Here is a 56,483-nt window from a genome sequence, read left to right as displayed (position 1 = left end):
TGCTCAACCTTGGCGAAATGGTTCGCCGCATCAGTCACCGCGTGCTTTCGGGTGAGACCGACCTCACCGAAATTATCGAAATCAACGAAGCCATCATGGCGGGCCTGTCCGGCGACCCGGGTTCTGGCCTCGCGGGAGTTGCTGCCTGATGTCTGGACTGATCCTGAAACTCGCTGCCGGCGAGCGCGTCGTCGTGAACGGAGCCGTGCTCGAGAATGGCGACAAGCCCGCCAGCCTTCGCGTGGCCGATGCTGATGCGCGCGTCCTTCGCTGCCGCGACGCGCTGCGCCCGGAAGACGTCGATACACCGGTCAAGCAGGTCTACTACGCCATCCAGCTTCTGATCACTGGCGACCTCAAGGCCGATAATGTCCTGCCCGCCATATTCAAGGAAATCGACCGCTTGGAAGACGCCTTTTCCAGCATCGACACGACCCTGATGGGCCAGCTGCGTGAGATGATGCGCCGCGGCAACCATTATTCGGCGCTCTGCCATCTCAAGCACATTCTCGAACTTGAGAAAGAGCTGCTGAACCACGCCGCCCTGCGTCAGCGCATGCCAGAGCAGGCAAAGGTGGCCTGAACCGATGTTCCAGCCGGCCATACCCTTGTCCGGTTATGGGGGGTGGAAGCTCCTCCAGTCGACCTATTCGCGCCAGCTGGAAGGCTTTGCCGATTCCGCCAGCGTAAAGAACGACCGCAACTATCTCACAGAAAAACTGTCCTCGCCGATCAGCCTGGATGACTTCATGTCTGATCGCCGCCTCCTGCGCGTCTCGATGACGGCATTCGACCTTGGCGGCGAGGAATGGAAAGGCGGCTTCATCCGCAAGGTACTGGAAGAAGCGGTGACCCCCGACAGTACCTTCCTCCAGCGCCTCAACAATGCCGACTACACGCGCTTTTCCGAGACCTTCAAATTCGAGGACGGCACGCTCAGCCTCTCGGCAGACCAGATCGAGTCGATCGGCGACAATTACGAAACGGCTGCGTTCCGCGCTGCTGTCGGAGACGTCGACGACAATATGCGCCTCAGCCTGAACTATCAGTCCAAGATCGTCGATATTGCAGGCTCCGGGGCGAGCGAGACCACGATCCTCTATCGCCTGCTTGGCAATCCGCCGGTGCGGCAGGTCATCGAGACGGCGCTCAACCTGCCAGCCGAGATGAGCAAACTCGACATCGACAGGCAGGCCGCGATCCTGATGGACAAGTTCCAGAGCGTTCTCGGCATCTCGAAGGCTTCAGACCTCGTGAATATCGACAATGTCGACAAGGTGCTGCAGCGGTTTCACATCATGAACACCGTCAATAGCGGTCCATCGACGACCACGCCTGGCTATGCGGCGCTGACCCTGCTTGGTGGCGGTTCGGGTCTTGGCGCCATCGGTAGCCAGAACCTCTTCCTCAGCCTGCTTTAGGAGGGGTCAGCCTACCGGATTGTCGCTTCCAGTCTTCAACAGGCTGGACAGGTGCGCGAAAGCGTCCTTGATATCGCCAGCATTCGTCTCTGATACGAACCGGTCGAGACGCGGGTAAAGCTCGATCGCGCGGTCGCCTTCTGCATCATGGCCCTTTTCATAGAGGTTCGCCCGGATCATCGGCGCAACTTCCTCATACAGTGCGACATTGCGCCGGTACTGCGAAAGCAACCGGTTCTCGTCGTCGCTGGCGGCCCGTGGCAGGGCGCGCGAAACACTCTTCAGCACGTCGATGGCGGGATAGCGGTAGCGCTCGGCAATATCCCGCGACAGGACGATGTGGCCATCCAGAATGCCGCGGATCATGTCCGCGACCGGCTCTTCCATGTCGGAGCCTGCGACAAGGACCGAGAAGATCGCCGTTATGTCGCCCTGGCTTGTTGCGCCGGGGCCAGAGCGTTCGGCGAGTTCGGCAATGGTGCGCACGGTCGATGGCGGAAAGGCGTGCAGGGCAGGGGTCTCCCCACCGATCAGCGCCACTTCGCGGTGGGCTTCGGCAAAGCGTGTGATCGAATCGAACAGCAGCAGCACATGATGGCCCTGATCGCGAAAATGTTCGGCAGCCGCCATGGCGCAATAGGCGGCACGCTTCTTTGCGCCGGGCGGCTCGCTTGCCGTAGCCGTCACGATGACGGACTTCTTGCGCGCGCTTTCCGGCAAGGTGTGGGTCGCAAACTCATTCAGCTCGCGTGAGCGTTCACCGATCAGCGCGATGACGATCCGGTCGGCTTCAACGCCATTGGCGAGCGCGCCAAGCAGCGTGGACTTGCCGACGCCGGACCCGGCAAACAGGCCGAGGCGCTGGCCATGACAGATCGGGATCAGCGTGTCGGTCACCATCAGCCCGGTCTTCAGGCGCGGGCCAAGGCCGTTGCGCAGATGGCTTGGCGGGGCCTTGGCGAGCAGCTTGCGGGGTTTCGCGCCGCGCGGCGCTGGCGGCTTGTCCGCGCCGACAATCTCACCGCGATAATTGATGATCTGCCCAATCCAGTGATCGCCGGGCGTAACTGTCGCTTCCTGGTCGATATAGGCGCGGTCGCCAATGCGGATCGGGTCTGAATTGCCAAACAGGAAGGCTGTTACCCGGTCTCCCGAGATGGTGAGGATCTCGCCGCGTACACCACCTTCGGCCGTGTCGACCAGGACTTCATTGCCCACGCCCGCATGCGAGCTGACCCCCGCAATTGAGACGACGCCCGGACTGACATCCGTCACGGTGCCCCAGAGGTGGCACAACCGGTCCGGCAGGGATTTAGCCAACTGCAACATGTAAACAGAACCCGCGAATCCATTAACCTTTTATTCAACGTACAGGTCCAGTTTTGCCAAAGAGTTAACCAAGGCGGACGCGTCATGTTCTCGAATCTGGATGTCTTCAAAATCTACAGCGCAATGGCTCGCCATGCTGCGGACAATCAGAGCGTGGCGGCCAGGAACCTCGCCCATTCCGATGATCCAGGGTTCAAGGCGAGCGAGCTTGAATCCTTCCAGGATTACATGGCGCGGATGGCCGCAAATCCTGCAGGCAGTGAGGAATTCAAGATCCGCCGCGCCGATACGCCGGCCTCTCCGAATGGCAACACGGTCAGCATCGAGCAGGAGCTTTACCGCTCTGCCGAAGCGATGAGCCAGCATGAGATGGCACTCACGGTCTACACCAAGTCTCTCGATCTGCTGCGCACGGCGATCGGGAAGAAATAGAAAGGGTGAAGCTCAATGAATTCGATTAAGGATACGATGGCGCAGGCGATGCAGGGCATGCGCGTCCAGTCGGAACGCATCGACATCACCTCGCAGAACATCTCAAACGTCGACACACCCGGCTACCGCCGCAAGATGCTTGTCGTGGATGGTAATGCCGAAGCCTTCAAGGCCATGCGCATCCAGATCGACCAGACCGAAGGCCAGCGCGAATTCAACCCGTCGCACCCAATGGCCGACGGCGAAGGCTATGTGACGATGTCCAATGTCTCGCTCGTCACCGAGATGGCTGACATGCGCGAAGCCAACCGCACCTATGAGGCAAACCTCAACTCATTCCAGCAGGCACGTACCATGTACAAATCCCTGCTCGACATTCTTCGGCGATAGGGGGTCTGAATGACCAATGTGAATTTCGCGGCCTATTCGGCCCTTAACACCGTCAAGCCGGCCGATCAGGCCAAGCCCGCCGCCAAGCCAGAAGAGACCGGCGGTGCCGTCTCCGAAGGCTTCTCGGCGTTCAAGCAGACGCTGCAGCAAGCCGAACAGACCGCCATCCAGACCGCCGTCAGCGGCGCGGACCCGCACGCCATGGTGCAGGCGCTCGCCAATGCAGAGCTTGCCCTCGATGCAGCCGTCACGATCCGCGACAAGGTGGTCGAGGCCTATCAGGAACTCCTGCGGATGCCTGTCTAGGGCTTTCGCGAGATGACCGAGCTTGCGATCTTCGAAATCCTGCGAGGGGCCTTCTGGACAGCCGTCCTGATGAGCCTGCCGATCCTCGGCGTCACGCTGGTCATCGGTTTTGTCATCGGCCTCCTGCAGGCCCTGACCTCGATCCAGGAACTGACTCTGACCTTCGTTCCGAAGATCATGGCGGTCGTCATCGTCTTCTTCCTGACGCTCGGCTACATGACCAATGTCGCGCTCAACTTCTTCAACAATTCAGTGATCCCGCTGATTTCCGGATAGACGCAGAATGCCGACTTCCAGCCTCCTGAACCTTGCCAAGCCGACAACGCTGCTCGCGATCGGTCTGATGCTGGTCATCCTGGTCATGGTCCTGCCGGTTCCGGCCTGGGTGATGGATATCGGCCTGACGCTCAGCTTCGCTTTCGCGATCCTGATTTTCACGACGTCGATCTTCATCGAGAAGCCGCTCGATTTCTCGTCCTTTCCCAGCGTGCTGCTCGCTTCGCTGATCCTGCGGCTCGCGCTCAACGTCTCCTCGACCAAGCTGATCATTTCCGAAGGCCATACAGGCACGGATGCCGCCGGAGGGGTGATTGAAGGCTTCGCCATGTTCATCATGGGCGGCAACCTGTTTGTTGGCCTCGTCGTCTTCGCGGTCCTTGTGATCGTGAACTTCATGGTCATTACCAAGGGGGCGGGTCGCATGGCGGAAGTCGGCGCACGCTTCGCCCTCGACGCCATGCCCGGCAAGCAGCTCGCCATCGATAGCGATCTCGCGGTCGGCGCAATCAGCCATGAAGAAGCCAAGAAACGCCGCCAGCAGGAACAGGAAGAAGCCTCCTTTCTCGGCTCCCTCGATGGTGCGTCCAAATTCGTGAAGGGCGACGCCATTGCCGGCCTTCTCATCACGGCCCTGAACCTGATTGCCGGTATCGGTTTCGGCATCGCCGTGCACGGTCTCAGTATTACCGATGCGCTCGCCAACTATTCCATCCTGACGGTCGGCGACGGCCTTGTCTCGCAGATCCCGGCTGTCATTGTTTCGGTGTCTGCCGCGCTCCTCCTCGCCAAGGGCAAGGAAGATGGCGCCATCGACGTCACCCTGCTGAAGCAGCTTGGTGCCAACCCGTCCGCCCTTGCCATTGTTGCCGGTATCCTCGCCACTTTCGCGCTTTTCCCGGGCCTGCCCTTCATACCGTTCATGATGGGCGCAGCCGGCTTCGGCGCTGCCGCCTATTTCATCCGCCAGGCAGAGAAGGAAAAGGAGGCCGCAGAAGCCGAAGCCAATGCCTTCGAGGCTCCCGAGCCTGCCGTTATCGGCGATTCCATCCATTCCGACGAAATCCACCTCGAAGTCTCGCCAGATCTCGTCGCCCTCGTCCTTCAGGGCTCGGACGGGTTTGAGAGCCGCATCGACAAGATCCGACGTTACATCGCCGAGGAATATGGCTTCGTCCTGCCGTCGATCCGCATGACGGACAATCCGACGCTGGCCAGGAACGCCTATCGCATCCGCATCCAGGGCGTGAAAGTGGATGGCGGAACGCTCCGTCCGGGCTCGGTCCTCGCGCTGATGGAAGACAAGCAGCTGCCGCACCTCAATGGTGAGCGCGTGAAAGAGCCGGTCTACAAGGCATCGGCTCGCTGGCTGCCCACCACGAACAAGCAGGAACTTGCCGCAGCCGGTGTTCCAGCAATCGAGGCCACCGAAGTGCTTGCGACGCACATGCTGGAAGTCATCCAGTCTAACTTCTCGCTCGTCTTCACCCGCCTTGTCATGATGGACACGCTGGACGCTCTCACCCGCATCAGCGACGGCGAACGCGCTGCCGCCAACAAGCGCTTCCTGGACGAATACATTCCCGGCAAGGTCACGCCGGAACAGCTTCTCGCCGTCCTTCGCCTGCTGCTGGAAGAGCGGGTCTCTATCCGCAACCTCTTCCTCATCATCGAGACGATTGGAGAAGCAAAGGCCCAGTCCTCGAATCCGTCGCGAATTGTCGAACTGGTGCGCCAGCGGCTCGGCTTCCAGATCGTCGACAGGCTTCAGGATCATGAGGGGCGTCTGCCGCTCCTGCAGATTTCACCCGGCTGGGAAGAGAAATTCAGCGCGCATGAAATCAACCGCGAAGATGGCGGGTCCGATGTCGCCCTGCCACCGGAGCTTTTCGGAGATCTCACAAACTCCGTCCAGGCCAAGCTCAACGAGTTCGCCCAGAAGGGCGTGACCGCCGCCATCGCCACATCGTCGCGCCGGCGCCGCTTTCTGCAGACCGTTCTCTCCAGCAAGGGCATCCGCAACTCCGTCCTCGCCTATGAGGAAATCGGCTCCCGAAGCAAGCCGTACATCGTCGGCGTCGTCTGATGACCCAGTCCATGCTCCTGACTGCGGAGCTGTCAGGCTGGATCGCGCTCATCATGATCATCATGGCGCGGCTGTCCTTTGTCGTGTTCCTGATGCCGGGCATTGGCGAACAGACCGTACCGGTTCGCGCGCGGATCGGCCTTCTCATCGCTTTCGCCACGGCGCTGGCAGCGGCCAATGTCATCACGCCGCCTGTCATGGACAGCCTGCCGGGCTTCTTCCTAATTCTTGGGGTGGAAGCGACGGTCGGCCTCTTTCTTGGCGTGCTTCTGCGCCTGTCGATCTGGATCCTGTCCATTACCGGCACTCTGATCGCGCAGGTCGTCGGCTTCTCGCAGATGCTGGGGATCGCACTCGAAACCGAGGCCCAGGCGATCACGGCGAACATCATGGCGATGGCCGGTGCCGCGCTGCTTCTCACCATGGACTACCATGTCAGCGTCTTTGTGCGCTTCACCCAGCTCTACAGCGAGATACCAGTCGGCATGATTTCGGGCATCGACCCGATGTTCCTCGCCCGCAGTGCTTTTGGCGGTTTTGCCTTTGGTGTGCTTCTTGCCTGGCCCTTCGTGGCAGTGAACCTTCTCTACAATATCTGCCTCGGCTTCATTAACCGCGCGCTGCCATCCCTGATGGTGGCTTTTGTTGGCGCGCCTTTCATTGTCGGCGCGGGCATGTTGCTTCTTGCCGTCTCTGTCTCCACAATCCTCATGGTCTGGATGGACCGGATCCCATCCCTGATCGGCTGGCTCTAGCGGGAAGGACGGGACGGCGTGGCTGAAGACCAGAATGGTGGCGGTGAAAAGGAATTCGAGGCCACCGAGCAGCGAAAGCGAGAGGCGCGCCGCGAAGGCAATGTCGCCCAGTCAAAGGAGGCCAACTCCTTCGCCCTGATGGCGGGCATGGTGATTTCGGCCGGCCTGTTCGGGATGATTCTTGGCGGTGGTATCTTCAACGAGTTCCAGGCCCTGTTCTACCACGCCGACAGCTACGCCAACGACATTTTTGAAGGCGGCGGCAGCGCATCCTGGGGCTGGCTCGCCAATGTCCTCGTCTGGACGCTGCCCATCTTCCTTGTCCTCTTTGTCATCGTGATCGGTGCGCTGATCCTGCAGGGTTCGATTGCCTTCTCCACCAAGAAGATCAAGCCGGACGTGAAGAAGCTGAACCCGGCTGAAAACCTGAAAAAGAAATACGGTCCCAAAGGGCTTCTCGACTTTGCCAAGGATACAGCGAAGATGATGTTTGTCGGCTTCCTCGCCGCTGTCTTCCTGTTCTTCTTTGTTGAGCACTATTACGCCAGCAGCGCGGTCCAGCTGTCGCAATTCTTCCAGTATACCTTCTCCCAGGTCATGCTGCTCATCCTGATCGTAAGCGCCTTCCAGTTCGTGCTGGCGGCCATCGACCTTCCCATCCAGCGTCAGATGCACGCCAACCAGCTGAAAATGACGCGGGAAGAGGTGAAGAAGGAGATGAAACAGTCCGAAGGCGACCCGCACATGAAGCAGTCGCGCCGCGAAAAGGCCTCCAAGATCACCAAGGGCCAGATGATGCAGAACGTGAAGGAAGCGACGGTTATCATGGTCAACCCCGAACACTATGCCGTGGCGCTCAAATGGGACCCTGACTCCAGCAAGGCCCCCGTCTGTGTTGCGAAAGGCGTCGACCATCTCGCGGCCCGCATCCGCGAAGTCGCCATGGCGAATGATGTGCCGATCTACCGCGACCCACCTTCGGCGCGCTCCATCTACCGTCTGGTCGACATTGATGAAGAGATCCACCCCGAACACTTCGCCGCTGTCGCTGCGGCCATCAGCTTCGTCGACCGGCTGAAGGATCACATGTGATGGCAGCCATGAAGCCGAGGACCGCCCATACCCTGACGCGGCTTGTTGCCCTGCGGCGTCAGAATGCCGAGCAGGCCCTGGGGCAGGCAAGGATCAGCCTGGATGAGGAAAAGGCGAAGCTCGCGGCGCTGCAAGCAGAATTGCGCTCGGCTGCACCCGACTGCGAGCAGGACTATGCCGCGCTCAGCCTGTCAGACCGGTTTGGGAACTCGACCCGTCTGCTCGGCCAGATCGAGGCGCAGAAATCCGTCGTGGCGCTATGCGAGGAAACGCTTGCAATCCGCAGGAAACACCTCAAGCGCGCTTTCGGATCAGAGCAGAGCCTGAAAGACATTGTGTCTAGCCGGAAATAGTCTCGCAGGAGCGCTCCGACAGGCACACCTTGTTCCGGCCCGTGCGCTTGGCCCGATAAAGCTGGACGTCGGCCTTCTCGATGAACTCGGCAGAGCTGATGCCATTCTCATAGGCGGCGACACCGAAGGATGCAGTGATCTGTCCCAGTTTCTCACGGGACTGCCGCAGCAGAAGGCGCTTCTGGCTGATCTGTTCACGAATGCTGTCGATAAGCTTTACGGCGGAGTGAGCCTCGGTCTTTGGCAGGATGATCGCAAATTCCTCTCCGCCATATCGGGCCACCAGGTCGCGGCCTTTGACGTTCTTGCGGATCAGGTGCGCGAAGACTTTCAGGACATCATCGCCGACCTGATGGCCGAAATTATCGTTGATGTTCTTGAAATGGTCGATATCCGCCATGACCAGACAGAGGCTCTCGCCCGTCTTCAGGGCCGCTGCGATGGATTGCTCAAGATGAGCGTCAAAGGAGCGGCGATTGGCAACGCCGGTGAGCGGGTCACGCGTGCTCTGCTTGCGCACATCATCAAGTTCGATGCTTAGCTGTGCGATCTGCTCCTGGGATTTTTCCAGTCCGGCATGCAGTGCGCGGCTACGTTCCACCATGTGCTGGTTTTCCTCGATCAGTCGCGCGAGGACCTTTTTGAGGCCCTCCTGTGTGATCTGGTCCGGAAGGTCGGCGCCGATGCTGTCCAGGGCTTTCTGGAATTCATTGCTGTCGCTCGCGCCGCTGCGCACAAGGTCCACCACGTCAGATATGCGCGCGCTGAATTCCTTGCCGATCCGCTCATTGGTGCGTGTCAGCTCATCTTCCTTCGGCAGGTGAGCCTTGGCGATCTCGCCCATTTCATAGCGGCTGATTTCTGAGCGCCCCTCGATCATCCTGTCGACCGCGCTGACCAGGCTATCGCTGGTGCGGGAGGCATAGGAATACCAGAAAGCATAGGTTTCCGGGAAGGGCGGGGTATTGTGCTCTTCGATGAGGGCGAGGGCCATTTCGGAGAATCGGTAGGATTCCTCGACCTCTTCGGGACCTCTGCCGGGAATGCCGAGTGGGATCGGTTGTTTCGCCGCTGCTGCTGTCATCACTGCCAGACCTTTAGAGATTAGTGAAGTATAACTTGCCGCATGAAGCTGGCTATTTGGTTAAAACTGCGAAGAATTCGCGATTCAAAGCGAATTTATTTGGGGCACGCCCACCAATTTGTGGGTGAACTGGCTTGAGCAGGGGGCCGGGGTGCGGTTCACGCCATTCGCCGCATGGACAATTGGCTGCAAGCGTGATGAAACCCGCAACCAGAATCAGTGACCTGCAATATGAGGGATCACCAAGCGCATGGCCAAAGGTCTCGTAACTCTTTTCGGCGGTTCCGGCTTCATCGGTCGCTACGCCGCCCGCACGCTCGTTGAGGCTGGATGGCGCGTCCGCGTCGCGGTTCGCCGTCCGCACCTCGCTGGAGATGTCAGGCTTGCCGGACCGCCCGGATGGGTCGATCTGGTCCAGGCCAATATCCGTAACCGTGCTTCGGTCGAGCGGGCCGTCGAAGGCGCCGACGCGGTCGTGAACCTTGTCGGCATCCTTTATGAAAAGGGCCAGCAGAACTTTGAGGCCGCCCAGCGCGACGGCGCCATCAATGTTGCAGAGGCCGCCACCAATGCCGGCGTGAGACGTCTTGTCCAGATTTCCGCGATCGGTGCCGATGTCGATTCGCCGTCCGACTATGCCCGCACCAAGGCCGAAGCCGAACTCGGGGTTCGCAAGGCGTTTCCGGGTGCCGTCGTGCTTCGCCCATCCATTGTGTTCGGTCCCGAAGATGACTTCTTCAACCGCTTTGCCGGCATGGCGTCGCATCCGGTCTCGACAGTTGCGCCCTTCCTGCCTGCCATTGGCGGCGGCAAGACAAAGCTGCAGCCGGTCTATGCCGGCGACGTGGCAGATGCCATCGCCGCTGCCGTCTCCCGAGACGATGTCGAGGGCAAGACCTTTGAGCTTGGCGGCCCGCGCGTCTACACCATCAACGAGATTTACAGCCTCATCGGCGAGATCACGGACCGCAAGCGCTACGCCCTGCCGCTGCCCTTCTTCCTCGCCAAGCCGATGGGGCTCGCCTTTGGTGCAATCTGGCGCATCCCGTTCCTGCCCCTGCACACAGTCTTCGGCCCGCCGCCAATCACGGGTGATCAGGTCGATATGCTCAAGAGCGACAATGTCGTGGCTGATGACGCTCTCACCCTCAGAAATCTCGGCGTCACAGACATTGAAAGCGTGGAAGCAATCACCCCGACCTATCTCTGGCGTTACCGCCCCTATGGCGAGTTCCACCAGAAGGGCGAAGCCTGAGCGGTCTATCTGTCAGGGCCGAAAATATCTTCGGTGATGGCAGCGTTGCTCTCGCCCTCGAGACGGATTTCATACCAGAGTGTATAGGTCGCGCTCGGAACGCGGACCGCAACGCCGTTTTCTTTTTGTGGCTCGAAACGCAGGGTCCGGATGGCATCCCGGGTACTGTCTTCAAAGCCTGGCTCGGTGCAGACAACCTTGATGCCGGGCTCAACTGTTCCCTTCGCTGAAATGGCAAACGTGGAGTCGCATCTTGAGCTGATGCGTTTTTCGGCCATCAGTCTTGGGTAGACGGGCTTGGGCAATTCAATCGGGTCCACGTAAACCGGCTCAGCCGTACTCGGCAGCGCGAAGATGGCGAAAGCGGCGGCGATGGCAGATGCACCAGCGGCAAGGCCTCCAGTCGTCTTCAGAGGGTTCTTGATGAGGGTTATGACGAGCTCCTGGGTGATGGTCTTGAGTTTCACCCGCCGCGAGCGTCTGATGTAGGCATCGACAAATGTCCGCACGGCGTGGCTGGCGGTTACGCCTTGTTCCTCGCATGCGGTCTTGAACGCTTCCTTCCTGGAATGCGGAAGACGCACTTCGAGCGTGTCGGATTTCTTTTCACGCTTCTTGTAGCTCATGCCGGTGTCACCTCCGCTTCGGGCAGATGATGGTCAGTGTGTGGAGCCCACCCAGAATTGAAACCGAAACCTCGCCCCGACACCAGACATTTCCTGTCCGGACACGCCGTCCTGTTGCCGCCATTGGGCCTCGCTTGCCCGCAAATCATCACATTCTGATCAGCTTCCCGCTGGAATCTCTGTCTTTAAGTTCATGAAACAGGACTTTCCGCAGGCGAAGGGACGCATATAGCGGAAGGAGCGGCGTGCGGAGGAGGCCTTGCCAACTGCGCGCGTCGTCTTGAGCGCAATAAAAAAGCCCGCCGGGTGAAGGCGGGCTTTATCATCAGATGTGGCAGGGGTCAGACCGCCTGATCGATCTGCTCAAGACGCGAAATTTCCCTTTCAGTGTCTGTGCGCAGATTGGCGAGCAGCTGCTTGGTTTCCGGCGTGACCGTGTTCGGCATGGCCTTGTTCAGCTCTTCAAGGATGTAACGCTCGCCGCGAAGCACCTCCTCAACCGCGACTTCCGTATCATTGTCGACGATGGTGCGCAGGCTGGTAAAGCCGCGATGGGCGGTGCCGAGCGCTTCGCCATGTTCTGCAGGCTTGCCGCCGATCTCAAGCACGCGGTCCTGGAGCAGGTCGCGCTGCATGTTCTTTTCCTTGGCAAGCTCAAGCAGGGCCGGCTTCAGTGATTTGGTATCGTCGGGGATATCGGCGGCCTGCTTATAGAGGGCTGCAGCATCGATATAGATGCGGGTCAGCTTGTTGAGCTCGGCCACTTCCTTCTGCATGGTTTCCGACATCGGGGCCGGGGTCTCGGCAACAGCCGTTTCAGATGGCGTGAGACCTGCTGAAGAGCAGGCGGCAAAGCTCAGCGGGAGTGCAAGCGCAACGCCTGCGAGGAGTGATTTCTTCATCATGTATTCCTTCCATTCTGGAGTGAGTGCAGAACGAAAAGATCGCCGCGCTTGTTCCGGGCGGCAGATTAACTTGTGGCCATATAGGGCATCATGGCGAACAGCAGCACCCCCAGCAGGACCCGGTAGATCACGAAAGGCAGGAAGCTCATCCGCTTCAGCAGCGCCATCAGCCCCCAGATCGAGGCCAGCCCCGTAATGAAAGCCACTGCCGCCACGATCATGCCGTCTTCAAAGGTAAGCATCGCCCCAGCTTCCGGGTCTGCGGTGAAGAGGCCATACGCCCCATAAAGCCCGGCTGCTGCCAGGATCGGCGCGCCGATCAGCATCGAGAAACGCGCCGCTTCCGTGCGGTCATAACCCAGCGCCCTCGCTGCCGTCATCGTGATACCGGATCGGCTCGTGCCCGGAATGATCGCTGCCACGGCCTGCGTTGCCCCGATTATCAGCGCATGCAGGAAGGTCATGTCCTCTTCCTTGCGGTTGTGCGCGCCTCTTGCGTCCGCCCACCACAGCAGCAGGCCGAACACGATGGTCGCACCGGCGACAGTTGGCACACTGCGCAGGGCATTCTGAGCGTCTTCGGGCAGGAAGCCTTCATAGAGAAGCGCCGCCACGAGCGCGACCGGCGTCGCGATCAGCACGCAGGCGGCGAGGCGCGCGCCGGGGGAAAGGGCGCGCTTTGTGACCGGCGCTGCGGCAAGTTCGAAACCGCCGACAACTGCGCTTGCCACATCCTTCCGGAAATAGACCAGCATCGCCGCAAGCGTGCCGAGATTGGAGACGGCATTCAGCAAAAGCTCGTCGCGCCCGTCTGCGCCGAACGTGTCAGACAGGAGCAGGACATGCGCCGAGGAAGAGATCGGCAGCCATTCGGTAATGCCCTGGATAGCGGCGATGATCAGGAGCTGGAACAGGGACATGGGGCCGGACTCCGCCTTTGCCGGGATTGCTTTAGTCTGTTTGGCATGGATTCTTTAACAATACATCCCAGTGCTATATATATATCAAACTGATATATGATGATCTTGATTTCGGTGGCGGGCTGCGGTATAAGGCAAATATTCGCAGAAATTAAATATCAATATGATATCTATGGGTGCAATTTTGCTTGCGCCGAGATGTTCCGCGGATAATAAGACACAAAATTGCTCCCCGAGGACCCCCTATGGCCAGTCGCATGTTGAAGTTCACCGAGCTTGACCGCTCCATGCCCGAGAAGCGGGATGCAAAGAAGCGCGCCAGGGATTTTGGCGAGATCTATGCCGATTATGCCACCGAGGCGGCCGAAGCGCAGGCTTCGCGCTGTTCGCAATGCGGCGTTCCATTCTGCCAGCAGGGCTGCCCGCTGACCAACAATATTCCCGACTGGCTGAAACTCGTGTCCGAGAACCGTCTGGAAGAGGCCTATCAGGTCAGCTCTGCGACCAATAACATGCCGGAGATCTGCGGCCGGATCTGCCCGCAAGACCGTCTCTGCGAAGGCATCTGCACGATTGAACAGTCCGGCCATGGCACGGTGACGATCGGTTCCATCGAGCGGTTCATCACCGATAATGCCTGGGAAGAAGGCTGGGTCACGCCCATCAAGCCGCCGCGCGAGCGCAAGGAATCTGCCGGCATCATCGGTGCGGGCCCCGGCGGGCTCGCTGCAGCTGAACAGCTTCGCCGCAAGGGCTACAAGGTCACCGTATATGACCGCTATGATCGCGGCGGCGGCCTCCTGATCTACGGCATTCCGGGGTTCAAGCTTGAGAAACACATTGTCGAGCGCCGCATCAAGCGTCTCGAGGATAGCGGAGTGAAATTCAAGTTCAACACCTCGATCGGCGGCAAGCTGAAACTGTCGGACCTGCGCGACAAGCACGATACCATCCTGATCGCGACCGGCGTCTACAAGGCGCGCGACCTGATGGTGCCGGGCTCCGGCCATGAAAGCGTTCATGCCGCCCTCGACTATCTGACAACATCCAATCGCAAGGGCCTTGGCGATGAAGTGCCGAGGTTCGATGACGGCACGCATGACGCCAGGGACAAGAACGTTGTCGTGATCGGCGGCGGCGATACGGCCATGGACTGCGTGCGCACCGCTGTGCGCCAGGGCGCGAAATCCGTGACCTGCCTCTATCGCCGCGACCGCGCAAATATGCCAGGCTCGCAGCGCGAAGTGGCCAATGCCGAGGAAGAAGGCGTCGTCTTCGAATGGCTCGCCGCACCCGAAGCCATCCTCGACACAAAGGCCGGCAAGCTGAAAGCCGTCCGCGCTGCCCGCATGAAACTCGGTGCCCCGGACCCGTCCGGCCGCCAGTCACCCGAAAAGACCGGCGAGACCTTCGATGTGAAGGCAGACATGGTCATCAAGGCGCTTGGCTTCGACCCGGAAGAGCTGCCGGAGCTGTTCGGTGAGCCCGCTCTCACCGTGAACCGCTGGGGCGCCATCAAGGTCGACTTTGCGACGCTCGAGACGAGCATTCCGAATGTCTTCGCCGCCGGCGATATCGTCCGTGGGGCCTCGCTCGTCGTGTGGGCCATCAAGGATGGCCGGGACGCTGCCGAAGAGATGCACAAGCGTATGAAGCAGATGAGCCGCGCAGACGCCGCCACTGCCCCAGTTGCGGCTGAATAAGCCGTTTCGATAAAATCTTTCCCTGAAGGGATACCGTCATGACCGACACAATCGACAAATACCTCACCGAGCGCCAGAAGCTCATCGAAGCGCACGCTTATGATCCTGAACATGAGAAGGACGCCTGCGGCGTTGGTCTCGTGGCTGCGCTGGATGGCAAGCCGCGCCGTGAAATCGTCGAGATGGGCATCAAGGCGCTCAAGAATGTCTGGCACCGCGGCGCTGTCGATGCTGACGGCAAGACGGGTGATGGCGCGGGTATCCGCATCGAGGTCCCGCAGGACTTTTTCCGCGAGCAGGCCCAGCGCACAGGCCACAACCCGACTGATGATCCGATCTGCGTCGGCCAGATCTTCCTGCCGCGCACGGACCTCGGCGCACAGGAAGCCGCCCGCGCGATCGTGGAAACCGAAATCCTTCACTTCGGTTTCTACATCTATGGCTGGCGCCAGCCGCCGGTCGACATTTCCGTGATCGGCCAGAAAGCTGCTGACACGCGCCCCGAAATCGAACAGGTCATGTTTCGCGATAGCCGGGAGCGCTCGCCAGACGAGTTGGAGCGCGCGCTCTACCTCTGTCGCCGCCGCATCGAGCGCAAGGCCCGCGAGGCCGGAATCCCGAGCTTCTATATCTGCTCGCTCAGCCACAAGTCGCTGATCTACAAGGGCATGTTCCTCGCCCAGGACATCGACAATTTCTATCTCGACCTCAAGGATGAGCGCTTCGTCTCTCCAATCGCGATCTATCACCAGCGCTATTCGACCAATACTTTCCCGCGCTGGGAGCTGGCACAGCCCTTCCGCATGCTTGCCCATAATGGCGAGATCAACACGCTGCGTGGCAACCTCAACTGGATGAAGAGCCATGAGATCAAGATGGTCTCGGGCGCCTTCGGTGACGATGTCGAGGACGTAAAACCGGTCGTGCCGAAAGGCCTGTCGGATTCCGGCGCGCTCGACGCGGTATTCGAAATCCTCTGCAAGGCCGGTCGCACCGCGCCGATGACCAAGGCGCTTCTCATTCCGGAAGCCTGGTCGAAGCGCGCTTCCATCATCCCGGATGAGCACGCCGCGCTCTACGCCTATTGCAACTCCGTGATGGAACCGTGGGACGGTCCGGCCGCAATCTGCGCCTATGATGGCCGCTGGGCGGTTGCCGGCCTTGACCGCAATGGCCTGCGTCCGCTCCGCTATGCGCTGACCAGTGACGGTGTTCTTGCTGTTGGCTCGGAAACCGGCATGTGCCCGCTCTCGGGACATGACGTTGTGCGCCGTGGCCATGTGCGTGCTGGCGGCATGATCGCCGCCAATCTCGAAGAGGGCCGTTTCTACGAGCACGATGCCATCATCGATGAGCTTGCGAGCGAGCACCCCTATGACAAGTGGCTGAAGAACGTCAAAGAGCTCGAAAGCGACATCATCAAGGGTGATGAGCCGCGCCTCTTCGACAAGGAAAAGCTGCTGCGCCGCCAGACGGTTGCCGGCTTCACGCTGGAAACGACCGAGCTGATCCTCGCGCCCATGGCTGAGGACGGCAAGGAAGCGATCGGCTCCATGGGAGACGACACACCTGTCGCTGTCCTCTCGCGCGAATGCCGCCCGCTCTCACACTTCTTCCGTCAGAATTTCAGCCAGGTGACCAACCCGCCGGTTGATCCGCTCCGCGAAGACCGTGTGATGTCGCTGAAAACGCGCTTCAAGAATCTCGGCAACATCCTGACGACGGACGAGACCCAGCAGAACGTCTTCGTGCTGGAGAGCCCGTTCCTGTCGACTGGCATGTATCAGCGTCTGATGAAAACGCTGGGTGACGGCGTCGAGCATATCGACTGTACCTTCAAGCTGGCAGCCGTTGAGCGCGATGGCTCAGCCCTCAGGGATGCGCTGGCCCGTATCCAGTCCGAAGCCGAGGAAGCCGTGCGCGCCGGCCGTGAACACATTGTCCTGACCGACGAGAACCAGGACCCGGAAACGGTCGCAATCCCGATGATTCTCGCCACCGGCGCGGTTCATTCGCATCTGGTCGCGCAGGGGCTTCGCACCTTCTGCTCGCTCACGGTTCGTTCCGCTGAGTGCCTCGACACGCATTATTTTGCGGTGCTGGTCGGCGTCGGCGCGACCTGCGTCAACGCCTATCTCGCTCAGGAGGCCATCGCAGACCGCCATGATCGCGGCCTGCTCGGTGACCAGCCGCTCAGCCACTATGTCCAGAACTACAAGAAGGCGATCGAGGCGGGTCTCCTGAAGATCATGTCCAAGATGGGCATCTCGGTGATTTCGTCTTATCGTGGCGGCTATAATTTCGAGGCGCTTGGCCTCTCCCGCGCACTTGTGGCCGACTATTTCCCCGGCATGACAAGTCGCATTTCAGGCATCGGCCTTGCCGGCCTTGAGGACAATGCTGTCGAGCGCCATGAAGCGGCCTTCGACGAGGATGTCATCTCGCTGCCGGTCGGCGGGTTCTATCGCCTGCGCGCATCGGGTGAGCCGCACGCCCTTGATGGCAATCTCATCCACATGCTGCAGTCGGCCTGCGATCGCGGCGACTATTCGCTCTATGCCAAATATGTCGAGGCCGTGAATTCGCGCCCGCCCATCCAGCTGCGTGACCTCATCGACTTCAAGAGCCAGAAACTGCCGACCATCCCGCTGGAGCAGGTCCAGTCGGTCAACGAGATACGCAAGCGTTTCGTGACGCCCGGAATGTCGCTCGGTGCACTCAGCCCCGAAGCGCATGGCACGCTGAACGTCGCCATGAACCGGATCGGCGCGAAGTCGGTCTCCGGTGAGGGCGGCGAGATCCGTGAGCGCTATCGCCCGCTGCCAAATGGCGACAATATGAACTCTGCGGTCAAGCAGGTCGCCTCCGGCCGCTTTGGCGTGACGGCGGAATACCTCAATGAGTGCCGTGAAATCGAGATCAAGATCGCGCAGGGCGCAAAGCCCGGCGAGGGTGGCCAGCTGCCAGGCTTCAAGGTGACAGAGCTCATCGCCAAGAACCGTCATGCCACGCCCGGCGTGACGCTGATCTCACCGCCGCCGCATCATGACATCTATTCCATCGAAGACCTCGCCCAGCTCATCTACGACCTGAAGCAGATCAACCCGGACTGCCGCGTCTGCGTGAAGCTCGTCGCCCAGTCCGGCGTCGGCACGGTGGCGGCCGGCGTCGCCAAGGCGAAGGCGGACGTGATCCTGATCGCCGGAGGCGTCGGCGGCACGGGTGCCAGCCCGCAGACCTCGATCAAATATGCCGGCCTGCCTTGGGAAATGGGCCTGGCTGAAGCCCATCAGGTCCTGTCGCTGAACAATCTCCGCGACAAGGTCACCCTCCGCACGGATGGCGGGCTGCGCACCGGCCGCGACATCGTGATCGCAGCCATGCTGGGGGCGGAAGAATACGGCATCGGCACAGCCTCGCTCGTGGCCATCGGCTGTATCATGGTACGCCAGTGCCACTCCAATACCTGCCCGGTCGGTGTGTGCGTGCAGGACGAGGCGCTTCGCAAGAAGTTCACCGGTTCGCCGGACAAGGTCGTGAACCTCATGTCCTTCCTGGCCGAAGATGTTCGCCGCATCCTTGCCAATCTCGGCCTGTCCTCGCTCGATGAAGCGATCGGCCGCACGGATCTGCTGAGCCAGGTCAGCCGCGGTGCCTCGCACCTCGATGACCTTGATCTCAACCCGCTGCTTGTTCGCGTCGAGACCACCAAGCCGGTCGTCTACCGTCCGAACCATCGCACCGAAGTGCCGGACACGCTCGACGCGCAGATCCTGCGCGACGGCGAGCCCTTCTTTACCCGCGGCGAGAAGATGCAGCTGGAATATGACGTCCAGAACGTGCAGCGCAGCATTGGCGCGCGCTGTTCGTCCGCAATTGTTCGCAAGTTCGGCGAAAAGGCGCTGCCAGAAGGCCGGCTGAATATCCGCCTCACCGGCAGTGCGGGCCAGTCCCTCGGCGCTTTCTCCGTCCAGGGGCTGCTGCTCGACGTGCATGGCGATGCCAATGACTATGTCGGCAAGGGCCTGTCCGGTGCGACGATCCAGCTGCGTCCGAAACGCAATGCACAGCTCGAAGCCTCCGAGAACACCATTATCGGCAATACCTGTCTTTATGGTGCAACCAGTGGCCGCCTCTACGCGGCCGGTCAGGCCGGTGTACGCTTCGCCGTCCGGAATTCCGGCGCGGAAGCCGTTGTCGAAGGGTGCGGCGCGAATGGCTGTGAGTATATGACGGGTGGCCGCGTCGCCATTCTCGGCGCTGTCGGCGACAATTTCGGCGCTGGCATGACGGGCGGCATTGCCTGGATCTGGGATCCGGACAAGCGTTTCGACCGCGTCGCCAACCCCGACTCTATCGATTGGTATCCGCTCGCTGACATGCCCGACGAACATGTCGACTCCTACCGCGTCATCCTCGAAATGCATGCCGAGCGTACCGGTTCGAAACGAGCCCGCAAATTGCTCGACAATTGGGAGCAGACCCTGTCTGAAACCCTGTTCATCGTGCCCAAGGAAGTGGCAGGCCGGATTCTCGGCAAGGCACCCGTCGCAAAGGCAGGATAATCCGCAGCCGGATGTAGCCCCGCTCTTGCATACAAGGATGGGGCCCCCCAATTTCACGGCTCACTGCCAAACAGCGGAAATTTCAGACCACTGCCATGAGCAAACCGGATTATTACGAACTACTGGGCGTCGCGAAGGATGCCGACGCCAAGACGCTGAAAAGCGCGTACCGTAAACTCGCCCTCAAATATCACCCCGACCAGAACCCCGGCGATGAAGCTGCGGAAGCCAGGTTCAAGGAAGTTGGCGAAGCTTACGCCATCCTGTCAGATCCGGAAAAGCGTGCGGCCTATGACCGTTTCGGCCATGCCGCCTTTGAAGGCGGGGCAGGCGGCCCAGGCGGTGGCAATCCGTTTGGCAACATGGATCCGGGCGACATTTTCGACAATATCTTCAGCCAGGTCTTCGGCGCAGGCGGTGGATTTGGCGGCGGTCGCCGCCGCAACGGACCGGCCCGCGGCAATGACCTTCGCTATGATCTCGAGATCACGCTCGAAGAGGCCTATTCCGGCAAGGACACGACGATCAGCCTGCCGGCCGCTGTAGAGTGCGGCGTCTGCGACGGCTCTGGCGCAGAGCCGGGCACAAGCCCAGAAACCTGCCCGACCTGTTCCGGCTCCGGCCGTGTGCGCGCCACGCAGGGCTTCTTCACGATGGAGCGCACCTGCGCGCGCTGTTCGGGCCGCGGCAAGGTCATCTCCAAGCCGTGCAGGACTTGCCATGGCGCAGGCCAGGTCCGCGAGGACCGCAGGCTCCAGGTGAAAATCCCCGCAGGCGTCGAGAGCGGCATGCGTATTCGGCTTTCTGGCGAAGGCGAACCCGGCCTGCATGGCGGGCCCAAGGGCGACCTCTACATATTCGTCGACGTGGCCGAGCATGACATTTTCGAGCGCGACGGACCCAACCTTTACTGCCCTGCGCCTGTCCCAATGGTGACAGCAGCACTTGGCGGCGAGATCGAAATCCCGACGATTGATGGCGGGCGCGCCCGTGTCACCGTGCCAGAAGGTGCTCAGACAGGTCGCAAGCTGCGTCTTCGCGGCAAGGGCATGCCAAGCCTTCGCGGCTCAGGCCAGGGTGGTGACCTTTTCGTCGAGATGATCGTCGAAACCCCTCGAAATCTCTCGGCCCGCCAGAAAGAGCTGCTTCAGGAATTCTGCGAGTTATCTTGCGCCGACTGCAATCCGGAAAGCGAAGGCTTTCTGGGCCGCGTGAAGAAATTCTGGGACGGCGTGACAGGCGAGGACCAGCATCGCCCGAATTAGGCGATTGCGACCGCAATCTCAGCGCACGTCACCTTTAGCCGTTCAATGTCCTGCGGCCGTGACAGCCTGTGATCACCATCCTTGATCAGCGTGAACACCAGGTCTTTCGTGGTCATCGTGCCGACCAGCCTTTCGGCGTGCTGCCACGGCACGTCCGGGTCTTCCATGCCCTGCAGGATGCGCACAGGACCTTCAAAGGCGATAGGGCCATCAAGCAGGGACCATTGCTTGCCATCCTCGATCAAGGCCTTCGTGATCGGATAGGGCTCACCATAGTCCGATGGCCTGAGATGCAGGCCCTTCTCCATGATTTCCGCCTGCGTCTCAGGCGAAAACTCCGGCCACATCAGCTTCTCGGTAAAATCCGGCGCCGGCGCGATCAGGACCAGCCCCTTTACCCGCTCCGGCATGGCCAGCGCCGAGAGCAGCGCCATCCAGCCGCCCATGCTGGACCCGACCAGGACAAGGTCCCCGCTCGAATGTTCCGATATCGCCGCCAGCGCATCCTCGCGCCAGGAACTGATCGTGCCGTCCTCGAACGCGCCGCCTGACTCGCCGTGCCCGGAATAGTCAAAGGCGAGGAATCCGTGGCCGGCCGCCTTGGCCCAGCTTTCAAGCTCGATAACTTTTGTGCCCTGCATGTCGGACTTGAAGCCCGACAGCCAGACAAAGGTCAGCCCGGATCTGCCGTCAGCCTTGCGATATGCGAGGCGTCTGCCCTCCGGGCCGGTAAAATGGAGTGTGCTCATGATGCAATGGCCTCCAACGCTCTGCAGGCGAAGTCAAGCAGCAGGCTTTGCCTTTGCCGCAGATAGGACTACAGCCAGAACAGCGGCGGGGAGGCCGAATAAGCTGGGAGTCAACCAGTGGCTGTTGCGTTGAAGTATAAAGAGATAGCGCGCATGAGTGCGATCAAGCTGCCCGATCTGAGCGGCAAAACCATCCTCCAGGTCATTCCAGACCTTCAAGCCGGCGGTGCCGAACGCACCACGCTGGAAGTCGCAGAAGCGATCATTGAGGCGGGCGGCCGCGCCCTGGTCGTCAGTGAAGGTGGACGCCTCGTTCCCGCGCTGGAGCGTATGGGCGGGCTGAACATCGAACTCAAGGTGCGCTCCAAGAACCCCGTTACGATGAAGCTGAATGGCGGCAAGCTTGCGCGCCTCATCTCGGCCCAGTCCGTCGATCTCATCCATGCCCGCTCGCGTGCACCGGCCTGGAGCGCCTATTGGGCCGCCCAGCAGGCAGGCATTCCCTTCGTGACCACCTATCACGGTGCCTATTCGGGCGTCTCCGGCATGAAGCGGAAATACAATTCCATCATGGCGCGCGGCGATGTCGTGATTGCCAATTCCGAATGGACGGCCGCCCATGTCCGCAGCGTGCACGACACGCCGCGTGAGAAAATGGTGACGATCCCGCGCGGTGTTGATTTCGATGAGTTTGACGCCTCTGTCGTCAGCGAAGAACGCAAGCAGGCCATCCGCACAGCATGGGAAATCAGCCCGAATGAGAAGCGGCTTGTCCTCCTCTTGCCGGGGCGGCTCACCGAATGGAAGGGCCAGAAGATCGCGATCGACGCGATGGCCAGCCTGTCCGGGGCGGAGCGCGTGAAGCTGCTTCTCGTGCTGGCGGGTGATGCGCAGGGGCGCTCTGCCTATGTCGCGGCGCTCGAGGATCGCATCATTGAGGCAGAGCTCGGCGGATCGGTGAGGATTGTCGGTCACTGCGAGGACATGCCGGCCGCCTATGCGGTCAGTGACATCGTGCTCGCCCCCTCGACCCGGCCGGAAGCGTTCGGGCGAGTCGCAGCGGAGGCCTCGGCCATGGGCAAGCCCGTCATTGTTGCCGATCATGGCGGCCAGAAGGAAATCGTGGTTGAGGGAACGACCGGTTCACGGGCGGAACCCGGAAATGCCGCCGATCTTGCCGCCTCGATCCGGGCCATCCTGCAGCTTGGCGAACAGGGACGCGCAGGCATGGGCGAGGCCGGCCGCCAGCACGTCCGCGAGCGCTTTTCCAAACGAGGGCTTCAAGCTGCCACACTTGAGGTCTATAAGCGCCTGTTGGAGACGCATGAGGTCAAATAGGTTTGGGTGGAACCAATAATCCCGGCGCAGGCGCAAAGCGCGTCCTCGTCATCAAGCTGAGCGCGCTGGGCGATTTCGTCCTGGCACTCGGTGCCATGCGCGCTATACGCGGGCATCACCCCAAGGCGATCCTCACCCTCCTGACAACACCGCCCTATGAAGAGCTTGCCAGGGCGACCGGCTTCTTCCAGCATATCGAGACCGATGGCCGCCCCAAGGGCGTCAAGGCGACAAGAGAATTGCTGAAGCGCCTCAAGAGCGCCAAGTATGATATCGTCTACGATCTCCAGACATCAGGCCGCACCGGGAATTATTTCAAGGCGCTGAACCTGCCATTCTCCAGCCCGCCACTCTGGTCGGGCAATGTCGAAGGCGCCGCCTTTTACCACAACACGCCGCATCGCGGAGACCTGCACTCCATCGACCGTCTCGGTGAACAGCTTGAAATCGCAGGGCTTGGTGAGTCTGACACCAAGGACACCTGGCCGCCCATGCCGGACATGTCCTTTGTCCGCCGGTCGCAGGGCAACAAGCCGTCGCTGACGCCGCAATATTTCGGGATCAGCGGCCCCTTCGCGCTGCTCATTCCCGGCGCCTCGGCGCATCGTTCGGCCAAGCGCTGGCCGGTCGAGAATTATGGCGGCCTCGCCCGCCACATAGCGGATGCAGGTGTCACGCCGGTTATCATCGGGGGCAAATCGGAGTCCGAACTTGCCGTCGAGATCAACAGGATTGAGCCGCGTTGCCGTAATATCGTGACCCGAACAAACCTCTTTCAGATCGTCGCACTGGCAGAAAATGCACAATTCGCGGTTGGCAATGACACCGGCCCAATGCATATGGCGGCACTTTCAGGGTGTCCGGGCGTTGCTCTCTTTGCCACAAGCGAGAGCGATCCGGCCAAGGCCTCGCCTCGCGGCAGTCAGATCATCATCTGCGAAGCTGATACGCTTGATCAGCTGAGCGTTCGGGATGTCTGGCAGGCTGTCCGGATGCTGGACCGTATCCCGGCATCGGCTGCAGGCGGCCAATCTTGAAAATCGTGCCGAAAATCGGCATATAGAAGCGTTATTTAGGCTATTAAAGGAGAAGAGCCATAGCACGTAGACCTCATGCGGCCCCGCCGTCCAAAAGAGACACAGGACCGCGCGTTAACAGGGATATCCGGGCAGACAAGGTGCTGCTCATTGACGAACATGGTGAAAAACAGGGCGTGATGCCGCTGACGGCCGCGCTTGATGCTGCCCAGGAGGCAGGACTCGACCTCGTCGAAGTTTCTCCGAACCAGGACACCCCGGTCTGCAAGATCGTCGACTATGGCAAGCTTCGCTACGAAGAGCAGAAGAAGAAGAACGCCGCCAAGAAGAAGCAGAAGTCTGCTGAACTCAAGGAAATCAAGATGCGTCCGAACATCGACACCCATGATTATGAGGTGAAGACCCGTTCGATGACCCGCTTCTTCGAAGACGGCGACAAGGTGAAAGTCACGCTCCGCTTCCGCGGCCGCGAAATGGCGCACCAGCATCTCGGCATGGAGCTTCTCCAGAAGGTGAAAGCCGAGTTTGAGGAAGTCGCCAAGGTCGAACTCGAGCCCAAGCTCGAAGGCCGCCAGATGACCATGGTGATGGCACCTCGCTAGGCTGCCGGCAGCCACTGAAATATCCAGCATGAATCGGCAGGGCGCGCCTTGATTCTGGCGCGCCTTTCCGTCATAAGCGCGATCTTTCGAGCATTGCGGGCCGAAAACGGCATGCCTGCAGGCTCATGAACGACTAGACAGCGGGTCCTTCGAGGCCCCTACAGGAGATCGAAATGCCGAAGATGAAGACCAAGAAGGCCGCTGCGAAGCGGTTCAAGTTCACGGCTACTGGCAAGGTCAAGCACGGCGTCGCCGGCAAGCGCCACCGCCTCATCAGCCACAATGCGAAATACATCCGCCAGAACCGCGGCACGACTGATGTCGCCAAGGCTGATGTTGCCCGCGTCAAGAAATACCTGCCCTACGGGCTGTAAGCGAACTCGAACCGAACAAGACTTAGCAGGAGGCCCAGATGCCCCGTTCACGCAATAAAGTGCCGGCACACGCCCGCCACAAGAAGATCATCAAGGCAGCCAAAGGCTATTATGGCCGCCGCAAGAACACCTTCCGCACAGCCAATGCCGCTGTCTGGAAAGCCGGCCAGTACGCCTATATCGGCCGCAAGCAGAAGAAGCGCACTTTCCGTTCGCTCTGGATCCAGCGCATCAACGCCGCTGTCCGCGAGATCGACGAGAGCCTGACTTATTCGCGCTTCATCGACGGCCTCAACAAGGCCGGCATCGAGGTAGACCGCAAGGTCATGGCCGACCTCGCCGTCAACGAACCAGCCGCTTTTGGCAGCCTGGTGGAGAAGGCCAAAGGCGCGCTGGCGTAAGCCGGCAAGTTTCGCTTTTAGCATTTCTCCGCTAATTCCGACCGCAATGCGGGGCGGAAGAGCCCCGTATGGATTAAACCAACGGGGCTTTTTCATATGTCCGAGCTAGACACCATCGAGAAAGAGGCGCTTGGCGCTGTCGCGGCAGCGGCAGATCTCGCTTCGCTGGACGCCGTGCGCGTTGCAGAACTCGGCAAGAAGGGCCGCATCTCCGGCCTGATGAAGACCCTCGGCGGGATGAGCCCCGAAGAGCGCCAGACCATGGGCCCGGCGCTCAACGGCCTGCGCAACCGGGTGCAGGACGCCGTCGAAGCCCGCAAGGCCGCGCTTGAAGAAGCCGAGCTGGAGAAGAAACTCCAGACCGAGCGCATCGACATGACGCTGCCGCCGCGTGTGACGCCATCGGGCCGTCTCCACCCGGTCATGCAGGTCTTCGAAGAAGTCGCCTCCATCTTCGGCGATATGGGCTTCACCGTCGCTGAAGGCCCTGACATTGAGGATGACTGGCATAATTTCACCGCGCTGAACTTCCCGGAAGGCCACCCGGCGCGCGAAACCCACGATACCTTCTTCTTCAACCCGCAGCAGGGCGCGGCACCGAAAGTGCTGCGTACCCATACCAGCCCCGTGCAGGTGCGCGTCATGGAGAGCACCAAGCCGCCGATCCGTATCCTCGTGCCGGGCCGCGTCTACCGCAATGACTGGGACGCGACCCACACGCCGATGTTCCATCAGGTCGAAGGCCTCGTCATCGAGAAGAACATCCATATGGGTCACCTCAAGGGCTGCCTGATCGACTTCGTGAAGGAGTTCTTCGAGGTCGCAGACGTCGAGGCGCGCTTTCGTCCGCACTTCTTCCCCTTTACCGAGCCTTCGGCAGAGATGGATGTGAAGTACCGCAAGGTCGGCGATGCCATCGAGATCGGCGAGGGTGATAGCTGGATGGAAATCCTCGGCTCCGGCATGGTTCACCCGAACGTGCTCGCCAATTGCGGCATCGACCCGACCGAGTATCAGGGGTTCGCCTTCGGCATGGGTATCGACCGTCTCGCCATGCTGAAATACGGCATGCCGGACCTTCGCCCCTATTTCGAGGCCGATGCCGGCTGGACGCGCCATTACGGCTTCCGACCCTGGCTGTCGCCCAGTGTCTCCGGCGGCCTGAGCTAGGGACGCTGGCAGATGGGAAGCGGCAACAAGGCAGAGATGTTGATTGCGGTCTGCGCGGTGATCACCAGCGCAATTGCGGTCTTTATTGCGTGGGACCAGGGCCGCGTGATGCGCGCCCAGCAGCATGGTGCCGTCTATCCTGTCGTTCAGGTCGAAGGCTTTGTGTCGAGCGATCAGGACTTTGCTTCCATGGGCATCCGGCTCTCCAATAGCGGCGTTGGACCCGCATTGATCGAGCGTGTGAGCGTCCTGAAGGGCGGTGAGCCCCTCGACAGCCTCGATGCCTATGTCGACATGTTCCCGCCAGGCTATGTGCATTCCTGGTCAAGCCTGATTGGCCGCGCGGTTGCGCCCGGAGATGAAGTACAGCCGCTTCGGGCCGACTGGCCTCGCGGTGCGGTGTCGAACGACCAGCTCAATGCGGCCGCCGCTGCATGGAGCGAACTGGACATTGAGATCTGTTATTGCTCCGTCTTCGAGCGCTGCTGGACAACGCGGAGCCTCGGCATGGGGAGCGGCATGACCCGCGCCGAGCGCGTGAAGCGCTGCGAACGCAGTGAAACCGATATTTTTGAAGCGGTCGCAGAGCAGGCCCGCGCGCCCGCTAATGAAACCGATACGACCGCAGAAGTGGAATAGACGATGAAATTCACTCTCTCATGGCTGCAGGATTACCTCGCCACCAAGGCCCCACTAGAGGACATCCTCGCCGTGATGCTGAAGGCCGGCCTTGAGGTGGAGCATGTCGAGGACCCGGCAGAAAAGCTGGCGGCGTTCACCATCGCCAAGGTGAAGAAAGCCGAACCTCATCCCGATGCTGATCGGCTGCGCGTCTGCACGGTGGACACCAGGGATGGCGAGAAGCAGATTGTCTGCGGCGCGCCGAATGCGCGCGCCGGCATGACGGCAATCTATGCGCCGCTCGGCACCTGGATTCCCGGTCTCGCCTTCGCGCTCGACAAGAAACCCCGCAAGATCCGCGGTATTGAAAGCCACGGCATGCTATGCTCGACCAAGGAGCTTGAAGCCGGCGAGGACCATGATGGGATCGCGGACCTTGATGGCGACTGGAAAGTCGGCACACCGGCCGCAGAAGCGCTCGGCCTGACAGACCCGATCATCGACTTCGAAGTCACGCCGAACCGTCCGGACTGGCTCGGTGTGCAGGGCATTGCCCGCGACCTCGCCGCTGCAGGGGCAGGGCGCTTCCTCGAAAACCCGATCAAGAAGGTGGAGGGGGCTTATCCATGCCCCGTCGATATCCGGCTTGAAGCGCCGGAAGCCTGCCCGGTCTTTGCCGGGGCGCTCGTGCGCGGTGTGAAGAATGGTCCTTCGCCAGAATGGCTGCAGCAGCGCCTGAAAGCGGTCGGCATCACGCCGAAATCGCTGCTCGTCGACATTACGAATTACATCTCCTATGACCGCGCGCGCCCGCTTCATGTCTATGATGCGAAGAAGCTTCAGGGCGCCGTCGTTGCACGTCTCGGCCGGGCAGGTGAAAAGCTCGAAGCCCTCGACGGCAAGACCTATGACCTCACCGAGGATATGTGCGTCATCGCTGATGATAGTGGCGCGATAGGCCTCGGCGGCGTGATGGGCGGGGAGTCTACAGCCGTCTCTGCCGGCACCACGGACGTCTTCATCGAAAGCGCCTGGTTTGATCCGCTGCGCACGGCACGCACAGGCCGCACGACCGGCATCATCTCGGACGCCCGCTACCGTTTCGAGCGCGGCGTGGACCCGGCCAGCTGCGTTGACGGGCTGAACTTCGCGCTCGCGCTTATTCGCGAATATGGCGGCGGCGAAATCTCGTCCGCCACCATTGCGGGCACGGCTCCAGCCGACAATAAGCGCGTCTCCTTCGACCGCCGCGACGTCGCTCGCCTGACAGGCCTCGACGTCAAGCCGGCAGAGCTGAAGCGCATGATCAAGGAGCTTGGCTTCACCCTCGAGGATGCGGGCGAGGCCTGGTATCTCAACGTTCCGAGCTGGCGTTTCGACATTGAGCAGTCCGCTGATATCGTCGAAGAAGTCGCCCGCCTCGTCGGCTATGATGCCTTGCCGACCACCTCGCTTCCAGCCCCCATTGGTGGTCGCAAGGTCGTCGTCACCCCTTCGCAGGCCCGCCTGCGCACAGCTCGCCGTGTCATGGCGTCCCGCGGCTTCCTCGAGGCTGTGACCTGGTCCTTCATGCTGAAGGAGCATGCAGCGCTCTTCGGTGGCGGCAGCGATGCGCTGACCATTTCCAATCCGGTCGCCAGCGAACTCAACCAGATGCGGCCAAGCATCCTGGCAAACCTTGCGGTCGCAGCCCAGAAGGGCTTTGACCGCGGCGAGCGAGAAATGCGCCTGTTCGAGGCCGGACCGGTCTATCCAGGCGACGGCCCGAAAGACCAGCGCAATGTCGTGGCGGCCGTCGTGCGACCGGTCGCAGAGCGCCACTGGAGCGGGGCGATTGCGCCTTATGATGCCATTGCCGCCAAGGCTGACCTCTTCGCCCTGCTGGCTGAACTCGACCAGCCACCAGAGCGTTTCCAGGTCGACGCCCCGCGCCAGAGCCACTGGCACCCCGGTCAGGCCGCCTGCCTGAAGCTCGGCCCGAAAGTCACCGTCGCACATTTCGGCGCGCTGCATCCGCGCGTGCTGAAAGCGCTCGACGTGGACGGGCCGGTCTATGGCTTCGAAGTCAATCTCAACGCCCTGCCGCTGATGAAGGCGCGCGCCACCAAGACCAAATCGGTCCTCGAACGCTCGGACCTCACCCCTATTCGCCGCGACTTTGCCTTTGTGGTGGATGAAGGTGTTCCGGCAGGTGACATCGTCCGCCATGCGGGCTCGGCCGACAAGAAGCTCATCTCCGGCGTCAGCGTCTTCGACGTCTATCAGGGCACAGGCATTGAGCCAGGCAAAAAATCCGTCGCCATCGAGGTGACGATCCAGCCTGCGGGCGAAACGCTCACCGACAAGGATATCGAGGCAATTGCCGACAGGATTGTCGCGTCGGTCTCCAAAGGCACGGGCGGCGTGTTGCGGGGCTAGTGTCTGCGCGATAAGGCTGTTTGCGTCACAGGAGGAGGGGCGCGATGGTCGTACAGCAGGTCATGACGCAGATGGGGCTACGCCATAAGCTTTATCTGCAGATGGAGCCGAATGCGCGAGAGAAGACGGGCCTCTCGCCGTTCAACACCTTCATCGTCGTGCTGGTCCTGCTGAGTTTCCTCGCCCTCGCGCTGGAGACGGAGTCGACCATGAGCGACGGCTGGATGCAGGCCATCGCCATTTTCAATGTCGTGATCATTGTTGTCTTCGCGATTGAATATCTGATGCGCCTCTGGGCGGCCGGCGAAGGTCCGGAATATCGCGGCATTGGCGGCCGCATACGCTACATTTTCACGCCCTATGCCATCGCCGACCTCGTCGCCTTCCTGCCAGAACTCCTCTGGATTCTGATGGCGCCCGACGATTCCAGTCAGCAGATCGTCATGGCGCTGCGCGTCCTGCGTCTCGCTCGCCTTGTGAAGATTGCCCGTTTCATTCCGGCCTTTGACGTGCTCGGAGCCACGGTTCGCCGCTCCGGGACACAACTCCTGACAACCCTCGCCATGGCCCTTGCGCTTGTCTACGTCTCCGCTGTCGCGCTCTACTTCATCGAAGGCGTGGGCGGTGAGCAACAGGAGAGTTTCGCCTCCATTCCGCGCGCCGTCTGGTGGGCCATCGCGACGCTGACCACGGTGGGGTATGGCGATGTCTATCCGGTCACGCCGCTCGGTCGCGTTTTCGCATCTGTCATTGCCATTGCCGGTATCGGTGTCGTTGCCTTGCCAGCGGGTGTGTTTGCAAGCGCCTTTTCCGATGAGTTGCGCGAGCGCGAGAATGCCAAGCTCAAACGCCGTTCCGAAGAGCTGGAAGAGGAAGTCAGGGAGTATGAGGCTCGCGAGAAAGCCGCGCCCGAAAGCCAGGCCTGATGCGATGTCAGAAATAGCCCGACATGGTGAGCGAAGTCGAACCATAGCGGGCGAAAGGCGAAACGTTTGCGATCATCGCCCCCTCCCCCGCTCGAGGGGGGCGGGCTCGGGTTCCAGACGCTTATTCCGGCGCGTCCATCGCCATGATGATCTGCGCATAGCTACGCGCCAGCCGCCCCATATTCTCGACGCTGAGCCGTTCATTCGTGCCATGGAAACCGGCAAGATCTGCTGGGCCCACGACCGACGGCGCGAAGCGGTAGACATCTTTCGTAATCGCGCTCGCATAGCGCGCATCGGTTGCACCAATGACCAGCGCCGGCGTTGAGGGTGCTCCGCCACTGATCTCGGCAGCCACGGCCGCCAGCACGCCATAGGCGCGGTTCTGCGTCGAGCTGACGGGCGACGGCTCGCTCGCAATGCCGTCACCGCCAAGTTCGATTTCGATGCCTTCAATGTCGGCCGTCACATCCCGCACATGCTGAAGCACCTCCTCGACCGTATTGTTCGGGTGGACCCGGAAATTGACCATTGCCGTGGCACGCTGGGCGAGGACATTCTCCTTGGCGGACCCGACAAGCATGGTCGGCGCCGTCGTCGTGCGGATCATCGCATTGCCCTGCGGGCTGGCGGCGAGCCCGCTCTCGACAAGACCGCCAAGCAGCCACTGGTTTGCAATCGCCATGCGGTTCACAAAGCCCATCTCCTGCGAGACGACCCGGATCATGTCCGACGTTGGCGCTTTCGACAGATCAGCCGCCATCTGGTTCTCGTCGAGCGCGACCAGCGCCCGCGACAGGCGCACGGTCGCACTGTCCCGGGGCGGCGCAGACGAATGCCCGCCTTCGGCCAGGGCTGTCAGCCGGATGGTGAGATAGCCCTTCTCGGCCACACCGATGAGCCCAAGCGTGCCACCAGTCACCGGATTGTCCTCGACCACCATGAAGCCTTCATCGAGCGCCATGACGGGGCTGATGCGCCGCGATTTCAGCAGCGCGATCCCGGCCTCTGCGCCAGAGCCTGACACTTCCTCATCATGACCGAGCTGCAGCAGGATTGTCCTGCGCGGCGCAAACCCATCGCGGGCCAGAGCGTCCAGTGCCTCCATCAGTCCGACGAGGGAGCCCTTGTCGTCCATCGCGCCGCGGCCATAGACATAGCCATCAATGATCTCGCCCGCGAAAGGCGCCCCCGTCCAGTCGCCCTCGGTCCCGATATTGACCGGCACCACATCCTGGTGCGCCATCAGCAGGATCGGGTCGAGCGACGCGTCAGAGCCCTCCCAGGTGTAGAGCACCGTATAGCCGCCCGGTACTGTCTCCTTGTCTGCGGCCGCATGGAAGGCCGGATAGGTTTCCTCCAGCCAGGCCTGCAGCTCCAGCCACGGGCCTTCCTGGCCGGGGCGGGGATCGCCGCTGCTGAGCGTGATCGTGCGGAACTGGATGGCGCGGGAGAGGTTTTGGGCCGCCGCCTCGGCGGATATTGCAGGCGGTTCAGGCAGCTCGACCTGCTGCACATTGGCGGGTGCGCCCCCGAACGTGAATGTGCGCACCAGCAACACAGCGACAAGAATGAGGAACAGGGCACCAAGCCCCATCAATAGCTGTTTCAAACCGGCCCTCCCGAAACAGTTCAGGCGGCCACATTGGGCCGCCTGACAGAAGAGGGCAAGTCATAGTTGACGTGGGAGTCATTCTTGCGCGCAATGACTCCATCCCGGCCGTCCCCGTTCGCGGGGAGGGGCGGGCGGCAAGAACCCTAGGCCTGTCCGGATACCGCCAGCACATCCTCAACCGTGCGCAGACCCGGCTTCGGAGAGGTGACGAGCACAGCCATATTGCCCGGAAGGTGCTTGTTATCGAGCATCTTCTCATGCGCGGCCGGAATCTCGGCCCAGGGGAAGACTTCCGACATGCACGGGTCGATCCGGCGGTCGATGACGAGCTGGTTGGCTGCCGAGGCCTGGGCAAGGTTCGCAAAGTGTGAACCCTGTACCCGCTTCTGGCGCATCCACAGGAAGCGCGCATCCATGGTCAGGTTGAAGCCGGTCGTGCCGGCGCAGATCACCACCATGCCGCCGCGCTTTACCACGAAGACGGAGACCGGGAAGGTGCTTTCGCCCGGATGTTCGAACACGATGTCGACATCCTGCTTGCCGGTGATCTCCCAGATCGCCTTACCGAACTTGCGGCTCTCGCGCATATAGTTCGAGAAGTCCGGACCGTTCACGGTCGGCAACTGTCCCCAGCAGTCGAAATCCTTGCGGTTCAGCACGCCCTTGGCGCCCATCGAATAAACGAAGTCGAACTTGTCATTGTCCGATACGACGCCGATCGCATGCGCACCGGTCACGGCGCAAAGCTGCACCCCGAACGAGCCAAGCCCGCCCGAAGCGCCCCAGACGAGCACGTTCTGACCCGGCTTCACAATGTGCGGGCGATGGCCGAACAGCATCCGGTATGCGGTCGCGAGCGTCAGCGTGTAGCAGGCGCTTTCTTCCCAGGTCAGATGCTTCGGACGCGGCATGCACTGGCGGGCCTGCACCCGGCAGAATTGCGCGAAGGAGCCGTCCGGCGTCTCATAGCCCCAGATACGCTGGGATGGGGAGAACATCGGGTCGCCGCCATTGCACTCCTCATCGTCACCATCATCCTGGTTACAGTGGATGACGACTTCGTCTCCCGGCTTCACACGGGTTACCTTGCGCCCCACAGCCCAGACGATGCCTGACGCGTCAGACCCGGCAATGTGGTATTCGGCCTTGTGGACGTCGAAGGGAGAGATCGGCTCGCCAAGTCCGGCCCAGATGCCATTATAGTTGACACCAGCGGCCATCACGAGAACCAGAACCTCATCGGAATCGATTTCCGGGACAGGCACCTGTTCGATCTGCATTGCCGTGGATGGGCGTCCGTGACGTTCGCGCCGGATCGCCCAGGCGTACATCAGTTTCGGGACGTGAAATTCCGGTGGAATCTCACCAAGCTCGTAAATATCTTTCTTCTCACGCGAGATTGTCGCGGTAGTCATGCTTTCGGGCCTCCGATTTTACTATCTGTGAGCAAGATTATTCCTCCTGCTTCACATTCCTCCTGAATGGCTAGACACTGATCAAATCCTTGCCGCAAAGGCAAGTCAAAATTGTGCGCCGCAACATAAATGAAGAGGGATATCGACATGGGGCCGGCCGAATGGGTCTATCTGAATGGGACGGTCTGCCGGGCGTCCGAGGCAATGGTTTCGCCCTTTGACAGGGGATTCCTGTTTGCGCATGCGGCGTATGAAGTGACGGCGGTCTTTGATGGAAAACTCATCGATTTTTCCGGTCATGTGGCACGCTTGCAACGAACCCTTGATGGGATTGACGTCCCGAATGCGTGGTCGGCGAGCGAATTGGAGGCCATCCACCAGGCCCTGATCGAGAAGAACCGGCTGGAGGAAGGCTTCGTCTACCTGCAGGTCACAGCGGGTGACTATGGCTCGCGCGACTTTGCCGGTCCGGACATGCTCCAGCCCTCTCTTTTCCTCTTCTGCGAACATCGCCAGCTTATTGGCGAGAAGGCCCGCGACGGGGTTCGTTCCACACTGGTCGAGGATCAGCGCTGGAAGCGGCGCGACTACAAGACCACCCAGCTTCTTTCGCAGGCGCTTGCCTATCGGCAGGCGGCCAGGCTCGACCGCTTCTCCGCCATATTGCACGAGGATGGCCATGTCACAGAGGCCGCCTCGGCCAACCTCTGGGTTGTGCTTCCCGGTGAGCGCCTCGTGACGCGCAATCTCGGCCACCAGATTCTGCCGGGCATTACCCGCCAGGCGGTGCTGGATCAGCTTCGGGTGGATGGCCTGTCGGTTGAACAGCGCGCAGTAACCGTTGCAGAGCTCTCCAGCGCGGCGGAAATCTTCACGACCTCTGCTACAGGCCTTGTCCTTCCCATCATCGACATTGACGGTTCCCCTGTCGGGAGTGGCAGGCCGGGGCCGGTCACTCGCCGGGTCCAGTCGCTTTATTACAAAGCCATTGGCGCCGACCTCGCCGCTCGTGCGCCCTGGCTCAGATCAGAGGTTCGCGCTGACCGCGCCTGACAGCGACCGTGTTGCGGATCTTGATGGTGAGAATGATCGAGGCGAGGACGATTGTTATCGCATTGGCAATGGTGATCGGCAGGCTTCCAATCATCAGGCCATAGGCCAGCCAGCATGTGATTCCGGCGGTGAACATGGCGTACATGATCAGCGACAGGCCTTCGGTGTTGCGCGTGCGTAACACAAGGATGGCCTGTGGCAGGAAGGAGGCTGTGGTCAGGAAGGCGGCAAGGCCGCCGATGAAGTCTGCCATGATGATCACTTTCAATCGCCGCCGCTTTTAGGTCAGGTGGAACAGGTCGTCATCCGGCAATTTGCGCAAGCATCTTCCAAATTCACTGCGTCAGGGCGCGTCAGCCGGTTAATCTTGCCCTGCGGTCAAGTTCGGTCCATGTTGCGGTGCAATATCGGAGGAAATAATGAAAAACAAAGCGTTTCAGCATGATCGCGACCGACCGTGGATATTTCGGACCTATGCGGGACATTCCACGGCTGAAAAATCAAACGCGCTCTATCGCTCCAACCTCGCGCGCGGACAGACCGGCCTCTCCATCGCATTTGACCTGCCGACTCAGACGGCCTTTGACAGCGACCACATTCTCTCGAAAGGCGAAGTTGGCAAGGTCGGCGTGCCGGTCAGCCATCTCGGCGACATGCGCAAGCTCTTCGACGGGTTGCCGCTGGAAGAAATGAACACCTCGATGACGATCAATGCGCCGGCGGCCTGGCTGCTCGCGCTGTACGTTGCCCTCGCCGATGAGCGCGGCGATGACCGGGCCAAGCTGCGCGGCACGACGCAGAACGACATCATCAAGGAATATCTCTCGCGCGGCACCTATGTCTTCCCACCGGAGCCGTCGATGCGTCTGATCGCCGACATGGTGAGTTGGTGCTATACTGAAGTACCAAAATGGAACCCGCTAAACGTCTGTTCATACCATCTGCAGGAAGCCGGCGCTACGCCTGAGCAGGAGCTTGCCTACGCACTCGCGACCGCCTGCGCCGTCCTCGACGCTGTGAAAGCCGGCGGTCAAGTTCCGGAAAAGGACTTTGAGATCGTGTTCGGGCGCATTTCCTTCTTCGTGAATGCGGGCGTCCGTTTCGTAACGGAACTTTGCAAGATGCGCGCCTTTGTCGACCTCTGGGAAGAGATCGGCCGCGACCGTTATGGCGTCACCGACGAAAAGGCGCTGCGCTTCCGATACGGCGTGCAGGTCAACTCGCTTGGCCTGACCGAACCGCAGCCGGAAAACAATGTCTACCGCATCCTGATCGAGGCGCTTGCCGTCACCCTGTCAAAGCGTGCCCGCTGCCGCGCCCTGCAGCTTCCAGCCTGGAATGAGGCGCTCGGCCTGCCACGGCCCTGGGACCAGCAATGGTCGCTGCGCCTGCAGCAGATTCTCGCCTTTGAAACTGATCTGCTCGAATTCGAGGACCTGTTTGACGGCTCCCACGTTGTCGATGGCAAGACCGAAGAGCTGAAAGCCGGTGCCCGCGCCGAACTCGCCAGGATTGACGAGATGGGCGGTGCCGTCGATTCAGTTGCCTATATGAAGGAAAGCCTCGTCGGGGCTCATGTCGACCGGATCCGCGCCATTGAAAGCGGAGACCTCACCGTGGTGGGCGTCAACAAGTATACCGAATCTGCCGACAGCCCGCTCAGCGCGGGCGAGAAGACCATTGAGACCGTCGACCCCATGGTCGAGGCCGAACAGGTCCGCAACCTCAATGAGTGGCGCAAGTCTCGCGACAATGCCGCTGCGGACGCAGCCCTGGCTGCCCTCAAGGCGGCGGCCCAGTCCGGCGAGAACATCATGGAGCCATCCATCGCCGCCGCCAAGGCGGGCGTCACCACAGGCGAATGGGGCGGGGCGCTCCGCGAGGTGTTCGGCGAATATCGCGGCCCGACCGGCGTCGCCGTGGTTGTCGAAACCGGCGGCGATGAGGACATCGAAGCCACCCGCAGGCGCGTCGACAAGGTCTCCGAAGACCTCGGTCGCCGCCTGACCTATGTCCTCGGCAAGCCGGGGCTCGATGGACATTCCAACGGCGCCGAGCAGATTGCGAGCCGCGCCCGCGCCTGCGGCATGGACGTGATCTATGAAGGCATTCGTTTCACGCCATCAGAAATCGTCGCCCAGGCAAAGGAAGCCGACGCGCATGTCATCGGCCTCTCCATCCTGTCGGGCAGCCACCTCGACCTTGTCCGCGACACGATCGCCGAAATGCGCAAGACAGGCCTTGAAAACACCCCGCTCGTCGTCGGAGGTATCATTCCGCCAGAAGATGAGCGCGCGCTGAAGCAGATGGGCATCCGCCGCGTCTACACGCCGAAGGACTTCAAGATCACCGACATCATGAGCGATGTCGTCGACGTGGTCGAAGAAGCCTGGCTGGAGAAGGTCTAGGCTGCGGTTGCGCGTGGGGCATCATCCTTCGACAGGCTCAGGATGAGGTCCCATTTTGGTGCGATAACAGAAAGCCCTCATGGTGAGCGAAACCGAACCACGGAGCCGGGTGCAGCGCGATACGGCTCCGTGGTTCGACTTTGCTCACTATGGAGATACACCTGACCAGACAGACCGGACCTCATCCTGAGCCTGTCGAAGGATGAAAGCCAAATGCGCTCACCCCTCCCCCAAAAAGTCCTTCAGTCGCCCGATGGCCTCGTCCCAGTGGCGTGAGACGCGGTCGAGATAGTCGCGCGCCGCGTCGATGGCGCCGGTCTCGAGCCTGAACTGCGTTTCCCGGCCGACCCTGTCATTCGCGACCAGCCCGGCCGCCTCCAGCACTTTCAGGTGTTTGGTGATGGCCTGCCGGCTCATCCCGAAGCCTGATGCCAGGTCCGAGATCGAACGGCTTTCCCCGTCGCTCATCGTGTCGACCAGCTTCAGCCGCGTGGCATCGCCAAGCGCGCCGAAAATGCTGACCGGATCAATTGCCCGCTCCGCATTAACCATCAACATAGGCCTCGATATTGCGGATCTGCTCGGCCCAGCCGCCATCATTGCGCGTGCGGATCGTCTCGCTTTCAGGCTGGGGAACAGCGTCGAAGCCGGACTCGATAATGGTGAGATGCGTTCCGCCATTCATCGGCTTCAGAATGAACTCGACCAGCATCTCGCATCGCTTCGGGGCGGCTCCGGCCTGGGTGGCGTCATGATACCAGACAAATGAGAAATAGGTTTTCGGTCGGATGTCACGGGTTACGCTTTCCCACACCATGCCTTCGGCTTCAGGATGGGTTATGTGTCCCCGGGTCATCTCGCCTTCGACGAAAGGATTGTAGAGTTTCACCTTGAACCACTCACCGAACTTTTCATGGTCGGTGATCGCGTCCCACACCTTGTCGATGGATGATTTCAGCGTGGTGGTCTTCTCGATACGGTCTGTCATGCGCAACTCCCTGGTTGCGCTTTGCTTAGATCACGGCGATGATAAACGCAACCGATAAGTTGCGCGAATGCCTCAGACCGGCTCGTTCGAGCGCAGCATCCTGTAATAGTCGCGGATCTTTCGGACATATCGCACCGGCTCATGGCCGCGTGCATAGCCATGCTTCACCGTGGAATAATATTCCGGCCGGCTGAGCAGGGGCAGCACAGTGCGAAGATCGTCCCAGCGATTCTTGTCGAGGCCTTTGCGTTCGGCGATGCGGCGCGCATCATAGATGTGCCCCATGCCAACATTATAGGCCGCCAGGGCAAACCAGAGCCGGTCCTCGCCCTGCACGCCGTCCGGAATGCGATCATAGAGCCGGCGAAGATATTTCGCCCCGCCTTCGACGCTCTGCGCCGGATCGGTCCGATCCTCCACACCGAGTTCCTCGGCGGTCGGCAGGGTCAGCATCATCAGGCCGCGAACACCAGTGCCACTCACGGCATCCGGGTCCCAATGGCTTTCCTGATAGGCCTGAGCGGCGAGAAGGTGCCATTCGAATTCCGTGTCGGCGGCTGCTGCCTGGAAATAGGTCTTGAACTCCGGCAGGCGGTCTTCGACGCGTTCGACAAAGCGCAGAACCTCGACATAGTCGAACTCATCGAGATAGCCGAACCAGTGCTCGTCCAGTTCTTCGAGATAGCCATTATTGTGCTGCTCGGCGAACCAGTCCTCAAGCGCGGTATCCATGCCGCCAATCTTGCCATTATAAATCCAGCCGAGTGGGCGGTCCTCACTGACCGTCATCGGGGTGATGAGGTCCGGATAGAGCCGGCGGGCATATTCGGCGAGGTGCGAGTCCGAAATCGTGCACTCGACGCGCCGCATCGCCACCGCGCCCAGCATGGGCATGGCAGACCCGGCGCGACGGGTCGACCAGTTGAGGCCGGCATGATCAGCCTTCAGCCGCTGCAGGGTCTCGACATAGGAAGACCCGGCAAGCACGGTCAGCTTCACGTCCGCCAGCTCATCAAGGTCTGTCGGGGCAGGGCCCTTCTGATGGCAGACGACGGCTTCCTCGACATTCTTGTAGGCCGGCCCGAACTTCACACGCGCTGACCGGGCCTCGGTCATTGTCAGGCCCGCCGCGCCGATATGGCCCCGACCGTTCTCGATGCCCTTGATCAACGCCTCGACATTATCCATCACGACATAGCGGGGTTTTACACCAAGACTGTCTGCAAATTCCTCGACAATGTCGATTTCGTAGCCTTCTTCAGTCTCTGCGAACTTTCGGTAGGTGGTCGGGCTTTCAAGTGTCAGCACGACAAGTTCCCCACCCTCGCGGATGGAGTCTATCGTCGTTGAATCTGTAACGATCGCTGCATCTTCGGCGGACTGACATCGGGTCAGCACCAGCCCCGAAAGGATGGCCGCGCCGGCTAAAAGGCCAATGCGAGCTTGGTTTTTCATACCCGAACAATGGGTAGCAATGGCAAATGTTCAATTAACACCAGCAGTCGGGCCGGTCGCTGAAATATCACTTGAAACCTGGCCGCCACTCTTCGAAGACACCCGCAGACGGCATCGGAGACGAAGCATGAGTGACGCACTCGAACTTGGCTGGGAAGAGTGGCTGGCACTGCCTGCGCTTGGCCTGCCCGCGATCAAGGCGAAAGTTGACACCGGCGCCAAGACTTCTGCGCTTCATGCCGAGGTTATCGAAAGCTTTGGAGATACAGGCTCTCCAAAGGTGCGTTTCCTCATCCGGCCTGACCCCGACCATCCGAAGCTCGAACTTGTGTGCACGGCACCGGTCGTCGACCGGCGCGATGTGACCAGTTCTAATGGCCAGACAGAGCTTCGCTATGTCATCGCGACCGAGATGCAGATCGGCACCGTGCGCCGGACAATCGAGATCACGCTCACCAATCGCGAGACCATGTCCTACAGGATGCTGCTCGGCCGGTCCGCATTTGGGGACCATACAACGGTTATTCCCGACCGGTCCTTCATACAGCCCAAACTCAGCTTCGATCTCTATCAGAGCATCAAGCCACTGAAGCCAAAGACGCGGCCCCTTCGCATGGCGCTTTTGACGCGGGAGCCAGACAATTACTCTTCCATGCGCCTCGCCGAGACCGGGCGGGAGCGGGGCCATATCGTCGACGTCATCAACACGTCGCGCTGCTATATGAAGATCGAGGCCCGCGCGCCGGAAATTCACTATGATGGCAAGACGCTGCCCTTCTATGATGCCGTCATCCCGCGCATTGGGGCTTCCATGACGAATTACGGCATGGCCGTGCTGCGCCAGTTCGAGGCGATGGGGGCCTGGTGCCTCAATCCACCCTCCTCCATCGGGGCGTCGCGCGACAAGCTGCTCGCCCATCAGCTGCTCTCGCAGGCCGGTATCGCCATGCCGGTCACGGCCTTCGCGCATTCGCCGAAGGACACGAAAGACCTTGTCGGCCTTGCCGGGACCGGACCCGTCGTCCTGAAGCTGCTGGAATCGACGCAGGGCCGCGGCGTTGTTCTCGCTGAATCGAAGAAGGCAGCCGAGAGCCTGGTTGATGCGTTTCGCGGCCTTGATGCCAATTTCCTCGTCCAGGAATTTGTCAAGGAAGCCGCAGGCGCCGATGTGCGCTGTCTTGTCATAGGTGGGCGGGTGGTCGCCGCCATGAAACGTCAGGCGCAGGAGGGCGAGTTCCGCTCGAACCTGCACCGCGGCGGCGAAGCCATGGCCATCTCCCTGACCCCGGACGAGCGCAAGATCGCGGTCGCAGCCGCCAAACGCCTCGGCCTGAATTTCGCAGGCGTCGACATCCTCCAGTCGAAGAACGGCCCGGTCGTGCTCGAAGTGAACTCCTCGCCCGGCCTTGAAGGCATCGAGAAGGCGACCGGCAAGAATGTCACCGGCAAGGTGATCCGCTTCATCGAGCAGAAGGTCCGCACGCTCGGCAAGCGCCGGGAAATCAACGCCTAGGGGTCGTCGCGAGAGCCGAACAGCCTGCCGCGCTCGGTGAAGAACACGATGATGAGGCAGGCGAGGCCGAGGCCGATATAGCCTTCCAGGATCGGAACGATGCTGCCATTGAACCGGCTGGCAACCATCCAGCCGAAAAAGCTCGCCACTGTTGTCGTCATGAAGCCATAGGCGGCGCTGCCTGTGCCCGCAATCTTGCCGAGCGGCTCCATCGCGAGCGCCGAGAAGTTCGCGCCGATCAGGCCGAAACAGGCGAAAGTCAGGGCGAAGAGCGGATAGAAGATGATCAGCTTTTCGCCCATTGTCGCCATCAGGAGCGTATTGACCGAGGCCAGGACGAGGAAGCCGAGCAGCACCGAATGGCTGACCCGGCGCATGCCCAGCCGCTCGACCACCCGCGAATTCATGAAGTTGCCAATCGACAGTGCGCCCGCGATCCCCGCAAACCACCAGACGAAGGTATCTTCCTTGTCGAAAACGTCTCGGAACACCTGTTCGGACGAGGCAACATAGGAGAACAGGGCGCCGAAGATGACGCCGCTCGCGCACATATAGCCAAAAGTCACGCGCGTCGTGACAACCTGCCAGTAGGCGCGGAAGGAGCTCCTGAAATTGAGCGCAGGCCGGTCGTCCGTCGCCAGTGTTTCCGGCAGTCGCACCAGAACCCAGAAAAACATCAGGATCCCGGCCACGCCAAGGACGCCAAACGTCCACGGCCAGGGCGCGAACACCATCACGCCTTCTCCAAGGGCCGGCGCCAGGATCGGCACCACCATGAACACGGTCATGACAAGCGACATGATGCGCGCCATGGCCCGCCCGCCCATCAGGTCGCGGACGACCGAGACAGCAATCACCCGGATACCGGATGCGGCAATGCCCTGCAGGAAGCGCAAGGCAAGCAACATTGAGAAGCTTGTTGCCGCCATGCAGGCGAATCCTGCCAGGGTGTAAGCAACGATACAGCCCAGAACGACTTTCTTGCGGCCATAGCTGTCGGAGACCGGTCCGAAGACAAGCTGCGGAGCGCCAAATCCGGCCACATAGGCAAAGATGACGAGCTGCTGGTCATTCTCGCTCTGCAGGGAATAGGATGTCGCGATATCATGGAGGGCCGGCAGCATCGTATCGATGGCGAGCGCGTTGAGCGCCATCATCGCCGCCATCATGGCAACGAATTCCCACTGCGGTAAAGGCAGGGTAGGGCGGGCAAGGCCTGCCGCCTCAAGCGTTTCGGTCGTCGTTGCCATGAAAGTCAGTCTTCCAGATCAGGACCGCCTATCTGGAGGCTCCCCGTCAAAACGGCAACAGGCGAAGCCGGAAAATAACCAGCTTCGCCTGTCTATGCGTGCGTCCCCACACCGCTGCAATTTCGAGAACCGGTCATTGCCGAATAGACAGAATTCGCGCATCATCAATTTTGATGAATGAGCGGAATTTTTTTGGTTATCTCATATTTTTTTGCAGAACCGTGCCCGTTCTTTGAATGTGAGGGGGCAAAATTTGACCACTAATGCGTTCGCGTCCACCGGGACGAGCGAGAACCGTCTCGTCGAGGAGGCCTATGCCACCACGCTTGAACCGGAGCGCTACCAGGAGCTGCTCGACGCCTGGTCGCGTTATATCGACGAGCTGCCATCTGACGGCGAAAGCGAGTTTTCCGAGAACGTGAATGCGCACTTCCAGCGCGCGCTCGCCATCCTTGACCGAATGGGCCGTCTTCGCGCCCATGCCGAGTCTGCCCGCCTCCTCGCAGACCAGATGCCGGGGCCTGCCGCCATTTTCAAGCCGGATGGCGAGATCCTTGGCGCGAATGCAGCCTGTCTCAACCTGCTGGGCGGCCAGGCGCCAGCCTGCCTTCACGACCTGCAGCTCGATACCGCGGCCCTCTCATCGGTCCGCTCATGGGTCAGGCGCAATTCGTTGGCGGACATGACCGAAGATTTCCTGTTCATCGCAAGCCGTCTCGGCAAGGAAGGAGCTGAGTCGCGCCTGCTGCTGACGCGGGTTTCCCTGCAGGATGGCGAGACGGCCTCGGAGGACGCGCTGCTCCTCGCCGCGGTCGAGATCCATCTCGACCGGTCCATGGGTGACCGCCTCAGCGAAGTCTATGGCCTGTCTGACGCTGAGGTTGATGTGTCCCTGCGCCTGTCGCGCGGGGATGCACCGGAAAGGATTGCAAGGGACCGTGTCGCAAAACTCGCCACCGTGCGTACCCAGATCCGCGCTATCCTCAACAAGCTCGGCGTCTCCAGCGTGACAGAAGCGGTGCGCCTGCTTACCAGCTTTGGCGCAACGATAAATACAGCGCGCGCCATCTCCCGCCAGGCACCCGCCATGCGCGAGATCGACCGCTGGCGCCAGCAGAAGGTGATGACCCTGTCGGATGGCCGCACGCTCAGCTGGATGGAGCAGGGCGACCCTCTCGGTCGGCCCGTCCTGTTCTTCCATCATCTCTATCTCGGCCCACTCTGGACCGAACCGGCGGTCGAAGCCCTTGCCCGCCAGGGCTGGCGCGTCATCGCCCCCTCCCGCCCTGGTTTTGGGGCGTCGGACGGCATAAGCGCCGATTCCCTTGATGACCGCATCCAGGCCGGTGTGCGCACCATGGCCGAACTCATTCAGCGACTGGAAATCGGCCCCGTCCTCGTTGTCGGTCACGCCAATGGTCTCATCCATGCACAGGCCTTTGCCGCCGCCCGGCCGGATATCACCCGCGGTCTCCTGTCGGTCAGCGGTGAGACGAGCTGGGAAGAGGGCATGGAAGACGAGCTTCCATGGCACCACAGGATCGTGGCCACGACGCTGCTCAGGGCGCCATCCGCCATTGGCTTCATCGCGCGCGCGGCTGTTGGCCTGATCGATAGCGGGCGTGACGAATTCATGCTGAACACGCTGCACCGCGATTCCCCCATAGAAAAGCGCGCCATGCGCCGCCCCGAAGTGCGCGCCGTTGTGATTGACGGGCTGCGCCATGCCGTCAAGCAGGGGGCTCACGCCCTGGTCTCTGAAGTCCGTATGGCCCTGACGGACCGGCGCGACGTCGCCCGCAATGTGATGGCGCCCTTCCACATCATCCACGGCATGCAGGACAATGTCTTCCGGCCTTCAATGGTGGAGCTCTTCGCCAGCACTGTGCCGAGCGTGACACAGGTGATCGCGATCGAGGATGCCGGCCAATACCTGCTCTATACGCACTGGCCACAGGTCATTCTCGCCATGGAAGGCCTCTGGAAGGAGACGCTTCGCGGACGCAACTGATCAGAAGCCTGCGCCCGGCTGACTGAGATAGGCCCGTTCTTCCGGTGTCGAGGTACGCCGCATCACCCGGTTTCGATGCGGAAAGCGGCCATACTCCTCGATCACGTCGAGGTGGGCCTTGGCATAGTCCAGGGTCGAGACGCAGAATTCCTTGAATTCGGGCCGTGCGTCGGCAACCAGCTGCTTGAACAGGCGAACCGACAGTTTCTGGTCCAGAATGTCCTCGGAATGCTCAGCCGGAAGGTAGAAGAACACCCGCTCGGTCTCGCTGAGCTGCTTGTCCTCGCCAAGCGCAAGTCCCGTCTTCATCAGGTTCCGCGCAATGGGGTCATGCGCAAATGAAAGCTTGTGGCCGCGAAAAAGATTGCGGCTGAACTGATCGAGAACGATGATCGCTGCCAGCCTCGGCCGGGCCCCCTGCCTTGCCCAGTCATTGGCCATGCCGCTGGCAAGGTCTGCCAGCACGTCGATAAAGTGATCGGCGATCTGCTTGTCGGTTTCGAAGCTCTTCTTGAACCAGCGCGGCTGCATGTCCTCCAGGGCACTCGCCGAATTGGCGGTTCCCCCGATCCAGTAATCCAGAACATTTTCAGGTGTGACGGGGCTGGTCATGAAACTCTATTCCGGTCGACGCGCGACGATCATGTAGTTGACCTTTGTGTCGGAAGAAAGTTTCCATTGATCCGACAATGGATTGAAGGAAACCCCCTGTGGCGCATCCGCCACAAGCCCGGCCGCTTCCAGTGGTCCGGAAACTTCTTCGGGGCGCAGGAATTTGGCGAATTCATGCGTGCCGGGCGGCAGCCAGCGCATCACATATTCAGCTCCGACAATGGCAAGTGCGAAGGCCTTGGGCGTCCGGTTCAGTGTCGCCGTGATGGTCATCCCGCCAGGGCGAACCAGTGAGGCGGTGTCGCGCAGGAACTGGCCGGGGTCGGCAACATGTTCGACCACTTCAAGGTTGAGCACCGCATCGAACGGCTCTTCGCCGCCCTCAATCAGGCCTTCCGCCGTGCCGCACCTGTAGTCGATGTCGAGACCAGCCTCGCGCGCATGGGTCAGAGCCGTCTTGATATTGGCTTCGCTCGCATCGACGCCTGTCACGCTTGCGCCAAGACGTGCCATGGGCTCGCTGACCAGGCCACCGCCGCAACCAATGTCCAGGATGCGCAGCCCCTTCAGCGGCTTGCGCTGCGTCCCGTCCAGTCCGAAATGCTCCACCAGCGTGTCACGAATAAAGCCAAGGCGTACCGGGTTGAACTTGTGCAGCGGCCTGAATTTTCCCTTCGGATCCCACCATTCGGCAGCCATGGCCGAAAATTTTGCCACCTCATCCGGGTCTATACTGGGGGTTTGAGGCATTTCTTGCCGGTTTTCTGCTATTTTTTCCATATCTTTAGCAAACCTGTTTGCGCTTCGGCGGCGACGCGCTTAAAGACACGCGCGGAATCTATGAACCATTAAATGGGAAAGCTCGGCAGCAAGGCAATGCGGCGCACAGTCCTCAAATTCGGCGGAACTTCGGTAGCAGACCTCGAGCGTATCGCGCATGTCGCCGATATTGTCGCCTGGCGCGCCGAACGCGGCGAAAACCTCGCCGTCATCGTTTCCGCCATGGCGGGTGAGACCAACAAGCTTGTCGGCTATGCGCGCGGCGCTGCCGGGGATGCGGTCACCGGTTCGAATTTCGACGATGAATATGACGTGGTCGTTTCGTCCGGGGAACAGGTGACCAGCGGCCTGCTCGCCCTCGCCCTGCGCAAGCGTGGCCTGAAAGCGCGCAGCTGGCTCGGCTGGCAGCTCGCCATGAAGACCAGCTCGGCCCACGGGTCTGCCCGCATTATGGGGTTTGAGGATTCCGGCCTGCAGGATTCGGTCGATAGCGGTGAGATTGCCGTCATTGCCGGTTTTCAGGGCGTCACCGACGAGGGCCGCGTATCGACGCTTGGCCGCGGCGGGTCTGACACCAGCGCCGTTGCTGTCGCCGCTGCGCTGGAAGCCGACTCCTGCGACATCTACACGGATGTGGACGGCGTCTACACGACAGACCCGCGCATCGTTCCGCAGGCCCGTCGGCTCGACAAGATCTCCTATGAGGAAATGCTCGAAATGGCATCGCTCGGCGCCAAGGTGCTGCAGACGCGATCCGTCGAGCTTGCGATGAACCACCAGGTCAGGGTTCGCGTACTCTCCAGCTTTGCCGAGCCCGGCGAGACCAATCAGGGCACCTATGTCTGTAGTGAGGATGAAATCGTGGAAAAGCAGGTCGTCAACGGAGTTACCTATTCGCGCGACGAAGCCAAGGTCACGCTCTACGGTGTCGAGGACAAGCCTGGCGTGTCGGCCCGCATCTTCTCCATGCTGGCGGAGGCCGGTGTCAACGTCGACATGATCGTCCAGGCCAATGCCCGTGGACCCGAGCGGGCCAACATGGTTTTCACCTGTACCAGCGCCGACAGCACAAAGGCTGAGCAGCTCCTGCTCAACCACAAGGCGGATATCGGCTTCGAGAATCTCTCTGTTTCGCGCGATGTCGCTAAAGTTTCTGTCATCGGCGTCGGCATGAAAAGCCATACAGGCGTCGCAGGCACAATGTTCAATGCGCTTTACAAGAAAGGCATCAATATCGACGTGATTTCGACCTCCGAAATCAAGATTTCAGTCCTTATCGATGCCGCCTATACCGAACTTGCCGTCCGTGCCCTGCACACGGCATTCGGGCTTGACGATGGCTGATACAACCGTCCACTAACGGGCACGCCATGCCCCAGAGCTTCTCCGTCCCGAGGCTCCTGATCAACCGCCTTCGCAATGTGATGGCGGGAGACATGGAAGCCGATACCCGCCTGCAGAAGGTGGTGACCCTCATTGCAGGGACGATGGTGGCTGACGTCTGCTCCATTTACCGGCGCACCGATGATGACGAGCTTGAGCTTGTCGCCACCGAAGGCCTCAGCCGCGAAGCCGTGCACCAGACCAAGCTCGCCCTCGATGAAGGGCTGGTCGGACAGATTGCGCTGTCGGGCGAGCCGCTTTCCATTCAGGACGCCCCGCGCCATCCGGCCTTCTCCTATCGCCCGGAGACCGGCGAGGACCCGTATCACGCCTTTCTCGGCGTGCCGATCCTGCGCGGCGGGCGCGTGATCGGTGTCCTGACCGTGCAGAACCGCACAGAGCGGCTCTATGAGGATGATGAGGTCGACAGCCTGCAGACCATCGCAATGGTTCTGGCTGAAGTCGTGGCCGCCGAGGCGACAACGTCCGGCGGGTCCTCGCCCGTGCGCGAAGCACGGTCCATCACGCTCAGCGGACGCACGCTCTGCGATGGCCTCGGGCTTGGCGAAGCGCGCCTGCACGATGTCGTCGTCTCTCCGGCGCGATATTTCACTGAAGACCCTGACGCGGAAGCAGCCCGCCTGCGCCGCGCCCTGAAAGAGCTCAACGCACAGCTTGATCGCATGCTGGCCTCCGATGTCGGCGCTATCTTCGGCGAACCACGCGAAGTGCTCGAAGCCTTCAAGATGCTGGCAAGTGACCCTGTCTGGCCGATCCGGCTGGAAGAGGCTGTCCGGTCGGGCCTGTCTGCCGAAGCGGCCGTCGACCGCTCGCGCCGCGAACACCGTACCAAGCTTGAGAATGCGCACGACCCGTACCTGCGCGAACGCCTGCATGACCTGGAAGATCTCGACAATCGTCTTTTGCGCGTCCTGTCGGGCAGCATGAAGTCGCACGCCAATGGCCGCGACAGGAGCGAAGAGGTCCGCGAAGTCCTGATTGCGCGCCGTCTCGGGCCTGCCGAGCTGCTGGAGTATCGCGACTCCGGGCTTGCCGCCATCATCCTCGAAGAGGTCGCCCCGTCCAGCCACACAGCCATTGTCGCGCGGGCCATGGGCATCCCGACGATTGGCGGGGTAGGCGGGCTGTCCGCCCTTGTCGCGCCGGGTGACCAGGTGATCGTCGATGCCGAGCAGGGCACGCTCCACATCCGGCCGGACCAGAGCCTGCTCGACGCCTATCAGACCCGCAGCGTGCTTCGCACCGAGCGCCAGGCCGCCTTCCAGGCGTTGCGCGACCAGCCATCGCGCACCCGCGACGGCGTCGATATCAAATTGATGCTGAATGCCGGCCTCGCCATCGACCTTGAGTCCATGGATGCAACCGGGGCGGACGGGATCGGCCTGTTCCGCACCGAATTCCAGTTCCTCGTCTCCGACACGCTGCCCAAGATGGAAGCGCAGATCGACCTCTATCGCGAAGTGCTGGACCACGCCGGCAGCCGACCGGTGCATTTCCGGACGCTCGACCTTGGCGGCGACAAGCTGTTGCCGAATGCGACGGACCAGTTTGAGGAAAACCCGGCGCTTGGCTGGCGCTCGATCCGGTTCGCCCTGGACCGCCCCGGCCTTTTCCGCCGCCAGCTGCGCGCCCTTGTTCGTGCCGCCGATGGCGGGCCGCTCTCGGTGATGTTCCCGATGGTGACCATCGCCGAAGAATTCTTCGAGGCCAAAGCCCTGCTGCTGGACGAGATCGAGTGGAGCAAGCAGCGCGGATTCGCCGAACCGATCGAGCTTCGCGTCGGCGCCATGCTGGAAGCGCCCGCTTTCGCCTATGGCCTTGAGGATGTCGCCGGGGAAGTGGATTTCATCTCGGTCGGCACAAATGACCTGTTGCAATTTTTCCACGCTGCGGACCGAATGGTACCGCGCGTCTCAGAGCGATATGACCTCGTCAGCCGCCCGGTCATGCGTTTTCTCGAGTTCACGCTTAATGAATGCAACCGGCTCGGTATCCCTGTCTCTGTCTGCGGCGAGGTCGCTTCGCGGCCCGTCGAGGCACTTTGCCTTTTAGGCTTGGGATTCAGGACCTTATCCATGCCGGCGGCAGGCATTGGGCCGGTCAAGCGCATGCTGCGTTCGCTCGATCTCGGCGCTTTCTCCGAAGCCCTGAAAACAGCGGTTCATACATCGAACGGAGAGTTCCGTAACGAAGTATTAGCCATCGCTGAATTACAGAAAATTGTTTTGACTGATAGCTGAAGATGGGCCTGTAGGCTTATCCCGTGTATGGTATAAGACCTGCATTGAGGGACATAGCATCAGCCGGGAATGAACGGACGGTACGTCATGATACATGACGACGAACACTCAAGCGCAAACGCACCGGAAGAATCCGGTCACGACGAGACTGAAACCTCGCCGCAGCCCCCTCTTGCGTCCGAACAGCAGGCAGAGAGCGATGAACAGCGTGAAGGCACGCTGATCGAGGCGTTCACCGCCGGTGGCCGCCTGCGCGCAGCCCGTGAGGCACGCGGCAAGTCTCTCGATGACATGGCGAAGGAGCTGCTGATCAACCGCCGCGTGCTGGAATCGCTTGAGCAGACCATCCAGCCGCCAGATTATGACATGCGCCGCACGCGCATTGTGGCCCGTTCCTATGCCAATGTGCTCGGCATCCCTGCAGACACCATCCTTGCAGACTTTCCGATGGAAGAAGAACAGGACCTTGCCACTGCGATCCCGAAATCATCGGTGACCGTCAGCGAACGGAGCCGTCGCCGCTTCCTGATCCCGGCTCTCGGTGCCAGTGCGCTGGTCGTTGCAATCAGTGCATCGGCGGTCCTGCTGACCCCGAAGAAGGTCTTCGAGCGGCGCACGGCCCCATCCGTGGCCGAACGCGTCGTTGCGGTGAACACCGCCCAGGAAAGCCTGTTCTCGCGTGAGCCTGTCGCCACCACGGTCAATGAAGAGCGGGAGCTTTCAATCGTGGCGCTGAAAAACGCATGGATCGAAGTGCGCGGCGCGGATGGCACCATTTTCCGCAGTCGCACCATGGGGCGCGGTGAAATCTACTATCCGCGGGTTGGCGCAGACTGGACGGTCACCGTGCAGGACGGCTCGGCCTTTGAGTGGCGTCTCGACGACATCCCGGTCGGCCGCCTGTCGGAAACAGCCGAACCGATCTATTCGGCCAGCATCGACGAGGCCGCCACATTCGCGCGCGAGCAGGCCGGGGCGGAGCTGGCAGCGACCACGAACGCCCAGCCAAGCCGCTAGGCCACCCTCCACTTGCAACGGGCCTTGCTTCCGTCATCACCCTGCACAATGGAAAAAACCAGCCGCGGCGAACCGGGCTGGTTTTCGAGACGTATCGTTCCGGCAGGCAGGACGTGCCTAGCGGCCACCCTCATTTGTGCGCTGTGCATCACGAGCCTGGCTGAGCGCGCGCTGGAAGTGGGTCTGGTCATCGCCGATCATCGGCGCATCGCGGCAGTCCGAAGCGCAATCATAGGTGAAGGAACTGCCACCACGGTTAATCGTCACCAGGCTGGCAGAGTTGGTCGTGACCACAATATCGGCCGAGTAGATGATGTTGTTTGCATCATCGAGGATGAGCAGATTGGTCGTTCCGAATGACTTTCCGGTGAGGAAAACCAGATTCGGATCGGCGACGGCGACATCGGCAATATTCTGGTTGCCGATCACGACACTGGATGCCGGCTTGGCCAGGCGAAGCGGCTTGGTGGTGCCGGTTTCGACCGTGAATTGCTGGGCAGCGGCAACGCCGCAGAACAGGGCGGCACCCATAGTGGCCGCGAGGAATTTCGCTGGAAACTTCATGTACCGCTCCTTGTGCTGATCGGTTATTCGGTCCGAATCTCGTGCAAGAAGGTTTCACGAACCCTAACGCTTCCGAAATGCACGCGGGTGGCACACTTTCATTCTATATAGCGAGTACAATAGGAAACCCCCGGAAGGGCAGGCGATACAGGCCTTCTGAGGGGGTTAACAAATCGTCGGCAGGCATTCAGGAATTTTCTGCTTCAGTTTACTCGATATTCAACCACGTCCTGTAAAACCGCACCTGTTCCGGCACATAAATGACACGGGACGAAACAACTGCATGATGATGGAGTCTCCAATGCAAAAGCTTATGAAACTGTTCAAGAACGAGTCCGGTGCAACCGCTATCGAATACGGCCTGATCGCTGCCCTGATCGCTGTCGCGATCATCAGCGCTGTCACCACGCTCGGTACGAACACCGCTTCTACGTTCAACGAAGTCGCTAACGCTCTCTAAGTTGGCACTTTGTTAGTCGCCACGGCGACGAACGAAATCGAAGCCGTCGGGTCCGCCCGGCGGCTTCTTTCATGTCTGCACCCCTCATCGGTGCGGAAATCAAGTCTTCAGACTTTCCGCCTAGGGTTTGCGAAACGGGTAGAGAGGACAGGTCATGGTTGCGGTCGTATTCACATTTGTATTCCTCAGCCTCTGCATTTATGCGGCCCTGCGTGATGTCGAGACATTGACCATTACCAATGGGCTCAACCTTGCCATCGCCTTCCTGTTCTTTCCGGCTATCATCATAGCGGCGCCGGGATGGGATGTCTTCGGGGCCCACATGATGGCGGGCGCGATCGCCTTCCTGGTTTCCATCTTCCTCTTTGCCTTTGGAGTCTTTGGTGGGGGCGACGCCAAGATGATCCCCGGCGTGATGCTGTGGCTTGGTCCGGCTGCCACAATGCCCTTCCTTATGGCGATGGCTGTCATCGGCGGTGGGCTTGCCGTCTGTGTGATCCTTGCGCGCAAGCTTGTGCCGGCGCATGCAGTGCCTGGCTTTGCAGCGGAAACCCTCCAGGCGGGCAATGGCGTCCCATACGGAGTCGCGATTGCTGGCGGTGCAATTTACGCCGCGCCCCTCTCGCCCTTGCTCTCATCCATAAATGTGACAGCCGTTCTCGGAAGTTAACTATGCTTTAGCGTGTCGGTGCAAAAGTCACCCTGTTGATTCCCTTTTTGTTGAGGGGTTGAGTTCAGAGGGGCGGACATATGTCACCGATGCGTTTGATTATTCTCCTTGTTGCGGCAGGCGCCGCAATCGGAGCGGCACTTCTCGTCAGAGGCATGTCCGGCCCGTCCTCTCCTGTCGCTGCCCCCGGAGAACCGGTCGTTATCGAGAAGGAAGTCGAGGTGTCCTCGACCCAGGTGCTCGTCGCCCGGATGGATATGCGCGTCGGCAGCCTTCTGACCCCGGATGATTTTGAATGGTCCGACTGGCCGGAAAAGGCTGTGAACGCTGGATATTTCACGCAGGAACGCAATCCTGACGCGATTGAAGAACTGTCGGGCAGCGTTGTGAAGGTGGCGCTTATCCAGGGTGAACCGATCATCGGCAGCAAGATCGTCAAGAAGGGCGAGACCGGTTTCATGGCGGCCCTGCTTGAGCCGGGCCTGCGCGCCATCTCCGTGGAAATCTCCCCAGAAACCGCCTCGGCAGGCTTCATCCTGCCGGACGACAAGGTCGACGTGATCCTCACTTACGACGTTGAAGTGGTCACAGAGCGCGGTGTGCGCGACACGACGGTGACGCGCACCGTCATTGAGAATGCCCGCGTCCTGGCCATCGACCAGCTGTTCGGCGAGGTCGATGGCTCGCCAACGCTGACGGGTTCAACCGCGACGCTGGAGCTTGCGCCAAAGCAGGCCGAAGTCCTGGCGCATTCCTCGCGCCTCGGCTCGATCTCGCTGGCGCTGCGCAGCGTGGCTGACTCAGACGAAAATGATGGGGTCGCAACGGCCAATACCCAATTGCTGAACGGCGGCGACGAGGGCGGCGGCGTGAAGGTCTTCAAGAACGGTTCGATAAGCGGGAGAAGCTGATGACAAGCATCAGTCGCATGCAAAAAGCTCTGGCAGCTGTCTGCCTGTTCGCGGCGCCCCTGGCGGCGCACGCGCAGAATCTGATGGGTGTGTCGGTGATGGAGCCTGGTGACACGAATGTGTCCCGGACCATCAAGCTTGGCCTCAACAAGTCGACCGTGATCGAACTGGAGCGCCCGGTTGCCGATGTTGTCATCACCAATCCGGAAATTGCCGATGCAGTGGTCCAGACGGCCCAGCGCCTGATTTTCCGCGGGATCGAGGTCGGCGAAACCAACGCCTTCCTGTTTGATCGCAATGGCGCGCCGCTCCTGAACCTTGAAATTATCGTCGATGCCGACATGGCGTCGCTCAGCAAGCTGATCTCCCGCTACGTTCCCGATGCCCGCGTTCAGGCCGAAAGCGTCGGCGGCAACATTATCCTGACAGGGGAAGTCGACAGCCTGTCGCAATCCGACCAGGTCATCCGTCTGGTCAAGGCCTATTCGGGCCGGGACGACTTTGAGCCGGTGAACATGATGTCCATCGCGGCCAAGGATCAGGTCATGCTGGAAGTTCGCATCGTCGAAATGCAGCGCAACGTGGTCAAGCAGCTCGGCATCAACCTGTCGGGCACCACCAATTTCGGCGACCTCGCTAACCTTGTCGAGAAACAGCTGTTTACCGATGACGGCTCGGGCAATCTGGTCGACGCAGAGACGACAACTCTCGCGCCGGGCCTGCCCTTCAGCAACAATGGCAGCTTCTCCAGCGCCAATGGCTACAATGTGGCCGGCAGCTCGCTTGGCGGCTTCTCCGGTGGCGTTGGCTACACCAACTATGTCGGCAGCGACTTCCAGTCATCCGCAGGCGCTGCAATCGATGCGCTCGAACGTGTCGGTATCGTCCGTACACTGGCAGAGCCGAACATCTCGGCGATTTCCGGCGAGTCCGCGAAATTCCTGGCGGGCGGTGAGTTTCCGGTTCCGGTCGGCCAGGACAATAATGGCCGTATCACCATCGAATTCAAACCATACGGTGTCGGCCTGGGCTTTACGCCGGTCGTGCTGTCCGAAGGACGGATATCGCTCAAGGTTTCAACCGAAGTCTCCGAGCTCACCAATCAGGGTGCCTTCCAGGGCCAGTCTGTTGCCGGTGTTGACGATCAGGGCAATGTCATCACGGCCCAGACGCTGACCATTCCAGCCCTCAGCGTGCGCCGCGCCGAAAGCACGGTTGAGCTGCCAAGCGGTGGCTCGATGATGCTGGCAGGCCTCATCCAGAGCCGGTCGCGTCAGACCATCGACCAGCTTCCAGGCCTCAAGAAGCTGCCCATCCTGGGTGCGCTCTTCCAGTCGCGTGACTTCCTCAATGAGGAGACGGAACTCGTCGTCATCATCACGCCATACCTCGTCGATCCGACGGCCAAGAAGAACCTGCGTACCCCGGCCGACGGCTTTGCGAATGCTTCAGACCTCCAGACCATCTTCTTTGGCAAGCTGAACGCTGTGTACGGAAAGAATGGCAAGGGTCTCAGCCAGGACAATTACAACGCCCCTGTCGGGTTCATTGAGGAATAGGAGCTACCCCATGCGTTCAGTGAAAGGTATCGTTGCTTCTGTGGGGCTGGTTTCGGTCGCGGCGCTTGCGGGCTGCCAGTCCGCGGGCAAGCATGGCCCCGTGCCGGCGGAGTATCTGACCGGCACCTCGCTCGACCGCAATGCCATTCAGCTCGCTGAGACCACCGAATATCTCGAAGTCCATATGAACCCGGACGAGTCGCAGCTGCGCCTGTCCGAGCGCGAGCGCATCCGCGCCTTTGTCGCCGACTACAAGAAGCGCGGCGTTGGCCCGCTAGTGATGTCGCTGCCGAAAAATCACCAGAATGAAGAGCTCGCGGTGAAAGCCGTGGCCGAAGCGCGTGAAATCGCCTGGTCTTCGGGCGTGCAATATGAAGAGATTTCGGGCAGCGCGTTCGAGGCGAACGGCCGTAACGCGCCGATGGTGCTCGGCTTCCGCGCCTACAAGGCCATCGCTCCGGACTGCCCGCAAAAGGCAGCATTCAATTTCGCAGATGCCAGCAGCAATAATGACATGCCTTCGCTTGGCTGCTCGGTGCGCACGAATATGGCGGCGATGATTTCCAATCCGGCAGACCTGCTGGGTGAACGCGAGATCGAACCGGGCGATGCCGCCCGCCGCCAGATTCAGCTGCAACTTTACCGCGAGGGCCAGCCAACCGGTGCCGAGCGCAGCGATGCGGAAACAGGGTCGGTCTCTACGGCTGTAAACTGAGTTTAGTGAGGATTTGAGGGTAGGGCCATGAGCAACGAAAACGCACTCTTCGAAGACGAGTTCGATCTCGAATTCGACGATTCGCCAGCGGCTGATACGTCTGCAGACAGCCTGGTCGACCAGTTGACCGGCCCCGTCGACGCGCCCTTCAAGGAAGTCGAACAGGGTGTCGAGCTTCCCCCCATGACAATGAGCCATGGCGGCGACCGGGCCATTCCGGCCATCGCGATTCTGGCCTTCTACGAGACCGAGAAGAGCCGCGACATGATCGAGAAGGTCGCCGGCGACCGTCGAATGTTAAATTCGTCAGTGGACGCCTTTTCGGGCGGTATTCCGGCTGCCATCGCGCACCTGTCCGAAAACCCGACCCCCAACCTGCTGATTGTTGAATCGTCTGCTTCTGCCTCGGTCATGATGCAGCAGATTGACGAGCTTGCCAGCCATTGTGACGAGGGCGTGCAGGTCATGGTGATCGGCGCCACCAATGATATCGCCCTTTACCGCCAGCTGGTGTCCCGCGGCGTCAGCGAATACCTCGTGCCGCCAATCGAGCCGGTCCAGATGGTGCGCGCCATTGGGACGATGTTCACCGATCCGGACGCACCTTTCGTCGGCAAGTCAATTTCGGTAATCGGTGCCAAGGGCGGCGTCGGTTCTTCTACCATCGCCCACAATCTTGCCTGGTCGCTGGCCGAGAATGCGCGAGTCAACACTTCGCTGGTCGATCTCGACCTCTCTTTCGGGACGACCTCGCTCGACTTCAACCATGAGACCCAGCAGACCATTGCTGATGCACTCCTGGCCCCGGAGCGCGCCGATGATGCGGTGATCTCGCGCCTGCTCGCCAAGGCGACCGACCGGCTCTCGCTCTTCACTGCGCCGGCCAGCGTCAACCAGCTCATGGATGTTGATGCGGATGCCTATTCGACGGTCATCGAAGGCGTGCGTCGCCTGATGCCCTATGTGGTGCTCGACCTGCCGCATGGCTGGTCGCAGTGGATCTACAATACGCTCGTCAGCTCCGATGAGGTGATCCTCGTCTGCCAGCCTGACCTGGCCTCCCTGCGCAACGGCAAGAACATGCTTGACCAGTTGAAGGCGCAGCGGCCGAACGACAACCCGCCGCGCCTGATCATCAACATGGCGGGTGTGCCCAAACGCCCGGAAATCCCGGTCAAGGATTTTGCTTCGGCCATGGGGGCCGAGCCTGAAATCATCCTGCCATTCGATCCGCAGCTCTTTGGAACCGCGTCGAACAAGGGGCAGATGATCTCCGAGGCCGACCCGCAGGCGAAACCATCGCTCGCAATTGATCATCTCGCCTCGAGCCTGTCGGGCCGTGAGACCGCGCAGCCGCAGAAATCCCTGCTGAAGAAGCTGCTCGGCAAATAAGGACCAATAGGGAACAGTTATGGCATTCGGCAAACGTTCAGCAAATGCACCA

Annotated in this window: 53 protein-coding genes (1 of these 53 running past the window's edge); 37 read left to right on the top strand and 16 right to left on the bottom strand. The window is 60.9% G+C overall.

Annotated features, from left to right (window positions below):
* The 3 genes in view from flaF to B8746_RS02800 are tightly spaced (at most 4 nt apart) and all read left to right on the top strand, a layout consistent with a single transcriptional unit that may run on beyond the window.
* Window positions 1-149: the 3' portion of a flagellar biosynthesis regulator FlaF gene (gene flaF / locus B8746_RS02810; protein ID WP_084391725.1), read on the top strand. Its footprint begins 241 nt before the window's first position; the window shows 149 of its 390 coding nt (coding positions 242-390); its start codon lies off the left edge, out of view; the stop codon is at window positions 147-149.
* Window positions 149-583, top strand: coding sequence for a flagellar biosynthesis repressor FlbT (locus B8746_RS02805; protein ID WP_084391724.1), 435 nt, complete (start codon window positions 149-151; stop codon window positions 581-583). Before flaF ends, B8746_RS02805 begins: the two co-directional genes overlap by 1 nt.
* Before the next feature lie 4 nt (window positions 584-587).
* The gene (locus tag B8746_RS02800) at window positions 588-1,421 is read left to right on the top strand and encodes a DUF1217 domain-containing protein (protein WP_084391723.1); all 834 of its coding nucleotides are present in this window, start codon (window positions 588-590) and stop codon (window positions 1,419-1,421) included.
* A gap of 6 nt (window positions 1,422-1,427) precedes the next feature.
* Here the strand turns inward: B8746_RS02800 and B8746_RS02795 are convergent, their stop codons facing one another.
* Window positions 1,428-2,750 carry a FliI/YscN family ATPase gene (locus tag B8746_RS02795; protein WP_084391722.1) on the bottom strand — a complete coding sequence of 441 codons (1,323 nt, stop codon included), beginning with the start codon at window positions 2,748-2,750 and terminating at the stop codon, window positions 1,428-1,430.
* 84 nt (window positions 2,751-2,834) lie between these two features.
* On the opposite strand from B8746_RS02795, the gene B8746_RS02790 reads away from it, so the two are divergent.
* The 8 genes from B8746_RS02790 to B8746_RS02755 are packed head-to-tail and all read left to right on the top strand — an operon-like array spanning window position 2,835 to window position 8,440.
* Entirely contained in the window at window positions 2,835-3,182 is a 348-nt protein-coding gene (locus tag B8746_RS02790) for a flagellar biosynthesis protein FlgB (protein WP_233123878.1), read from the top strand.
* Between the two features lie 15 nt (window positions 3,183-3,197).
* A complete protein-coding gene (locus tag B8746_RS02785; RefSeq protein ID WP_084391721.1) occupies window positions 3,198-3,572 on the top strand; it encodes a flagellar basal body rod C-terminal domain-containing protein in 375 nt (124 codons plus the stop codon).
* Between the two features lie 9 nt (window positions 3,573-3,581).
* Entirely contained in the window at window positions 3,582-3,878 is a 297-nt protein-coding gene (locus tag B8746_RS02780) for a flagellar hook-basal body complex protein FliE (protein WP_084391720.1), read from the top strand.
* A 12-nt stretch (window positions 3,879-3,890) separates the two neighbouring features.
* A complete protein-coding gene (locus B8746_RS02775; RefSeq protein WP_084391719.1) occupies window positions 3,891-4,154 on the top strand; it encodes a flagellar biosynthetic protein FliQ in 264 nt (87 codons plus the stop codon).
* Between the two features lie 7 nt (window positions 4,155-4,161).
* Window positions 4,162-6,240, top strand: a complete 2,079-nt coding sequence (locus B8746_RS02770) for a flagellar biosynthesis protein FlhA (RefSeq protein WP_084391718.1) — start codon at window positions 4,162-4,164, stop codon at window positions 6,238-6,240.
* 11 nt (window positions 6,241-6,251) lie between these two features.
* Window positions 6,252-6,995: a flagellar biosynthetic protein FliR gene (locus B8746_RS02765; protein WP_233123876.1), complete on the top strand. Its 744-nt coding sequence runs from the start codon at window positions 6,252-6,254 to the stop codon at window positions 6,993-6,995.
* An 18-nt stretch (window positions 6,996-7,013) separates the two neighbouring features.
* The gene (locus B8746_RS02760; RefSeq protein WP_084391716.1) at window positions 7,014-8,087 is read left to right on the top strand and encodes an EscU/YscU/HrcU family type III secretion system export apparatus switch protein; all 1,074 of its coding nucleotides are present in this window, start codon (window positions 7,014-7,016) and stop codon (window positions 8,085-8,087) included.
* An 8-nt stretch (window positions 8,088-8,095) separates the two neighbouring features.
* Complete coding sequence (locus B8746_RS02755) at window positions 8,096-8,440, top strand: hypothetical protein (RefSeq protein ID WP_143434508.1); 345 nt, start codon at window positions 8,096-8,098, stop codon at window positions 8,438-8,440.
* On the opposite strand, the gene B8746_RS02750 is transcribed toward B8746_RS02755, so the two are convergent.
* Window positions 8,427-9,524, bottom strand: a complete 1,098-nt coding sequence (locus B8746_RS02750; RefSeq protein ID WP_084391714.1) for a GGDEF domain-containing protein — start codon at window positions 9,522-9,524, stop codon at window positions 8,427-8,429. The genes B8746_RS02755 and B8746_RS02750 overlap by 14 nt on opposite strands.
* Before the next feature lie 250 nt (window positions 9,525-9,774).
* Between B8746_RS02750 and B8746_RS02745 the strand changes: the two genes are divergently transcribed.
* Window positions 9,775-10,779 carry a complex I NDUFA9 subunit family protein gene (locus B8746_RS02745; protein WP_084391713.1) on the top strand — a complete coding sequence of 335 codons (1,005 nt, stop codon included), beginning with the start codon at window positions 9,775-9,777 and terminating at the stop codon, window positions 10,777-10,779.
* Between the two features lie 5 nt (window positions 10,780-10,784).
* On the opposite strand, the gene B8746_RS02740 is transcribed toward B8746_RS02745, so the two are convergent.
* The 3 genes from B8746_RS02740 to B8746_RS02730 form a co-directional block, all read right to left on the bottom strand.
* Window positions 10,785-11,405: an energy transducer TonB gene (locus B8746_RS02740; protein WP_084391712.1), complete on the bottom strand. Its 621-nt coding sequence runs from the start codon at window positions 11,403-11,405 to the stop codon at window positions 10,785-10,787.
* Between the two features lie 341 nt (window positions 11,406-11,746).
* A complete protein-coding gene (locus B8746_RS02735) occupies window positions 11,747-12,310 on the bottom strand; it encodes a PA2169 family four-helix-bundle protein (protein ID WP_084391711.1) in 564 nt (187 codons plus the stop codon).
* A 65-nt stretch (window positions 12,311-12,375) separates the two neighbouring features.
* Window positions 12,376-13,230: an undecaprenyl-diphosphate phosphatase gene (locus tag B8746_RS02730; RefSeq protein WP_084391710.1), complete on the bottom strand. Its 855-nt coding sequence runs from the start codon at window positions 13,228-13,230 to the stop codon at window positions 12,376-12,378.
* Window positions 13,231-13,475: 245 nt separating this feature from the next.
* Between B8746_RS02730 and B8746_RS02725 the strand changes: the two genes are divergently transcribed.
* The 3 genes from B8746_RS02725 to dnaJ all read left to right on the top strand — a co-directional run bounded on the left by B8746_RS02725 (window position 13,476) and on the right by dnaJ (window position 20,763).
* The gene (locus B8746_RS02725) at window positions 13,476-14,933 is read left to right on the top strand and encodes an NAD(P)-dependent oxidoreductase (RefSeq protein ID WP_084391709.1); all 1,458 of its coding nucleotides are present in this window, start codon (window positions 13,476-13,478) and stop codon (window positions 14,931-14,933) included.
* Window positions 14,934-14,971: 38 nt separating this feature from the next.
* A complete protein-coding gene (gene gltB / locus B8746_RS02720) occupies window positions 14,972-19,498 on the top strand; it encodes a glutamate synthase large subunit (RefSeq protein ID WP_084391708.1) in 4,527 nt (1,508 codons plus the stop codon).
* 95 nt (window positions 19,499-19,593) lie between these two features.
* A complete protein-coding gene (gene dnaJ / locus B8746_RS02715) occupies window positions 19,594-20,763 on the top strand; it encodes a molecular chaperone DnaJ (protein WP_084391707.1) in 1,170 nt (389 codons plus the stop codon).
* Here dnaJ and B8746_RS02710 read toward each other — a convergent pair.
* Window positions 20,760-21,512, bottom strand: a complete 753-nt coding sequence (locus tag B8746_RS02710; RefSeq protein ID WP_084391706.1) for an alpha/beta fold hydrolase — start codon at window positions 21,510-21,512, stop codon at window positions 20,760-20,762. The genes dnaJ and B8746_RS02710 overlap by 4 nt on opposite strands.
* Window positions 21,513-21,665: 153 nt before the next feature.
* Between B8746_RS02710 and B8746_RS02705 the strand changes: the two genes are divergently transcribed.
* The 9 genes from B8746_RS02705 (at window position 21,666) to B8746_RS02665 (ending at window position 30,399) form a co-directional block, all read left to right on the top strand.
* Complete coding sequence (locus B8746_RS02705) at window positions 21,666-22,850, top strand: glycosyltransferase family 4 protein (RefSeq protein ID WP_084391705.1); 1,185 nt, start codon at window positions 21,666-21,668, stop codon at window positions 22,848-22,850.
* A gap of 2 nt (window positions 22,851-22,852) precedes the next feature.
* Window positions 22,853-23,887: a glycosyltransferase family 9 protein gene (locus B8746_RS02700; RefSeq protein ID WP_084391704.1), complete on the top strand. Its 1,035-nt coding sequence runs from the start codon at window positions 22,853-22,855 to the stop codon at window positions 23,885-23,887.
* 59 nt (window positions 23,888-23,946) lie between these two features.
* A complete protein-coding gene (gene infC, locus B8746_RS02695) occupies window positions 23,947-24,489 on the top strand; it encodes a translation initiation factor IF-3 (protein WP_084391703.1) in 543 nt (180 codons plus the stop codon).
* 173 nt (window positions 24,490-24,662) lie between these two features.
* Window positions 24,663-24,863 carry a 50S ribosomal protein L35 gene (gene rpmI, locus B8746_RS02690; protein WP_084391702.1) on the top strand — a complete coding sequence of 67 codons (201 nt, stop codon included), beginning with the start codon at window positions 24,663-24,665 and terminating at the stop codon, window positions 24,861-24,863.
* Window positions 24,864-24,901: 38 nt separating this feature from the next.
* Window positions 24,902-25,264 (top strand): 50S ribosomal protein L20, encoded by a 363-nt coding sequence (gene rplT, locus B8746_RS02685; RefSeq protein ID WP_084391701.1) that lies wholly within the window; start codon window positions 24,902-24,904, stop codon window positions 25,262-25,264.
* A 96-nt stretch (window positions 25,265-25,360) separates the two neighbouring features.
* Entirely contained in the window at window positions 25,361-26,434 is a 1,074-nt protein-coding gene (pheS, locus tag B8746_RS02680; RefSeq protein ID WP_084391700.1) for a phenylalanine--tRNA ligase subunit alpha, read from the top strand.
* Between the two features lie 12 nt (window positions 26,435-26,446).
* A complete protein-coding gene (locus tag B8746_RS02675; RefSeq protein ID WP_084391699.1) occupies window positions 26,447-27,073 on the top strand; it encodes a hypothetical protein in 627 nt (208 codons plus the stop codon).
* 3 nt (window positions 27,074-27,076) lie between these two features.
* Window positions 27,077-29,473 (top strand): phenylalanine--tRNA ligase subunit beta, encoded by a 2,397-nt coding sequence (gene pheT, locus B8746_RS02670; protein ID WP_084391698.1) that lies wholly within the window; start codon window positions 27,077-27,079, stop codon window positions 29,471-29,473.
* A 44-nt stretch (window positions 29,474-29,517) separates the two neighbouring features.
* Window positions 29,518-30,399, top strand: a complete 882-nt coding sequence (locus B8746_RS02665; RefSeq protein WP_269843684.1) for an ion transporter — start codon at window positions 29,518-29,520, stop codon at window positions 30,397-30,399.
* 121 nt (window positions 30,400-30,520) lie between these two features.
* On the opposite strand, the gene B8746_RS02660 is transcribed toward B8746_RS02665, so the two are convergent.
* Both B8746_RS02660 and ccrA read right to left on the bottom strand, forming a co-directional pair.
* On the bottom strand, window positions 30,521-32,011 hold the full coding sequence (locus B8746_RS02660; RefSeq protein ID WP_233123868.1) for a M20 family peptidase: 1,491 nt from the start codon (window positions 32,009-32,011) through the stop codon (window positions 30,521-30,523).
* A 146-nt stretch (window positions 32,012-32,157) separates the two neighbouring features.
* Entirely contained in the window at window positions 32,158-33,429 is a 1,272-nt protein-coding gene (ccrA, locus tag B8746_RS02655; RefSeq protein WP_084391696.1) for a crotonyl-CoA carboxylase/reductase, read from the bottom strand.
* A gap of 129 nt (window positions 33,430-33,558) precedes the next feature.
* On the opposite strand from ccrA, the gene B8746_RS02650 reads away from it, so the two are divergent.
* Window positions 33,559-34,482, top strand: a complete 924-nt coding sequence (locus tag B8746_RS02650) for an aminotransferase class IV (protein ID WP_233123866.1) — start codon at window positions 33,559-33,561, stop codon at window positions 34,480-34,482.
* Here B8746_RS02650 and B8746_RS02645 read toward each other — a convergent pair.
* Entirely contained in the window at window positions 34,451-34,735 is a 285-nt protein-coding gene (locus tag B8746_RS02645; protein WP_084391695.1) for a SemiSWEET transporter, read from the bottom strand. The genes B8746_RS02650 and B8746_RS02645 overlap by 32 nt on opposite strands.
* A gap of 166 nt (window positions 34,736-34,901) precedes the next feature.
* Here B8746_RS02645 and B8746_RS02640 point away from each other — a divergent pair, with 166 nt between their 5' ends.
* Window positions 34,902-36,890 (top strand): protein meaA, encoded by a 1,989-nt coding sequence (locus B8746_RS02640; protein ID WP_084391694.1) that lies wholly within the window; start codon window positions 34,902-34,904, stop codon window positions 36,888-36,890.
* Between the two features lie 219 nt (window positions 36,891-37,109).
* Here B8746_RS02640 and B8746_RS02635 read toward each other — a convergent pair whose 3' ends face one another.
* The 3 genes from B8746_RS02635 to mltF form a co-directional block, all read right to left on the bottom strand.
* Window positions 37,110-37,442 carry an ArsR/SmtB family transcription factor gene (locus B8746_RS02635; RefSeq protein ID WP_084391693.1) on the bottom strand — a complete coding sequence of 111 codons (333 nt, stop codon included), beginning with the start codon at window positions 37,440-37,442 and terminating at the stop codon, window positions 37,110-37,112.
* Window positions 37,435-37,878, bottom strand: coding sequence for an SRPBCC family protein (locus B8746_RS02630; RefSeq protein WP_084391692.1), 444 nt, complete (start codon window positions 37,876-37,878; stop codon window positions 37,435-37,437). Before B8746_RS02630 ends, B8746_RS02635 begins: the two co-directional genes overlap by 8 nt.
* A gap of 72 nt (window positions 37,879-37,950) precedes the next feature.
* A complete protein-coding gene (gene mltF, locus B8746_RS02625) occupies window positions 37,951-39,333 on the bottom strand; it encodes a membrane-bound lytic murein transglycosylase MltF (protein ID WP_084391691.1) in 1,383 nt (460 codons plus the stop codon).
* A gap of 127 nt (window positions 39,334-39,460) precedes the next feature.
* Here mltF and rimK point away from each other — a divergent pair, with 127 nt between their 5' ends.
* Window positions 39,461-40,846, top strand: coding sequence for a 30S ribosomal protein S6--L-glutamate ligase (rimK, locus tag B8746_RS02620; RefSeq protein WP_084391690.1), 1,386 nt, complete (start codon window positions 39,461-39,463; stop codon window positions 40,844-40,846).
* Here rimK and B8746_RS02615 read toward each other — a convergent pair.
* Complete coding sequence (locus B8746_RS02615; RefSeq protein ID WP_084391689.1) at window positions 40,843-42,096, bottom strand: multidrug effflux MFS transporter; 1,254 nt, start codon at window positions 42,094-42,096, stop codon at window positions 40,843-40,845. The two genes, rimK and B8746_RS02615, sit on opposite strands and share 4 nt — an antisense overlap.
* 253 nt (window positions 42,097-42,349) lie before the next feature.
* Between B8746_RS02615 and B8746_RS02610 the strand changes: the two genes are divergently transcribed.
* Window positions 42,350-44,107, top strand: a complete 1,758-nt coding sequence (locus B8746_RS02610) for a bifunctional helix-turn-helix transcriptional regulator/alpha/beta hydrolase (RefSeq protein ID WP_084391688.1) — start codon at window positions 42,350-42,352, stop codon at window positions 44,105-44,107.
* Here B8746_RS02610 and B8746_RS02605 read toward each other — a convergent pair whose 3' ends face one another.
* Window positions 44,108-44,719 (bottom strand): DUF924 family protein, encoded by a 612-nt coding sequence (locus B8746_RS02605; protein WP_084391687.1) that lies wholly within the window; start codon window positions 44,717-44,719, stop codon window positions 44,108-44,110.
* Between the two features lie 6 nt (window positions 44,720-44,725).
* Window positions 44,726-45,469 carry a bifunctional 2-polyprenyl-6-hydroxyphenol methylase/3-demethylubiquinol 3-O-methyltransferase UbiG gene (gene ubiG / locus B8746_RS02600; RefSeq protein ID WP_233123863.1) on the bottom strand — a complete coding sequence of 248 codons (744 nt, stop codon included), beginning with the start codon at window positions 45,467-45,469 and terminating at the stop codon, window positions 44,726-44,728.
* Window positions 45,470-45,595: 126 nt separating this feature from the next.
* Here ubiG and B8746_RS02595 point away from each other — a divergent pair, with 126 nt between their 5' ends.
* From B8746_RS02595 to B8746_RS02585, 3 genes are all read left to right on the top strand, one after another.
* On the top strand, window positions 45,596-46,843 hold the full coding sequence (locus tag B8746_RS02595; protein WP_084393092.1) for an aspartate kinase: 1,248 nt from the start codon (window positions 45,596-45,598) through the stop codon (window positions 46,841-46,843).
* Between the two features lie 26 nt (window positions 46,844-46,869).
* A complete protein-coding gene (gene ptsP / locus B8746_RS02590) occupies window positions 46,870-49,143 on the top strand; it encodes a phosphoenolpyruvate--protein phosphotransferase (protein WP_084391685.1) in 2,274 nt (757 codons plus the stop codon).
* An 87-nt stretch (window positions 49,144-49,230) separates the two neighbouring features.
* Entirely contained in the window at window positions 49,231-50,160 is a 930-nt protein-coding gene (locus tag B8746_RS02585; protein WP_158084521.1) for a helix-turn-helix domain-containing protein, read from the top strand.
* Window positions 50,161-50,277: 117 nt separating this feature from the next.
* On the opposite strand, the gene B8746_RS02580 is transcribed toward B8746_RS02585, so the two are convergent.
* The gene (locus B8746_RS02580; RefSeq protein ID WP_084391683.1) at window positions 50,278-50,724 is read right to left on the bottom strand and encodes a pilus assembly protein N-terminal domain-containing protein; all 447 of its coding nucleotides are present in this window, start codon (window positions 50,722-50,724) and stop codon (window positions 50,278-50,280) included.
* A gap of 301 nt (window positions 50,725-51,025) precedes the next feature.
* Here B8746_RS02580 and B8746_RS02575 point away from each other — a divergent pair, with 301 nt between their 5' ends.
* The 6 genes from B8746_RS02575 (at window position 51,026) to B8746_RS02550 (ending at window position 56,431) form a co-directional block, all read left to right on the top strand.
* Window positions 51,026-51,184, top strand: coding sequence for a Flp family type IVb pilin (locus tag B8746_RS02575; RefSeq protein WP_084393091.1), 159 nt, complete (start codon window positions 51,026-51,028; stop codon window positions 51,182-51,184).
* Between the two features lie 154 nt (window positions 51,185-51,338).
* Complete coding sequence (locus tag B8746_RS02570) at window positions 51,339-51,854, top strand: A24 family peptidase (protein WP_084391682.1); 516 nt, start codon at window positions 51,339-51,341, stop codon at window positions 51,852-51,854.
* 89 nt (window positions 51,855-51,943) lie between these two features.
* Window positions 51,944-52,765 (top strand): Flp pilus assembly protein CpaB, encoded by an 822-nt coding sequence (gene cpaB / locus B8746_RS02565; RefSeq protein ID WP_158084520.1) that lies wholly within the window; start codon window positions 51,944-51,946, stop codon window positions 52,763-52,765.
* On the top strand, window positions 52,765-54,324 hold the full coding sequence (locus B8746_RS02560) for a type II and III secretion system protein family protein (protein ID WP_084391680.1): 1,560 nt from the start codon (window positions 52,765-52,767) through the stop codon (window positions 54,322-54,324). Before cpaB ends, B8746_RS02560 begins: the two co-directional genes overlap by 1 nt.
* Before the next feature lie 10 nt (window positions 54,325-54,334).
* Complete coding sequence (locus B8746_RS02555; protein ID WP_158084519.1) at window positions 54,335-55,039, top strand: CpaD family pilus assembly protein; 705 nt, start codon at window positions 54,335-54,337, stop codon at window positions 55,037-55,039.
* Between the two features lie 27 nt (window positions 55,040-55,066).
* Window positions 55,067-56,431 (top strand): AAA family ATPase, encoded by a 1,365-nt coding sequence (locus B8746_RS02550; protein WP_084391678.1) that lies wholly within the window; start codon window positions 55,067-55,069, stop codon window positions 56,429-56,431.
* Window positions 56,432-56,483 lie beyond the last annotated feature (52 nt).

This window comes from Henriciella pelagia, from assembly GCF_002088945.1.
Lineage (GTDB): Bacteria > Pseudomonadota > Alphaproteobacteria > Caulobacterales > Hyphomonadaceae > Henriciella > Henriciella pelagia.
This window is presented reverse-complemented; position numbering and strand designations above follow the sequence as displayed.

Excerpts from the sequence above, each read along its gene's own strand:
- B8746_RS02805 (WP_084391724.1), top strand. The coding sequence starts at position 149 with ATGTCTGGACTGATCCTGAAACTCGCTGCCGGCGAGCGCGTCGTCGTG.
- B8746_RS02800 (WP_084391723.1), top strand. The coding sequence starts at position 588 with ATGTTCCAGCCGGCCATACCCTTGTCCGGTTATGGGGGGTGGAAGCTC.
- B8746_RS02795 (WP_084391722.1), bottom strand. The coding sequence starts at position 2,750 with ATGTTGCAGTTGGCTAAATCCCTGCCGGACCGGTTGTGCCACCTCTGG.
- B8746_RS02790 (WP_233123878.1), top strand. The coding sequence starts at position 2,835 with ATGTTCTCGAATCTGGATGTCTTCAAAATCTACAGCGCAATGGCTCGC.
- B8746_RS02785 (WP_084391721.1), top strand. The coding sequence starts at position 3,198 with ATGAATTCGATTAAGGATACGATGGCGCAGGCGATGCAGGGCATGCGC.
- B8746_RS02780 (WP_084391720.1), top strand. The coding sequence starts at position 3,582 with ATGACCAATGTGAATTTCGCGGCCTATTCGGCCCTTAACACCGTCAAG.
- B8746_RS02775 (WP_084391719.1), top strand. The coding sequence starts at position 3,891 with ATGACCGAGCTTGCGATCTTCGAAATCCTGCGAGGGGCCTTCTGGACA.
- B8746_RS02770 (WP_084391718.1), top strand. The coding sequence starts at position 4,162 with ATGCCGACTTCCAGCCTCCTGAACCTTGCCAAGCCGACAACGCTGCTC.
- B8746_RS02765 (WP_233123876.1), top strand. The coding sequence starts at position 6,252 with ATGCTCCTGACTGCGGAGCTGTCAGGCTGGATCGCGCTCATCATGATC.
- B8746_RS02755 (WP_143434508.1), top strand. The coding sequence starts at position 8,096 with ATGAAGCCGAGGACCGCCCATACCCTGACGCGGCTTGTTGCCCTGCGG.
- B8746_RS02750 (WP_084391714.1), bottom strand. The coding sequence starts at position 9,524 with ATGACAGCAGCAGCGGCGAAACAACCGATCCCACTCGGCATTCCCGGC.
- B8746_RS02745 (WP_084391713.1), top strand. The coding sequence starts at position 9,775 with ATGGCCAAAGGTCTCGTAACTCTTTTCGGCGGTTCCGGCTTCATCGGT.
- B8746_RS02740 (WP_084391712.1), bottom strand. The coding sequence starts at position 11,405 with ATGAGCTACAAGAAGCGTGAAAAGAAATCCGACACGCTCGAAGTGCGT.
- B8746_RS02735 (WP_084391711.1), bottom strand. The coding sequence starts at position 12,310 with ATGATGAAGAAATCACTCCTCGCAGGCGTTGCGCTTGCACTCCCGCTG.
- B8746_RS02730 (WP_084391710.1), bottom strand. The coding sequence starts at position 13,230 with ATGTCCCTGTTCCAGCTCCTGATCATCGCCGCTATCCAGGGCATTACC.
- B8746_RS02725 (WP_084391709.1), top strand. The coding sequence starts at position 13,476 with ATGGCCAGTCGCATGTTGAAGTTCACCGAGCTTGACCGCTCCATGCCC.
- gltB (WP_084391708.1), top strand. The coding sequence starts at position 14,972 with ATGACCGACACAATCGACAAATACCTCACCGAGCGCCAGAAGCTCATC.
- dnaJ (WP_084391707.1), top strand. The coding sequence starts at position 19,594 with ATGAGCAAACCGGATTATTACGAACTACTGGGCGTCGCGAAGGATGCC.
- B8746_RS02710 (WP_084391706.1), bottom strand. The coding sequence starts at position 21,512 with ATGAGCACACTCCATTTTACCGGCCCGGAGGGCAGACGCCTCGCATAT.
- B8746_RS02705 (WP_084391705.1), top strand. The coding sequence starts at position 21,666 with ATGAGTGCGATCAAGCTGCCCGATCTGAGCGGCAAAACCATCCTCCAG.
- rpmI (WP_084391702.1), top strand. The coding sequence starts at position 24,663 with ATGCCGAAGATGAAGACCAAGAAGGCCGCTGCGAAGCGGTTCAAGTTC.
- rplT (WP_084391701.1), top strand. The coding sequence starts at position 24,902 with ATGCCCCGTTCACGCAATAAAGTGCCGGCACACGCCCGCCACAAGAAG.
- pheS (WP_084391700.1), top strand. The coding sequence starts at position 25,361 with ATGTCCGAGCTAGACACCATCGAGAAAGAGGCGCTTGGCGCTGTCGCG.
- B8746_RS02675 (WP_084391699.1), top strand. The coding sequence starts at position 26,447 with ATGGGAAGCGGCAACAAGGCAGAGATGTTGATTGCGGTCTGCGCGGTG.
- pheT (WP_084391698.1), top strand. The coding sequence starts at position 27,077 with ATGAAATTCACTCTCTCATGGCTGCAGGATTACCTCGCCACCAAGGCC.
- B8746_RS02665 (WP_269843684.1), top strand. The coding sequence starts at position 29,518 with ATGGTCGTACAGCAGGTCATGACGCAGATGGGGCTACGCCATAAGCTT.
- ccrA (WP_084391696.1), bottom strand. The coding sequence starts at position 33,429 with ATGACTACCGCGACAATCTCGCGTGAGAAGAAAGATATTTACGAGCTT.
- B8746_RS02650 (WP_233123866.1), top strand. The coding sequence starts at position 33,559 with ATGAAGAGGGATATCGACATGGGGCCGGCCGAATGGGTCTATCTGAAT.
- B8746_RS02645 (WP_084391695.1), bottom strand. The coding sequence starts at position 34,735 with ATGGCAGACTTCATCGGCGGCCTTGCCGCCTTCCTGACCACAGCCTCC.
- B8746_RS02640 (WP_084391694.1), top strand. The coding sequence starts at position 34,902 with ATGAAAAACAAAGCGTTTCAGCATGATCGCGACCGACCGTGGATATTT.
- B8746_RS02635 (WP_084391693.1), bottom strand. The coding sequence starts at position 37,442 with ATGGTTAATGCGGAGCGGGCAATTGATCCGGTCAGCATTTTCGGCGCG.
- B8746_RS02630 (WP_084391692.1), bottom strand. The coding sequence starts at position 37,878 with ATGACAGACCGTATCGAGAAGACCACCACGCTGAAATCATCCATCGAC.
- mltF (WP_084391691.1), bottom strand. The coding sequence starts at position 39,333 with ATGAAAAACCAAGCTCGCATTGGCCTTTTAGCCGGCGCGGCCATCCTT.
- rimK (WP_084391690.1), top strand. The coding sequence starts at position 39,461 with ATGAGTGACGCACTCGAACTTGGCTGGGAAGAGTGGCTGGCACTGCCT.
- B8746_RS02615 (WP_084391689.1), bottom strand. The coding sequence starts at position 42,096 with ATGGCAACGACGACCGAAACGCTTGAGGCGGCAGGCCTTGCCCGCCCT.
- B8746_RS02605 (WP_084391687.1), bottom strand. The coding sequence starts at position 44,719 with ATGACCAGCCCCGTCACACCTGAAAATGTTCTGGATTACTGGATCGGG.
- ubiG (WP_233123863.1), bottom strand. The coding sequence starts at position 45,469 with ATGCCTCAAACCCCCAGTATAGACCCGGATGAGGTGGCAAAATTTTCG.
- B8746_RS02595 (WP_084393092.1), top strand. The coding sequence starts at position 45,596 with ATGCGGCGCACAGTCCTCAAATTCGGCGGAACTTCGGTAGCAGACCTC.
- ptsP (WP_084391685.1), top strand. The coding sequence starts at position 46,870 with ATGCCCCAGAGCTTCTCCGTCCCGAGGCTCCTGATCAACCGCCTTCGC.
- B8746_RS02585 (WP_158084521.1), top strand. The coding sequence starts at position 49,231 with ATGATACATGACGACGAACACTCAAGCGCAAACGCACCGGAAGAATCC.
- B8746_RS02580 (WP_084391683.1), bottom strand. The coding sequence starts at position 50,724 with ATGAAGTTTCCAGCGAAATTCCTCGCGGCCACTATGGGTGCCGCCCTG.
- B8746_RS02575 (WP_084393091.1), top strand. The coding sequence starts at position 51,026 with ATGCAAAAGCTTATGAAACTGTTCAAGAACGAGTCCGGTGCAACCGCT.
- B8746_RS02570 (WP_084391682.1), top strand. The coding sequence starts at position 51,339 with ATGGTTGCGGTCGTATTCACATTTGTATTCCTCAGCCTCTGCATTTAT.
- cpaB (WP_158084520.1), top strand. The coding sequence starts at position 51,944 with ATGCGTTTGATTATTCTCCTTGTTGCGGCAGGCGCCGCAATCGGAGCG.
- B8746_RS02560 (WP_084391680.1), top strand. The coding sequence starts at position 52,765 with ATGACAAGCATCAGTCGCATGCAAAAAGCTCTGGCAGCTGTCTGCCTG.
- B8746_RS02555 (WP_158084519.1), top strand. The coding sequence starts at position 54,335 with ATGCGTTCAGTGAAAGGTATCGTTGCTTCTGTGGGGCTGGTTTCGGTC.
- B8746_RS02550 (WP_084391678.1), top strand. The coding sequence starts at position 55,067 with ATGAGCAACGAAAACGCACTCTTCGAAGACGAGTTCGATCTCGAATTC.